The sequence below is a fragment of the Peribacillus sp. P4_B1 genome, assembly GCF_056402395.1.
In genome coordinates this window covers 1-57,671 of record NZ_JBFUHM010000028.1, presented here as the reverse complement: position 1 = coordinate 57,671, position 57,671 = coordinate 1, and the positions used below count along the sequence as shown (strand labels likewise).

Annotated in this window: 49 protein-coding genes, 5 pseudogenes and 3 riboswitches (1 of these 57 running past the window's edge); of the genes and pseudogenes, 20 read left to right on the top strand and 34 right to left on the bottom strand. The window is 37.9% G+C overall.

Going from position 1 to position 57,671, the window contains the following annotated elements; translation table 11 throughout:
* From AC1DVK_RS16475 to AC1DVK_RS16420, 12 genes are all read left to right on the top strand, one after another.
* Nucleotides 1–86 carry the 3' end of a nucleotidyltransferase family protein gene (locus AC1DVK_RS16475; RefSeq protein ID WP_477626940.1) on the top strand. Its footprint begins 517 nt before the window's first position, so only the last 86 of its 603 coding nucleotides appear in the window; its start codon lies beyond the left edge, outside the window; its stop codon occupies nt 84–86.
* A 31-nt stretch (nt 87–117) separates the two neighbouring features.
* Nucleotides 118–2,439 carry a xanthine dehydrogenase family protein molybdopterin-binding subunit gene (locus tag AC1DVK_RS16470; RefSeq protein WP_477626939.1) on the top strand — a complete coding sequence of 774 codons (2,322 nt, stop codon included), beginning with the start codon at nt 118–120 and terminating at the stop codon, nt 2,437–2,439.
* Nucleotides 2,439–3,281, top strand: coding sequence for an FAD binding domain-containing protein (locus AC1DVK_RS16465; RefSeq protein WP_477626938.1), 843 nt, complete (start codon nt 2,439–2,441; stop codon nt 3,279–3,281). The genes AC1DVK_RS16470 and AC1DVK_RS16465 overlap by 1 nt, the downstream gene beginning before the upstream one ends.
* Nucleotides 3,274–3,771 (top strand): (2Fe-2S)-binding protein, encoded by a 498-nt coding sequence (locus AC1DVK_RS16460; RefSeq protein ID WP_289320390.1) that lies wholly within the window; start codon nt 3,274–3,276, stop codon nt 3,769–3,771. The genes AC1DVK_RS16465 and AC1DVK_RS16460 overlap by 8 nt, the downstream gene beginning before the upstream one ends.
* 15 nt (nt 3,772–3,786) lie before the next feature.
* Nucleotides 3,787–4,269: a hypothetical protein gene (locus tag AC1DVK_RS16455; RefSeq protein ID WP_477626937.1), complete on the top strand. Its 483-nt coding sequence runs from the start codon at nt 3,787–3,789 to the stop codon at nt 4,267–4,269.
* 505 nt (nt 4,270–4,774) lie between these two features.
* Nucleotides 4,775–5,596: an alpha/beta fold hydrolase gene (locus AC1DVK_RS16450; RefSeq protein WP_477626936.1), complete on the top strand. Its 822-nt coding sequence runs from the start codon at nt 4,775–4,777 to the stop codon at nt 5,594–5,596.
* A gap of 76 nt (nt 5,597–5,672) precedes the next feature.
* Complete coding sequence (locus AC1DVK_RS16445) at nt 5,673–5,870, top strand: VOC family protein (RefSeq protein WP_477626935.1); 198 nt, start codon at nt 5,673–5,675, stop codon at nt 5,868–5,870.
* Between the two features lie 283 nt (nt 5,871–6,153).
* Nucleotides 6,154–6,558 carry a GNAT family N-acetyltransferase gene (locus tag AC1DVK_RS16440; RefSeq protein ID WP_477626943.1) on the top strand — a complete coding sequence of 135 codons (405 nt, stop codon included), beginning with the start codon at nt 6,154–6,156 and terminating at the stop codon, nt 6,556–6,558.
* Nucleotides 6,559–6,908: 350 nt separating this feature from the next.
* A complete protein-coding gene (locus tag AC1DVK_RS16435) occupies nt 6,909–7,739 on the top strand; it encodes a methyltransferase domain-containing protein (RefSeq protein ID WP_477626934.1) in 831 nt (276 codons plus the stop codon).
* Nucleotides 7,740–8,495: 756 nt separating this feature from the next.
* A complete protein-coding gene (locus AC1DVK_RS16430) occupies nt 8,496–9,191 on the top strand; it encodes a GntR family transcriptional regulator (protein ID WP_477626933.1) in 696 nt (231 codons plus the stop codon).
* A complete protein-coding gene (locus AC1DVK_RS16425) occupies nt 9,184–10,101 on the top strand; it encodes a DMT family transporter (RefSeq protein WP_477626932.1) in 918 nt (305 codons plus the stop codon). Before AC1DVK_RS16430 ends, AC1DVK_RS16425 begins: the two co-directional genes overlap by 8 nt.
* Before the next feature lie 196 nt (nt 10,102–10,297).
* The gene (locus AC1DVK_RS16420; RefSeq protein WP_477626931.1) at nt 10,298–10,984 is read left to right on the top strand and encodes an MBL fold metallo-hydrolase; all 687 of its coding nucleotides are present in this window, start codon (nt 10,298–10,300) and stop codon (nt 10,982–10,984) included.
* Nucleotides 10,985–11,395: 411 nt separating this feature from the next.
* Here the strand turns inward: AC1DVK_RS16420 and AC1DVK_RS16415 are convergent.
* Nucleotides 11,396–11,555, bottom strand: a pseudogene (locus AC1DVK_RS16415) (helix-turn-helix domain-containing protein).
* Between the two features lie 189 nt (nt 11,556–11,744).
* Between AC1DVK_RS16415 and AC1DVK_RS16410 the strand changes: the two are divergent.
* The 7 genes and pseudogenes from AC1DVK_RS16410 to AC1DVK_RS16380 all read left to right on the top strand — a co-directional run bounded on the left by AC1DVK_RS16410 (nt 11,745) and on the right by AC1DVK_RS16380 (nt 18,067).
* Complete coding sequence (locus AC1DVK_RS16410) at nt 11,745–12,335, top strand: DedA family protein (protein ID WP_410861138.1); 591 nt, start codon at nt 11,745–11,747, stop codon at nt 12,333–12,335.
* Nucleotides 12,336–12,557: 222 nt separating this feature from the next.
* Nucleotides 12,558–13,049: a CDP-diacylglycerol--serine O-phosphatidyltransferase gene (pssA, locus tag AC1DVK_RS16405; RefSeq protein ID WP_410861103.1), complete on the top strand. Its 492-nt coding sequence runs from the start codon at nt 12,558–12,560 to the stop codon at nt 13,047–13,049.
* A 198-nt stretch (nt 13,050–13,247) separates the two neighbouring features.
* On the top strand, nt 13,248–14,525 hold the full coding sequence (locus AC1DVK_RS16400) for a VTT domain-containing protein (protein WP_410861102.1): 1,278 nt from the start codon (nt 13,248–13,250) through the stop codon (nt 14,523–14,525).
* A 988-nt stretch (nt 14,526–15,513) separates the two neighbouring features.
* Nucleotides 15,514–16,368, top strand: coding sequence for a hypothetical protein (locus AC1DVK_RS16395; protein WP_089362227.1), 855 nt, complete (start codon nt 15,514–15,516; stop codon nt 16,366–16,368).
* Nucleotides 16,369–16,412: 44 nt separating this feature from the next.
* A complete protein-coding gene (locus tag AC1DVK_RS16390) occupies nt 16,413–17,324 on the top strand; it encodes a VanW family protein (protein ID WP_286140773.1) in 912 nt (303 codons plus the stop codon).
* Between the two features lie 267 nt (nt 17,325–17,591).
* Nucleotides 17,592–17,778: pseudogene (locus AC1DVK_RS16385) on the top strand (AraC family transcriptional regulator); the annotation flags it as partial.
* Between the two features lie 118 nt (nt 17,779–17,896).
* Nucleotides 17,897–18,067, top strand: a complete 171-nt coding sequence (locus tag AC1DVK_RS16380) for a hypothetical protein (RefSeq protein WP_477626930.1) — start codon at nt 17,897–17,899, stop codon at nt 18,065–18,067.
* 229 nt (nt 18,068–18,296) lie between these two features.
* On the opposite strand, the gene AC1DVK_RS16375 is transcribed toward AC1DVK_RS16380, so the two are convergent.
* The 29 genes and pseudogenes from AC1DVK_RS16375 to AC1DVK_RS16235 form a co-directional block, all read right to left on the bottom strand.
* On the bottom strand, nt 18,297–18,581 hold the full coding sequence (locus AC1DVK_RS16375; protein ID WP_477626929.1) for a hypothetical protein: 285 nt from the start codon (nt 18,579–18,581) through the stop codon (nt 18,297–18,299).
* 852 nt (nt 18,582–19,433) lie between these two features.
* Entirely contained in the window at nt 19,434–19,586 is a 153-nt protein-coding gene (locus AC1DVK_RS16370; protein WP_477626928.1) for a hypothetical protein, read from the bottom strand.
* Nucleotides 19,587–20,773: 1,187 nt separating this feature from the next.
* The gene (locus AC1DVK_RS16365) at nt 20,774–20,926 is read right to left on the bottom strand and encodes a nitronate monooxygenase (RefSeq protein WP_176431863.1); all 153 of its coding nucleotides are present in this window, start codon (nt 20,924–20,926) and stop codon (nt 20,774–20,776) included.
* A gap of 257 nt (nt 20,927–21,183) precedes the next feature.
* Nucleotides 21,184–23,070 carry a sigma-54-dependent Fis family transcriptional regulator gene (locus tag AC1DVK_RS16360; protein ID WP_477626927.1) on the bottom strand — a complete coding sequence of 629 codons (1,887 nt, stop codon included), beginning with the start codon at nt 23,068–23,070 and terminating at the stop codon, nt 21,184–21,186.
* A 222-nt stretch (nt 23,071–23,292) separates the two neighbouring features.
* Nucleotides 23,293–24,069: an acetoin reductase gene (locus tag AC1DVK_RS16355; RefSeq protein ID WP_477626926.1), complete on the bottom strand. Its 777-nt coding sequence runs from the start codon at nt 24,067–24,069 to the stop codon at nt 23,293–23,295.
* Nucleotides 24,070–24,100: 31 nt separating this feature from the next.
* The gene (gene lpdA, locus AC1DVK_RS16350; RefSeq protein ID WP_477626925.1) at nt 24,101–25,483 is read right to left on the bottom strand and encodes a dihydrolipoyl dehydrogenase; all 1,383 of its coding nucleotides are present in this window, start codon (nt 25,481–25,483) and stop codon (nt 24,101–24,103) included.
* Nucleotides 25,484–25,500: 17 nt separating this feature from the next.
* A complete protein-coding gene (locus AC1DVK_RS16345) occupies nt 25,501–26,691 on the bottom strand; it encodes a dihydrolipoamide acetyltransferase family protein (RefSeq protein ID WP_477626924.1) in 1,191 nt (396 codons plus the stop codon).
* A 79-nt stretch (nt 26,692–26,770) separates the two neighbouring features.
* Nucleotides 26,771–27,805 (bottom strand): alpha-ketoacid dehydrogenase subunit beta, encoded by a 1,035-nt coding sequence (locus AC1DVK_RS16340; RefSeq protein ID WP_477626923.1) that lies wholly within the window; start codon nt 27,803–27,805, stop codon nt 26,771–26,773.
* Nucleotides 27,806–27,827: 22 nt separating this feature from the next.
* Nucleotides 27,828–28,820 carry a thiamine pyrophosphate-dependent dehydrogenase E1 component subunit alpha gene (locus AC1DVK_RS16335; protein WP_317777454.1) on the bottom strand — a complete coding sequence of 331 codons (993 nt, stop codon included), beginning with the start codon at nt 28,818–28,820 and terminating at the stop codon, nt 27,828–27,830.
* A gap of 686 nt (nt 28,821–29,506) precedes the next feature.
* Nucleotides 29,507–30,382: an L-serine ammonia-lyase, iron-sulfur-dependent, subunit alpha gene (gene sdaAA / locus AC1DVK_RS16330; RefSeq protein WP_125160827.1), complete on the bottom strand. Its 876-nt coding sequence runs from the start codon at nt 30,380–30,382 to the stop codon at nt 29,507–29,509.
* Nucleotides 30,383–30,416: 34 nt separating this feature from the next.
* Complete coding sequence (gene sdaAB / locus AC1DVK_RS16325; RefSeq protein WP_317777452.1) at nt 30,417–31,079, bottom strand: L-serine ammonia-lyase, iron-sulfur-dependent subunit beta; 663 nt, start codon at nt 31,077–31,079, stop codon at nt 30,417–30,419.
* Between the two features lie 724 nt (nt 31,080–31,803).
* Nucleotides 31,804–32,673, bottom strand: coding sequence for a formyltetrahydrofolate deformylase (gene purU, locus AC1DVK_RS16320; protein ID WP_377384357.1), 870 nt, complete (start codon nt 32,671–32,673; stop codon nt 31,804–31,806).
* A 321-nt stretch (nt 32,674–32,994) separates the two neighbouring features.
* On the bottom strand, nt 32,995–34,392 hold the full coding sequence (gene lpdA, locus AC1DVK_RS16315) for a dihydrolipoyl dehydrogenase (RefSeq protein WP_089362218.1): 1,398 nt from the start codon (nt 34,390–34,392) through the stop codon (nt 32,995–32,997).
* A gap of 108 nt (nt 34,393–34,500) precedes the next feature.
* The gene (locus AC1DVK_RS16310; protein ID WP_477626922.1) at nt 34,501–34,812 is read right to left on the bottom strand and encodes an iron-sulfur cluster biosynthesis family protein; all 312 of its coding nucleotides are present in this window, start codon (nt 34,810–34,812) and stop codon (nt 34,501–34,503) included.
* A 38-nt stretch (nt 34,813–34,850) separates the two neighbouring features.
* Nucleotides 34,851–35,729, bottom strand: a complete 879-nt coding sequence (gene lipA / locus AC1DVK_RS16305; RefSeq protein WP_061463197.1) for a lipoyl synthase — start codon at nt 35,727–35,729, stop codon at nt 34,851–34,853.
* Nucleotides 35,730–35,939: 210 nt separating this feature from the next.
* A complete protein-coding gene (gcvPB, locus tag AC1DVK_RS16300) occupies nt 35,940–37,424 on the bottom strand; it encodes an aminomethyl-transferring glycine dehydrogenase subunit GcvPB (protein WP_477626921.1) in 1,485 nt (494 codons plus the stop codon).
* Nucleotides 37,417–38,769 carry an aminomethyl-transferring glycine dehydrogenase subunit GcvPA gene (gene gcvPA, locus AC1DVK_RS16295; RefSeq protein ID WP_477626920.1) on the bottom strand — a complete coding sequence of 451 codons (1,353 nt, stop codon included), beginning with the start codon at nt 38,767–38,769 and terminating at the stop codon, nt 37,417–37,419. The genes gcvPB and gcvPA overlap by 8 nt, the downstream gene beginning before the upstream one ends.
* Before the next feature lies 1 nt (nt 38,770).
* A complete protein-coding gene (gene gcvH, locus AC1DVK_RS16290) occupies nt 38,771–39,166 on the bottom strand; it encodes a glycine cleavage system protein GcvH (RefSeq protein WP_061463194.1) in 396 nt (131 codons plus the stop codon).
* A gap of 157 nt (nt 39,167–39,323) precedes the next feature.
* Entirely contained in the window at nt 39,324–40,433 is a 1,110-nt protein-coding gene (gene gcvT / locus AC1DVK_RS16285; protein WP_410861087.1) for a glycine cleavage system aminomethyltransferase GcvT, read from the bottom strand.
* Nucleotides 40,434–40,568: 135 nt separating this feature from the next.
* Nucleotides 40,569–41,819 (bottom strand): serine hydroxymethyltransferase, encoded by a 1,251-nt coding sequence (gene glyA / locus AC1DVK_RS16280; RefSeq protein WP_477626919.1) that lies wholly within the window; start codon nt 41,817–41,819, stop codon nt 40,569–40,571.
* A 186-nt stretch (nt 41,820–42,005) separates the two neighbouring features.
* A riboswitch (glycine riboswitch) is annotated at nt 42,006–42,109 on the bottom strand.
* A gap of 327 nt (nt 42,110–42,436) precedes the next feature.
* Entirely contained in the window at nt 42,437–43,816 is a 1,380-nt protein-coding gene (locus AC1DVK_RS16275) for an amino acid permease (RefSeq protein WP_289320404.1), read from the bottom strand.
* Between the two features lie 293 nt (nt 43,817–44,109).
* Nucleotides 44,110–44,166: riboswitch (glycine riboswitch) on the bottom strand.
* 3 nt (nt 44,167–44,169) lie between these two features.
* Nucleotides 44,170–44,269: riboswitch (glycine riboswitch) on the bottom strand.
* A 280-nt stretch (nt 44,270–44,549) separates the two neighbouring features.
* The gene (locus AC1DVK_RS16270) at nt 44,550–44,792 is read right to left on the bottom strand and encodes a hypothetical protein (RefSeq protein WP_410861086.1); all 243 of its coding nucleotides are present in this window, start codon (nt 44,790–44,792) and stop codon (nt 44,550–44,552) included.
* Between the two features lie 757 nt (nt 44,793–45,549).
* On the bottom strand, nt 45,550–46,737 hold the full coding sequence (locus AC1DVK_RS16265) for an amidohydrolase (protein ID WP_477626918.1): 1,188 nt from the start codon (nt 46,735–46,737) through the stop codon (nt 45,550–45,552).
* A gap of 1,232 nt (nt 46,738–47,969) precedes the next feature.
* The gene (locus AC1DVK_RS16260) at nt 47,970–49,958 is read right to left on the bottom strand and encodes an acetoacetate--CoA ligase (RefSeq protein ID WP_477626917.1); all 1,989 of its coding nucleotides are present in this window, start codon (nt 49,956–49,958) and stop codon (nt 47,970–47,972) included.
* A gap of 106 nt (nt 49,959–50,064) precedes the next feature.
* On the bottom strand, nt 50,065–51,267 hold the full coding sequence (locus tag AC1DVK_RS16255) for an ATP-binding protein (protein WP_477626916.1): 1,203 nt from the start codon (nt 51,265–51,267) through the stop codon (nt 50,065–50,067).
* A 298-nt stretch (nt 51,268–51,565) separates the two neighbouring features.
* Nucleotides 51,566–52,708: an acyl-CoA dehydrogenase family protein gene (locus AC1DVK_RS16250; RefSeq protein WP_410861081.1), complete on the bottom strand. Its 1,143-nt coding sequence runs from the start codon at nt 52,706–52,708 to the stop codon at nt 51,566–51,568.
* Between the two features lie 117 nt (nt 52,709–52,825).
* The gene (locus AC1DVK_RS16245; RefSeq protein ID WP_477626915.1) at nt 52,826–54,073 is read right to left on the bottom strand and encodes a GTPase; all 1,248 of its coding nucleotides are present in this window, start codon (nt 54,071–54,073) and stop codon (nt 52,826–52,828) included.
* Between the two features lie 116 nt (nt 54,074–54,189).
* Nucleotides 54,190–54,942: a PadR family transcriptional regulator gene (locus tag AC1DVK_RS16240; protein ID WP_061463184.1), complete on the bottom strand. Its 753-nt coding sequence runs from the start codon at nt 54,940–54,942 to the stop codon at nt 54,190–54,192.
* A gap of 251 nt (nt 54,943–55,193) precedes the next feature.
* A pseudogene (locus AC1DVK_RS16235) lies at nt 55,194–55,307 on the bottom strand (IS3 family transposase); the annotation flags it as partial.
* Nucleotides 55,308–55,626: 319 nt separating this feature from the next.
* On the opposite strand from AC1DVK_RS16235, the gene AC1DVK_RS16230 reads away from it, so the two are divergent.
* The gene (locus tag AC1DVK_RS16230) at nt 55,627–56,568 is read left to right on the top strand and encodes a hypothetical protein (protein WP_061463182.1); all 942 of its coding nucleotides are present in this window, start codon (nt 55,627–55,629) and stop codon (nt 56,566–56,568) included.
* Here the strand turns inward: AC1DVK_RS16230 and AC1DVK_RS16225 are convergent.
* The 4 genes and pseudogenes from AC1DVK_RS16225 to AC1DVK_RS16210 all read right to left on the bottom strand — a co-directional run.
* A pseudogene (locus tag AC1DVK_RS16225) lies at nt 56,565–56,802 on the bottom strand (IS3 family transposase); the annotation flags it as partial. The gene AC1DVK_RS16230 and the pseudogene AC1DVK_RS16225 overlap by 4 nt on opposite strands.
* Nucleotides 56,803–56,807: 5 nt before the next feature.
* Nucleotides 56,808–56,993: pseudogene (locus AC1DVK_RS16220) on the bottom strand (IS3 family transposase); the annotation flags it as partial.
* Between the two features lie 86 nt (nt 56,994–57,079).
* A complete protein-coding gene (locus AC1DVK_RS16215) occupies nt 57,080–57,394 on the bottom strand; it encodes a hypothetical protein (RefSeq protein WP_410861078.1) in 315 nt (104 codons plus the stop codon).
* Nucleotides 57,395–57,459: 65 nt separating this feature from the next.
* Nucleotides 57,460–57,671: IS3 family transposase (locus AC1DVK_RS16210; RefSeq protein ID WP_477626914.1), on the bottom strand; the 212-nt coding region annotated here is incomplete at its 5' end.

Below are 57,671 nucleotides of genomic sequence, written 5' to 3'. Positions count from 1 at the left end.
TTCCTTTTTATTTAAAAAAATGGTTTGTTGATATTGATAATATGGAAGAATATCTTTTTTGGAAAAACACAATAGATAACAATTAAATAAGAATAATAATGAAAATGAGGAGACTATATGGATATTATCGGAAAAGGGGTAATTAGAAAAGATGCTTGGGAAAAGGTGACAGGGCAAGCGATTTACACAGGAGACCGAGAAGAAGTAAGAACTCTCCATGTTAAAAAGGTAATTAGTCCTTATGCACATGCCCTTATTAAACATATTAATCTAACCCAAGCTGAAAAAGTTCCAGGCGTTCGTGCAATCATAACAGGTGGGGATTTACCACTAACGGGAGAAGAAATCAGGGATCGGTACCCCATAGCTCGAGATAAAGTTCGCTATCATGGAGAAGTAGTAGCACTTGTTGTTGCTGATACAATGAAACAAGCAGAGATTGCAGCTGACAATATTCAAGTTATCTATGAACCTTTAGCCGTTGTCAATTCGCCAACGGAAGCCTTAAATCCCAATTCCCCTCTACTCCACCCAGATTTAGATACTTATAAAAAAATATCCGAGGTATTTCCCGAGCCAGGCACAAATATAGCCAATCGAACCAAAATCAGAAAAGGTGACAGAAAAACAGGTTGGCAAGAGAGTGAAATCATTATTGAGGAAAAGTTTTCTTTTTCCCCCTCCGACCATGCAGCCATGGAAACAAGATGTTCTTTAGCGGAAATTCACTCAGATGATAAGATCATTATCACTTCTTCTTCTCAAGCTCCTTTCATGATCAAGCGTTTGATAAGTGATTACTTTGATGTGGAAATTGGAAATGTCATAGTAAACACTCCACTTGTTGGAGGGGCATTCGGTGGTAAAGCCTCGGTCCAACTTGAACTATTAGCTTATATCGCCTCAAAGGCCGTTAATGGCAGGCTAGTAAAAGTTGAAAATAGTCGTGAAGAGGATATTTTGACATCACCTTGTCATATTGGATTAGATGCTACCATTAAATTAGGTTGTACAAAATCTGGTTTGCTAAAGGTCGCAGAGCTGACGTATTTATGGGACGGGGGAGCATATGCCRACAAAGCTACAGATCTAAGCCGTGCTGGAGCTGTAGATTGCACCGGACCTTACAATATAGAAAATATTTGGTGCGACTCTCTCTGTATGTATACAAATCATCCATATGCCTCGCCTTATCGAGGTTTCGCCCATTCAGAAGTTCTATTCGCTTTTGAGCGGGCCATGGATTCCCTTTCAAAAAAACTTGGAATGGATCCACTTGAACTTCGTGAAATGAATGCGATACTCCCAGGGAACTCCACCCCAACACAAGTTAAATTGAATTCGAGCACGGTAGGTAACCTCCCTAAATGCATACAGGTGCTTAAGAAAAAAATGAATTGGGAAGAGGGCCAGTTAGTAAAAATAAACGACAAGATAATAAGGGCAAAAGGAATCGCTTGTATCTGGAAAACTTCAACGATCGATACCAACGCTGGATCTGGTGTCATATTAACCTTTAACCCTGATGGCAGTGTAAACCTTATTTCAGGAGTAGTAGAAATCGGTACAGGAACAAAAACGATATTAGCACAGATTGTATCAGATAAATTAAAGGTATCAATTGATCGTGTAAACGTTCAGATGAAGGTAAATACACAAAATACTCCAGAACATTGGAAAACGGTAGCAAGCCGCGGAACATTAATGGCAGGAAGGGCTGCGATTCAAGCTGCGGAAGATGCTCTTTCACAAATAAAGAAACTTGCTTCTTGTGTATTACGAGCTCCAATTGAAGACATCGTCCTTGGCAAGGAAAGGGTCTTTATGAGAGGGGAACCGAATATCGAAATTCCTTTCAAACGGCTAGTGTATGGGTATACATATCCTGACGGAAGCACGATTGGAGGACAAATCATCGGTAGAGGGCAATATACCATTCCACATATAACAAATTTAGATCCCGATACAGGTGCTGGCAGACCAGGTCCTGAATGGACTGTTGGCGCACAAGGGGTAGAAGTAGAGTATGACATAAATGAGTATACTTACAGGATAGTAAGGGCAATATCTGTCATTGATGCAGGAAAGGTTTTGAATCAAAAAACTGCCGAAGGACAAATAATGGGTGCAATGAGCATGGGCATAGCATTCGGCGGGCGTGAAACATTCTATTTCGATCACCTTGGCAGAGTATTGAACCCTCAACTCAGAACCTATAGACCGTTAAGATATGGAGAAAACCCTGAATATATTTGTGAATTTGTAGAAACACCACATTTAGAAGCCCCATATGGCGCAAGGGGCCTTGGAGAACATGGGCTCCTAGGTATGCCAGCTGCTTTAGGTAACAGTTTATCTTTGGCTGCGGGGATTCCTTTGAACCAGTTGCCATTACTTCCTGAACTCATTTGGAGGGGGAAGCGAGGGAGAAGAGATTAATGTTATCTTATAATTTTGATTATTATAAACCTCAATCGATAAAAGAAGCGATTGAACTTTATCAACTATTAAAATTACAAGAAAAAAAACCTATGTATTATGGTGGTGGGACTGAAATTTTAACATTAGGACGTTTAAATTTTATATACACCGATGCGATTATCGATTTAAAAGGGATTCCAGAATGCAGTGCATTCGGGTTTCAAGACCAAGAACTGATCATTGGCTCAACATTGAGTTTACGTGCAATCGAAGAAAATAAGCTATTTCCGCTATTATCGGATACTTCAAAAGAAGTTGCTGATTATACATCAAGAAATAAAATCACTATAGGTGGAAACATATGTGGTCAAATTTTTTATAGAGAGTCAGTTCTTCCATTTTTATTATCAGATAGTACTGTCATTATTGCAGGACCAAAAGGAACGAGGAAAGAATTTATTAATGAAGTTTTCCATAAAGAGCTACGACTTGACGAAGGGGAATTTCTCGTACAAATTGTAACAGAAAAAGAATATCTGAAAGCTAAACACATTAGTGTAAAGAAGAGGCAGCAATGGAAAACGGGATATCCGCTTTTAACAGTTGCCTCATTAAAAAAAGAAGGATTTATTCGATTTGCATTCAGCGGGGTTTGTCCATATCCTTTTCGGTCAATTCAAATGGAAAACAAACTAAATGATAAGAGTTTATCTTTTAAAGATCGAATTTTAAGCTCCTTAGAGTTTTTACCAACTCCAGTTTTAAACGATATAGAAGGATCCAATGAATATAGATTATTTGTTTTAGAAAATACCCTTTCATACATTTTGTCATATATAGGTGGTGAGGAACATGAATAGCCATTCGGCGGATCGTAAAGTTACCATTCAATTAGAAATAAATGAAGAACGGTATGAGAGGGATATATTGGCATCGGATATATTGCTAGATGTTCTCCGAGATAAAATTGGACTTACGGGGGCTAAACCTGGATGTTTAAATGGAGATTGCGGCGCTTGTACGGTGATAATGAATAAACAGCCAATGAAATCCTGTTTAATGTTAGCCATTGAAGCAATTGATTCAGAAATCCTTACAATAGAGGGACTCAAGAATACCCCGATTCAGAGAGCATTTGTGGAACATTTTGCTTTTCAATGTGGGTATTGTACATCAGGATTTATAATGATTTGCCAGGCTTTACTCCTTAATGACAGGAACCCAAGTCCTGAAAAGATTGAAACATGGCTTTCTTCGAATATTTGCCGGTGTACCGGATATAAAGAAATTGAAAAAGCAATATATTCAGTAATAGAAAATGTAAATATAAAAAATCAAACAAATCAGTGACGTTTGCCCGTTTATATGAATAAAATGCCTACATGGGGAGTGGTGATATTGATTGAAACCTGTGTAGCTAATTCAGAAAAAAAAGTACTTCACTCCTTTCAGCGTAATCTCGAAATTACAACAGCCATCCTATTATTAACTGGACAAATTACAATCATTGGCGTTTTTGTAAGGTCAGGAAGGTTTGGTCTCTCTTTAGGTGGGCCTCTTTTTGGGGGCCATCGTATCGAAGGGAGGGACCACTCGCAAGTGGGAAATCTTTTTATCGATATATTGGACATCATTATAGCTATATTATTAATCAATGATGCCATACATGTGACAGGAATATTTATTTCGTCTGGTGATTTTTCAATTAATGTTTCCGGTCCTATTTTTGGTTACCCTGAAGTTGTTCCGGCATTGCCAATTGAAGATTATAATTTTTTTAATACGATTGTAAAGAAGCATTATAATGTTCCATCAGAGTTATTAACTACATTAAAAGGGAATGAGTAAAAATGTCACTAACAGATATTCCTACAATTAAAAGTTCGAGAAACAATGCTTTTCTAATAGCCATTCCCATTATCATCTTCATATTTTTCTTCACTCAGCAAAAGTCCACAGATGTCTAAAAACTTTGATACTTTTAGAGTAATAAAGGTTTTTATCATTTTAGAGGTGAGGCCTTTTTATAGCTTCACCTTTTTTTGTTGTGCTTTTTGATGTTATATAGGGTAGAGATGGAAGCAAATAAATTTCGGACAAAGAATTGAAGGAGTCCATATCCACGATAAATCCATTTTGAATAAACTTTGGATAAAAACCTAAAAACACAAGCATTAAATAGCAAACTAACATAGAAATGAGAGAGGGAATTTGATAGTAATTCCATATAAACTCTCTATTAGTTTTATTTATAAATCGTCTATTCCCGAAGAAATCCCCTTTCTAGCCAGGAACTATGACCTGGCTGAATGCAAAAAGGTTCCAAAATACTTTATTCAGGAGGTAGATAAAAGTGGAAAAGAAAAAAATGATATTAAATGGAAAGATCGTATCTTATATCGAGAAAGGCAATGTTAATGATCCCCCAGTTCTTTTATTGCATGGGGTACCTGAGTCCAGCCTTTTGTGGAAGGAAATGATTCCATGCATTGTGTCTTGTGGATTTAGAACCATTGCACCTGATCTCCCAGGATTCGGCCAAAGTGAACAGTTTGATGAATCCTCAACATGGGAAAGATATGAACAGTTTGTATCGGATTTTACAAGGGAACTAAAACTAGATAAATTCCACCTTATTGTACATGACTGGGGCGGACTTATTGGACTGAAATGGGCATGTGATCATCCAGAGAGAATACTAAGTCTCTTTGTTTCAAATACAACCATATCAGTAGATTATAAGTGGCACTCACTTGCTCAGATTTGGAGAACACCAAATGTCGGAGAGAAAATAATGAAACGCATGTCAGATGATCCCCAAGCTCAAACTGAATTGAAGAAAACGATTCCGAACATAGTTGACGAAATTCTGGAAGATTTCTTTCATGTCTTTAGAACACCCGAATCTTGTAAAGTCATCTTAGATCTATACCGTTCAGGAAATATAGAAAAGGTAAAATCGTACAATCAAAAACTAAATCAGATCAAAATACCTGTCACAATAATTTGGGGAGAGATGGATCCTTATATACCGTTTGAATTCGCCTACAAGCTCCAGAAAGAAGGTTTCCCACATGCACAGGTTCACATCATTCAAAATGCCGGGCATTTTATCCAAATCGAAGTGCCTGATAAAGTGAATTCTTATATAAAACAGCATTTTAAAAACGTGTAAACCTTTTATATAATATAGAGAGGGGGAGAAGCGGATGAAACGTCAGCATTCCCCTTTTCGAACGTAACAATACTTTATGGATAATCTTATTGTATTATTTGCATTTATATCACTAAATGGAGCACAGATGATGATTGAACAATATAATGGCTTTTGGCAAACTGGTAAACTTAATTATCCATATGGAAGGGGAATTAAGTTCCAAATTGAAGTAGAAAATATAGAGGGGCTTGTACATAGAATAAAGAAACATAATATTATACTGTTTAAATAAGTTATGATAAACACCTATAGTGAATTTACACAAAAAGAATTTTTAGTTCAAGACCCAGATGGTTATTTGTTGAGATTTTCACAAAAATATTAGGGTATAATTGTTATTTTTTATTCTTATCCAAAGCAGTAAACCGGAACAAAAGATGGAACTTTTACAAATGTATACTAACTGACGATGGGTAGCTTTTTTATGCAACAATAGTGGCAGTTTAGTGTGAAAATAAGTAGCGAGTTTAGTAATCTAAAAAGTTAAGGAGGCGAACATTTTGACATCCATAGAAATGGCACAATTAATTGATTTGGATGATATAGTGAAGATTGATGAAGAAGTAATCGGTAACAAAAGCAGATGTAAATACATTAGGAAAGCCATTGAGGAAGAGAGATGTATAGTTTCCATTAATAAGAATCTTATGGTTGGTTTTTTAATATTTGATACTCATTTCTTTGATTGTAGCTTCATTTCACTAATAATTGTTAAACCAACTGAAAGACGAAAAGGACACGCTACATCGCTTATTGAGTATTTTATAAATAATTCTCCAACAAAGAAAATTTTCTCTTCAACCAATAAATCAAATGAAAGAATGCAAGAAGTTTTTATAGCAAATGGATTCATACAAAGTGGATTTATTGAAAATTTAGATGAAGGAGACCCTGAGATAATTTACTTTATAGCTAAGTAAGTTCTTGCTAACGTGGGACCAGATTGTAAAGAAATGTACCTTAATAAACGGGGGCGTTTGTTAAAGGGCTCATACATATTATATATGCCTAATATGTATGAGCCCTTATTTTATCTATAATATTTAAATTTTAGTCTTGATAACTTCAAATCCCTAAAGTAGTGAGTCTTTCACATTAACGCTGCGAGAAGTTAAGTATGACCAATGCTAATATGTTGAGAGATAATAATAGAAAAAGGCTTTTTGCATTATCAGGAGCTGATTTGCAGCTCTTTTTCTATTGCAACTATGGGGTAGAATGGTTTAAGAAAATTATTATACATAAATTATATAATTTGAGGAGAGAACAGATGAAGACTAATAATCTTGATTATATTGAATTTTGGAGACAATCCATGGTAGATCATTATGGTAAAGTCCCGAATCGACTTAAAGATGATGCAGCAGAAGAAGCTTTTTGGTCATCCATGGTTGAAAGGAAAAAACAACATAAAGCGGACCCTTATACTAAACAAGTGAACCAAGAGTTACTGCCATTATTAAATCGGGAAGACCATGTATTGGAAATCGGGCCTGGCTGGGGCAATTACACCTTTGATATTGCAAAAGAGGTCAGGAAGCTAACTTGTATTGATAGTTCTAAAAGCATTATCAGTTTTTTGGCATCTCAGGCGAATGAAAAAGGTACCGAGAACATGGATTTGATTCATGATAAGTGGGAAAGTGGGACGAAAAGGGATAAATATGATGTAGTATTTGGTTTTAATTGTTATTACCGTATGATCGATATCGGTCACACCTTATTAAAAATGAATGAGTCAGCAACCCGTTTAGTGATAGTCGGTATGACGACAGGACCAGAAAAACCTCATTATATGGAATTGGAGAAACGAGGATATACAATCAATTTAAGAAAACGGGATTACATACACATTTTGAATGTATTGTATCAACTAGGAATACTGGCGGACTGTAAGATCGTGAAATTGAAAAGTAAAAAAATCTATTCCACATATGAAGAAATGATTCGTGATAATACGACAAAAATTCTCGATGAACAATTTTCCTATGATGAAGTAAAAACAATCCTTAATAAATATGTTGTGGAAAAAGAAGGCGTTTTTGAATACGAATATCCGTTTCATGCAGCTTTGATGTATTGGAATCCTAAGGAAATTTGAGTAATCCAGTATCATTGTTTTTTTCTCTTTTTGGGGACCTTCAGGAAAAAAGGTATTTTTTTGTTAATATGCGCAAAATATACTGAACATGCCCCAAAAAAAACCAAAGAAATTCGGAGAGTGATTGATAAATGAAAGAAATATCCGAAAAGAGATTTTGTGAAACATGTAAAAAGGAGACAGTGCACACAGTAAGGGAAGATGCATTAGAAATAGAATATTCATGTAATGAATGCAATCGGCACCAGGAGATTTACAAAACATTTTTTTAATAATATTCAATTAATTTGAAGGGAGTTTGAATCATTCTGATCCAATTGGTGAAAGTTTTAAAATTATGAAGGACCCAGGAAAACAATTCCAGCCACGTTTTGGCTTTTGAAAAAAGATGGTATCACAAATGGCGCAGGACTTATTCCAGATAGGTTCTAAGACTTTGGAAACAAATTAAGAGGCATTCATTCCATACTACCGATATAAACGAAAAGTTTAGTTTATACAGGGAATCGTTGTAGAGCACAAGGTTTCAGCGATTGATGGGAAAAGCGGGATAACATCCAAAGAAAAGGAATGGCGTTTCTTTGGATGGGATCACTTTATCATGCGAATTAAGCTTTGTGTATGTTTTATCTAAGGACCCATTTAGACAATCATTTAAAAGCTGAACATAGGTAAATTTCTAAAATTCATTCCAACGGCATGCAATGTGTGATATATTGCATACTACATATTGGTATTTTGAGGAGGAAATAGCCGTTGGTACATTCAGATTCAACTCAAAAAATTAAACGTACTTCTGTACGTGAAGAGGCATACATAATCTTGCGGGATTGGATTGTCCAGGGAACACTTACGCCAGGTCAACAATTACGTGACAAAGAATTAGCCGAACAATTAGGAGTAAGCCGTACTCCTATAAGAGAAGCACTATTAAGGCTCGAGGATGAGGGGTTTGTGGAGACCAAGCCGAGCCGTTCAACTATTGTTTCCCCTATTCGGTTCGATGGAGTATTAAATATATATTCTATTGTTTGGACACTGGAAAAGTTAGCTATGGAACAGGCTTTTGATATCTTAGAAGAAAAACACTTAAATGAGATGGAAGTCATCAATCAGGAAGTGAAAAAAGCAATTGTCGAAGGAAATCAATTAGCTGCCGTCCAGAAGGATAATGACTTTCACTCCATTTACATCAATCTTCCAGTAAATGATGAATTGAAGCGGATTTTATCTGGACTAAAACAAAAACTTATACGAATAGAACTGTATTATTTCAATCAGGTAATTGGTGTACATCTTTCCGGTAATGAGCATGATCGGATCATACAGGCATTAAGACAAAGAAATCTCACGATGGCCCTTGAAATGATAGAAAAGAATTGGAAAGAAAGTTATTTTAGGATTCAAGCCCATATGGATCGTGTAAAAGGTGGGGAAGAAAAAAATGAGTAATGATACTTTAGTCGATGTATCACCTTCAAGAAATAAAGGGATCGCTCTAGTACTTACCGGCGCTGCATTTTGGGGAGTATCAGGAACGGCAGCCCAATATCTATTTCAACGGCAAGGTTTCAGTCCTGAGTGGCTCACGGTGGTACGCTTATTGCTTTCAGGCGTAATCTTATTGGGGATTGCTTTTAAAAATGAAAGAAAACAGGTTTTTGGCATTTGGAAAACTAAAAAAGATGCGCTTCAAATTATCCTTTTTGCCATTCTGGGAATGCTCGCCGTTCAATACACATATTTTGCAGCAATTGAACATGGCAACGCAGCCACTGCCACTGTCCTTCAATACTTAGCGCCGGCCCTGATCACTTGTTATTTAGCCATTCGTTCCAAACGTTTTCCGACCATTACTGTGAGTGTAGCTGTGATCATAGCGATTTTAGGCACTTTTTTGCTTGTAACGGGGGGAAGCATACGTACACTTTCCATATCCGGGTGGGCAGTATTTTGGGGAGTAACATCAGCCTTTGCATTGGCTTTTTATACTTTGCAGCCTTATGAACTCCTTTCAAGATGGGGTTCAATGATTGTTGTGGGATGGGGCATGTTGATTGGAGGCATTTGTTTTAGTATGGTCCATCCGCCTTGGGCATTTGAAGGCAATTGGACTTTACCTTCTTTTTCAGCGGTTTTGTTCATCATCATTTTCGGTACGATCATTGCCTTTTATTTTTATTTGGAAAGTACGAAATACATCACAGCTTCGGAGGTAAGTTTATTTGCTTCGGTTGAGCCATTATCCGCAACCTTTATATCCGTTATCTGGCTGAATGTAACATTCGGTTTTGCCGAGTGGCTTGGCACACTTTGCATTATAAGCACCATTACGATTTTATCGATGGCAAAAAGCAAGTAGTTCCAATTATCAACAACTGGAGTATAAATAAAATTAAACAATAAAACTAATAAACTACCATGTAAATAATAAAGTCGTTAAAAAAACATAATGCTTGTTTAAAAATCGGGGCTTTTTGGTTTTATGCCTTCTTTTCCATATCATGTATAATAAACCATGGAATATTTTTATACACATGCAGTATGGAGGAAGAAAAATGAAGATAATAGAGCTACCTATCGAATTTGAATTTAATAAACAACAAAATCACATTTATCCTAACTTAATTATATTGAATAATGAACTGACTTTGGTCGATACAGGGTATTCAAATTCCTTACCTTTAATTGAAAATGAAATTTTAAAAAATGGATATGAAGTGAAGAATTTAAAGAATATAATCATTACTCACTATGATGGTGATCATATAGGCTCCCTATATGATTTCAAAGAAAAGTATCCTTGGATTAACATTATAGCTAGTGAAAGTGAATCAAAATACATTAGTGGTGAAATGAAGTCAGAGAGATTGGTTCAAGCCGAAGAAATGCTAGAAAACATGCCAAATAAAGAAAGCGAATTTGGTAAATGGTTTATACAGCAATTAAAGAATTTGAAGCATGTTTCGATTGATGAAAAGGTAAATGATGGTGATATGATTTTAGATAATAAATGTAGAGTAGTAGCAACACCAGGGCATACATCAGGGCATATTTCATTGTATTTTCCAAGTTTAAAAAGTGTAATTACAGGTGATGCAGCTGTTAATGAAGGTCAAGAATTGATCATTGCTAATCAAAACTTTTGTTTAAATGTCGAGAAAGCCCAACAATCTTTGAGAAAGGTTATAAATCTTAAAGCTGAAACTTACTATTGTTATCATGGAGGGAAATTTACTTTATAAATTTGGGAGTTAATGTCGATTTGAAGCAAAGTTTAACCGTTTATTAAAAGATGGACCAGTATTATTTGCACTCCAATTTTTCATTATTAACAATCAGGAAAGTTGAAGTAGGGGCCAAAAAAAAGCGATATTTATCTAACATAAAAAGCGGGCGACAAAATAATATTAACAGTTCATTTAAAGGGTGCGATTCTTGAATAAAGTTATTTTCTCAATGAACGGGTGCAATAGTTGCCATGGTTTTTGATGATTACCAAAACAGAAGACCAGTCTGATGAACCGGACTGGTTTTTTTATATCAATACTTTATTTATATGGAGTATCTTTTGAATAGGCTTTGTTAAACATTATTGTAGATTTTTAAATAGAATATACCACTAATTGTGGTCTTCATTGGGACTTAGGATTTACTCATACTTGACTACTGTATTTTAGGATATCTTCCAGATTGACAGTCCAACCCCTTACATATTGCCTCTAAAGTCGAACATCTAATAGCTTTTGCCTTTCCATATTTCAATATAGAAAGATTAGCCATTGTTATTCCAACCCTCTTCAAAACTTCTGTCACTTTTTTGTACTTCTAAACCAAACCCTTTATTTGATTAGCAGCTTCTTTATTTTTGTTAAAAACTTTATGAAAACTAAAAATGAATTTTTTCGTTCATTTAACCAAAACATAAAATATTATTTAAATACTGCTGATTATAAATGATCAGAAATGATTGTTTGAAATCACCTAAAAGGTGGAGTGAAAAAAGTGGAAAATCATATTACTTACCTTCTAGAACATTATGGGTACTTCGGAATAATATTTGCTTTAATCGGAGGTATTGTAGGACTTCCTATACCCGACGAGGTGCTTCTTACATATATTGGTTACACTGTGTATCAGGGTAAATTATCTTACTTAATTTCGATAGTAAGTGCCTTTGTAGGAGCAACAGGGGGGATTTCGCTTAGCTACTTCATTGGTAATAAATTTGGGTTGCCTTTGTTAGAAAAGTTTGGACCAAAAATTCACATTACCGAACAAAAAATTAATGCAACCAAGAAATTATTCAAGAAATTCGGACCCTATTTTTTATTTTTTGGTTATTTTATTCCTGGGGTACGGCACCTTACAGCGTATATAGCGGCTGTCAATCGCTTCCCATTTAGAAAATTTGTTATTTACGCCTATACTGGTGCATTAATTTGGTGTTTTACTTTTATCACTCTAGGAAGAATATTAGGGGAAAATTGGACCAATGTTGAAAAATATTTGTCAACATACAGGATTTATTTAATTACAAGTTTATTGGTCCTTTCAATATTAAGTTATTTTTTATGGAAGAGAAGAAATCGATAATGAAGGGGTATTTCATAAAAGTCGCTTCTTTAAAAGAATAAAATTCCAGAAACCGTTAAAAAATTCAACTTGTTTTTTATTACGAATCTTAAGGCAAGTGTGTTACTTGCTGGCTTCTGTATTTACCAGGATAGTTTTTCCTCTAATATTTATGAATAGCGGAAGAATATATAGAAAATGCTACATAAATGCGGAGATTGTTCGACGTCAGGGGGGACTTCCTTGTTCAATCAGATAGTTAAAGCTGTACCCAATTTATTTACGATTGGAAATTTATTGTGCGGTGTACTCTCAATTACTTATATGATGAGTGGCTTTTTGCAAATAGCCGCCGTTTTGATTTTCTTTTCGGCTTTTTTAGATCTTCTTGATGGAAGGATTGCAAGAAAATTAAAAGTGAACAGTGAATTTGGCGTGGAATTGGATTCCTTGGCTGATATTATTAGTTTCGGAGTTGCTCCCGCACTTCTATTTCATTCGATAGCAGCACCATCAATTTTAACGTCTTTGGCATTTATCCTTTTCCCAACTATGGGAGCATTAAGATTAGCTAAGTTTAGTGTTAATCCAACCATTGGGTATTTTAAAGGATTGCCTATTCCAGCAGCTGGATTACCATTGGCTGGCATGGGATTCTTTTTATATAGCAATGCGTGGATTACCTTAATACTCGCGTTCTTAATGGTAAGTCCAATTAGGGTAAAAAAACTATAATTTCGTTATCCTTTGTAAAAAAGCTAGTAACCTTTTTAGAAAAGGGTACAGCTTTTTTATTTTATCCATAACCTTTTTGATCCCCTAAAACAAGATTAGGATTTCATTGACATAGAAAATGATTTCATTATTTGTAATCTAAAGTTGAAGAAGAAATTCACACTAAAGTTTCTTTTAATAAAAGATGGAGGCATTTATATGTCATACTTAATAACTGTATATGAACAGCACAGTTATCTGATATTATTCATTGGGATTTTTCTAGAACTCATGGCTCTACCAATTTCAGGTGAATTTTTAATGAGCTACGCTGGGTATTTTGTTTTTCAGGGAACAATGAATTACCCTTTGGCACTCCTGACTGTCTTTGTTGCAGGAGGTGGGGGAATAACTGCAACCTATTGGATTGGTAGGGCAGGTGGGTATAAACTAATCGAGAAATATGGAAGGTATATCCATATGGGACCGGAAAGATATAAAAAAACCTCCGCTTGGTTTGAGCGTTCAGGCAGAAAATTATTGGTCTTTGCTTATTTCATTCCAGGAATTAGACATTTCAGTGGTTACATTTCAGGGATTTCTAGGATGCCGTTTCGAAAATTTATTATTCCAGCTTATATAGGTTCATTTTTATGGGGATTTTGTTTTATAACTCTAGGAAAAGTATTGGGACCTCGCTGGGAGGCCTTCCATCATTCAGCAAGTAAATATTTCATTATTTTTATTATTATTTTCGGGGTATTGTTAGTTGGGTATTTCACTTATCGGTTTTATAAAGTTCAAATTAAAAACTTATTTATTCATGTAATTAAATGGTTAACAAATCGACTAAAAACCATAAGAAAAACAGAGATCTTTCTTATTTTTCTCACTTTAGTTTTAATCGGTATGGTGACCTTGATGCTTGGGATGGCTCAAGACTATTTATATAATGAGTTTACTCAGTTTAATGAAATTGCTGTATATATAGTGGATTCTTCAATATATATGAGTTGGATGAAAGGGTTGTTAGTATTTCAATCCCCTTATGTTCTTGGAGTAATTATTGGTGTAACGGTCATCCGCATTTGGAGGAAGAGAAGGAATAGGCTGCTTGAGTATCTTTTACTTATCGTTTCGATTTTAGGAGCTAGGCTGTTTCATGAATCAATTATGCAGATTTTTTCCTATCTCCAATCAATACGGTTCGTGGGGAAGTATCATTCCTCAAATTTTCCTGATTTAAATGCCACTATTACAATAATCATTTATGGAACATGCTTATTTTTACTTATTCGTCATTCGAAAAAAAAATATGCTTCCATATTCGTTCCATTAATTGGGTTATTATTATTAGTGTGGTTAACAATTGCAAATATTGCATCGACCGAATTACTTCCAAGTGATATTTTGGGTGGATATGTATATGGCGGTGTCTGGATATCATTTATCTTCTTGTTGTTTGAAATGTTAAGACTTGTAATAGAAAAGTATTGAATTGAAAATACATATTCCTGTATTCGAGGCTGAAATTCAGTTTGAGGGTAATAAAGTCATAGTAGAACATAACGTTAAATCAGGAATAGAAACCTCATTGTAATCTGGAATCGACTTGATTTTATTGGGTGTTATGTTGCCTGGATTAAATGGAATGTAGGTACTAATGAAAGCGGGTAGACCAGCCCCTTTCTAAATTCTCTTTAAATATTTTGTGCAATCCACGATGATTTAAAGGCTTAGTTTTTTGATATAAAAGTTCGGTTTACTATTATGTTTGTTACTCAATAAGAATTTCTTAATAGTCTTGAAATACCGTTAAGGAATTGGGATTAAGGGAGAGGGGTGTTTTTTTCCCTTTTCCTCGAACTAAATGTATTTCCCCCATGTTAAATCCACTAATTCATTGGGATCACGGATCATGTCTAATGGGTAAATAATTTATGCTTCTGTAAGGGCTATATTAAGATGAATTTTATCTGCTTTAAGTGCTTGAATACCTGCTGCGAAGTCAGACTTCATCATGTAATATATAGGCCTTTTAAGCCCTCTGTGACTGGATATGGTTTTGGGAGTTTAATCTATACAGTTCTTCTTCATTCCAGTTTCTATTCACTGACTATCCCTCTTAGTTGTTAATAGTATAATTTCCTACATAGAGATTTTAGAGATACAGCAAGATATCAAAAAAATCGGCGTGAAACCATTTTAGCTTTTAATTTGCTCAATGCTATTCTGCAAAGATTGAATCATGGCATCTTGTGTAGTTTCTAAGTTGTTATTCAGATTAGGGATATCAAAAAGTACTTATTCGACCATCAACATTAATATGATTGAGCCTTTTTAAGCCTTTATAGCTGATTCCACCAAACCCAGTGTTTAGAACATAAATTAACAGGGAGGAGTTAATTTGAAGAATTTCCAAATATTCAAAGGTATTCAAATGATTATGTCCTGAAATAATAAGAAAAATTGCAGGAGAAACCAAATGAAAAACAATAAATTGTATCAAGTAATTATCGCTATTTTTATAATTGTCTTAATGGTCGATCACTCGGTCTATGCAATCGAATGGGAAGATGAAGAAGTACCAATAAGCTTTAAAATTGAGATGTTACCTTGGGAAATTGTAAACAACATTATTCCTAATAAAACAAATTTTACCATTATTGATATTGAAACTGGTTTATCATTTAAGGTACAACGAAGAGCAGGTAGCCATCATGCCGATGTACAGCCACTAACCAAAGAAGATACTCAAATCATGAAGAAAATTTATAATAATAAATGGAGTTGGAATAGAAGAGCCATTATTGTATTAATCAATAATCAAATGATTGCTGCATCTATGCACGGAATGCCACATGGTGCTGGTGCTCTACAAAATGGTTTTTCAGGTCATTTCTGTGTTCATTTCTCTGGAAGCATTACGCATCGTTTGAAAAACGAAGATCTTTCTCATAAATTAATGGTATTGAAAGCGGCTGGTAAGCTTGATGATTATCTACAAACGGTAAGTCCCTATGAACTTATACGTATTTTTACCATTGCCATTAATCAAGAAAATCAGAAATTATTAGCAATGACCTTATCAAATCCGAGTCATCCTAATCGTGTCAATAAACTTGTTAAAGATATTACATATTTTGGAGTAGTTGACCCTTTAAGACAACCGCCTGAACAACTAAATGGGCTTTTTCTCGTGGATGTACCCGTTCAAGCAGCTATTTATAAGAAGAGAGAAGGCAAAGAAATAAAGGTTATGCATTTTATGATCAGAAGGGAAAGTTTGACTGATCGTTGGTATATTGATCAAGATTTGCTCTATGAAGACTTAAAATAGGATTTGTGAAGTAAGGTGCAGTAATATAATGGGGGTGCATTCAATTGAGATTAACATGGATTGCCGGAATTTTACTATTCGTTCAACAAGTGAATATTTCTGAAAGCTTATCGGTAACCCATGAAGGACGAACGATTGCCAGTGTCAACCATTCTGATATTACTATGCCCTTACTAGATGTTCCTATAATGGACGTGGATAAATACAATCAATTTGTCAAAAAAATAGACCAACAAGTGTACCAAAAACCTGTAAATGCCACAATAGACAAACAAGGTAATATTCTTCCTGGGCGGGTAGGTTATAAGCTATACCATCAAGCATTTAATGAGCAATTTTATTCCTTTTTGTACAGAAGTAGAGCATATAAACTAGAAGTACCTTTGCTTGCTATTCATCCAAAAGTTGACAGCGAATTACTTGCGGAGATTCGTGAAAAAAAGATAGGTGAATATAGAACCTATTTTAATGTGAACAACAAAAATCGTTCAAATAATATCTCACTTGCTACAGAAGCCATTAATAATTATGTCGTGTTTCCAGGAGAGGTGTTTTCTTTTAACCAAGCCGTTGGCAAGAGATCAGAAGATAAAGGATATTTGCTCGCTCGAGTTATCGTTAAAGGAGAGTTTTCTGAAGGGATTGGTGGAGGGATCTGTCAGGTGTCATCCACCCTATTTAATGCTATCGACAATGCAGGGTTGCAAACAACTCAACGCTATTCCCATACTAGGAGCGTTCCGTATGTTCCATCTGGCCGCGATGCTACAGTAAGCTGGTATGGTCCTGATTTTAGTTTTAAAAACAAGTACAATCAACCTATTCTAATCCAAGCTACAACGCAAGGAGGAATGGTAAGTATCATGATTTACTCTTCAGAAATGATTAATTATAAGACACGAAAAGTTCCCGCAGCTTCAAATCAACTATCAAAAGAACAAATTTACCGTTCGTAAAAATACACTTTTACGAACGGGTTACTTTTTTATAAAATTCCCTATATTTAAAGTCCTTATTATGTAAACAATTTTCACGAATTTGTTTACATAATAGTGAGTAGCATAGAAGAAACTCGTAAAAAAACAGCCTTTGCTTATGGAATCAAGGGCTTTTTAAGGGATAAGGGGGAAACAGCTTTTTCTTAATGCAACGCAACTATCGTGGCAGTGTAGTGTATGTTTAATTTTATATATCACAAGAAATATCAAAAGAAAGAAATTGATACCTCTATAAGTATTAGGCGCTATATTCTTCTTAGAAGATTGTATCCACGGAAGATTAGCAAATAACAGGAAGATAATTGACGTTGCCTTTGATAACGATTATTCTTCGCAAGAAGCAGATATCAGAGCCTTTAACAAGACCGGGGAATGGTTTAGAATGAATGTTTCTAGAAAAGTACGCCTTAATGATGAAGAGAAAACCGGTAAGCGGGTAAGCCAGCACGTTCTAGAATCTCCTTAAATAATTTGCAATCCACGAAGATTTAAAGGCTTATTTTTTTGAAAGGTTCTTTTCGTAAACATTGTTGTTTTTAAAACGAAACTATTTAAGGCTGATTGGAGCGGAAGTGCGAGACTCCTGCGGGTGCAGCGGGACAGGTGAGACCCCACAGGCGTTTACGCCGAGGAGGCTCACCGCCCGCCCCGCGGAAAGCGAGCATCTGGAGGGGAAATCACCACAACTCACTACCTGGTAAATAGAACTAAGTATGTGAAAACAGCCTTTTGAAAAGATCGGTTCACTGTAATGTTTTTGCTGCTCCAAAAGGGTTTCTTGATAATCTTGAAATAACGGTAAGACAATAGGATGAAGGGGGAGGAGGCTCCCTTTGATTTTCTAAATTAACTTGCTCCCATATTAAATATTAAATATTAAATCCACTAATTCCTGACGTCTCATTCCTGTTGTTGCGTGTAGTTTAAACATTAATTCCTTCCTAATTCTTGCGGTCGCGAATCATGTTCTAGATAGGTAAATAATTTGTGAAGCTCCTGTAAGGTCATATATTTAGGTAATTTCTTATCTGCTTTAGGTACTTGAATACCTGCTGTGAAGTCAGACTTCATGTAATTTTCTTTTAAACAATATTCACTAAATGATTTTAAGCACGAAATGCGGCGTTGTAGCGTTCTTGGCTTAATACCATGATTAATGACCTGATCTTGCACAAAACGCCGCACACTGGACGATGTGAGATCATCTAAGTCCAATGATCGGTTGTTAGCAGTTAAAAACTCACCTTAGAGCTTCAAATCGAATGCGCAACTAGTTAATGTGTTCAAGGAGTAATTTTTCTCAACTTCTAAGTACATGAGATAATCATCCGAAGCTTGAACGTAATTCAAAATTATCAGACCTACTGGGAATTATTCAGTCCAACCCAAGGAAGTATGTTCGAAACCATTAATTATGAGACCTAGCCGACTTATAGAAAGATCCCCGAGTGTTATTAGAAGTAGCATTGAATATTATAGTCAACTTGAACCAAGTTAGGGGACAGGAATGAATCTTATGGGAACTTGAAGCTGTGACCACTTGGTACTTTTATGTTTGTTTCTAGTTTACATAATATATATTATAGGAAGTTGTATTTTAATTATTATTTGTATCTCATATCTTAAGAATACTTAACTTAGTGAGACGAAACAAATTTCATCTTATTCTAATTACGAATTAAATTTAGCAAAAAAATTTAAATGACTGTCGTTATCTTATCTAATTTAAAAAGATTTTTAATCTTTATTAAAAATTGACGGTTTATAATGAATTAAATTAATTATATTCAATGTCTTTTAATTGGCTATTTTTTAGTTGTTCCTTATAATTTTCTGTTAATTGATATATTATAATGTAATTTTTTCGCGAAGAATTATTTAATACATACAAGTCAATTCACTCTCTGGATATCTAAATGCTTCGTTATAGAAATTACATCTATTTTATGCTGTCCCTTTGTGTAGAAAACGGAAACGCCTTCTCTTTCTCCCTTTTTCAATCCATTCGCTTTAAGGACTTATTCATAACCATATGGTATGCCGTTTTTTTCCGACGACCTTGACCACTCATAAATTTTTCCCGTGTTCATTTTCCAGTACAGGGAACTCATATAAACCTTCTGTAGTTTCGTATAGTGATAAATTAATGAAATTATAAATTATTCCCCCACCTATCAAAAGCGCAGCTATAGCTAGTGTCCAACCAATCTTTTCCTTCATTTTGCTTATCCTTTTCTTTCATAGACCCTTTTTTAAGCCGAGAAATACGATTCAATATCTACATATTCTATGCAAACGGTACATTTCCTATATAACCATCCTGCCGCTCCTCGTTTTATTATATTGATATATAAATATAATGGAGAAATGAGAAAAATCACGGGGTTACATTCTGATTAAATTATACAAATATAATTTAATTTTACGACAAATCTCTCCAATGTACCGCTTTCCTACCAAAAATAATCATAAGGTCGTCTATAGCCACATGATTCCCTCCAGTCGTTAAAATATAAGAATTAGCCATTAAATATCGAATCCGTTCTGTTATTAATAAGATTACATACAGCTTTAATTCCATACTTACTCAAATGGAATTTATATCGTGTATTTCCGTTACGATTAATTTCATTTTTTTATTTAGGATAAAGTTCAGCAGCTTAAAGAGCATAGTAAGATTAATATGACAGTCTTGATCCATTAACTTAACAAGTTCTAGCACATTTATCTTGGCAAAATGATAATTGGCAGCTATTTTAAACTGTGCACCATTTATTTTTAAGTGAGTGATTATATATTACAATTGGTCTTTACTTGCCTAGATATTTGCTTGCATACATCGGATTAATACATAGCTAGCTCAGTTACATAACTAGGACCTCCTTATTTAAGTAAATAGCAAGGTTATTGGCATAATATATTCCCTTTTATTTATGGACCAGTAAAGTTACTGAGAAGCTTTTAAATTGAATTTGCACGACATTTAATGCTTTTTAGGAGTCTCCATATAAATGTTATGTTTTACATTAAGGTAGTGAAGATTGTTGGTAGATCCTTCACATTCATTACATCAATTACGTAGCTGTATGTCGTTAGAAGCCTAAGAACAATCTACATCAGAAAAAAATGGAACATGGAATCACTTGTCATCTCATGTTCCATTTTGAAATATGGGAAATTCATGTTCAAATGGATTTGATCCGGCTTTGGATGAATTCAAACGAGATTGTTGCTTCTTGGACGATTTGTTTTAAAAATTCTTTGACGGCCATTCCTTTTTTTATCAGTCCCACTTTCAAGTTTGTCCTCTACTTTACTGACGGTATTTAATGCTATACGCTAAGGACTGCCTATGTTCCGTTGAATGACAACCGTATCCATTTCATTGACTGGTACCATCCAGTTCTTCACGTTGCCATAAAGCGAGTTCCTCCCATGACAATACCTTCAGCCCCGAGTGATAAGGCACTAATAAGGCCTCTGCCATTCGAAAATCCCCCGCCTGCTATTACAGGTGTCAATGGCTCAAGGGAGCATGACAGGGTGTCCATCTGTTTCATTCCCGACAATAATACTGGAAACGACCCCCAACTTCTCTGCCGGCATTGCTTTTTTTGACACTCTTATGTATCAAGGTAAAGCCGTGCTCATTGAGTTTGGGCATTAAACTCTCTTGACTTCTTCAACCGTTTCGATAATTTTCAAATCTTCATCTATTAAAATATTAAAGAATAATTCAGTCATTCTCGTTTAATTGACCCCTTTCAATTTTCACGGATTTACTTAATCCTTTCTTACATAATGTACATTGCCCTGTCTATAAACCATACTTATGGAGCCGCTTGTAAAATGTACTTCTTGGTATATCCATAAACTTTGCTGCAGCGGTGACATTTCCTCTTGATCTTTGTAATGCCTCTAACATTAGATCCCGTTGGATTTTTTCACGGATCGTCAGTTCATTCCCCTTGATGCATTTTTTACCGCCTTCCTTCAATGAAGGGATATCATCATGCCGGGCAATGGGCAGTGAATGCATGGAATTCAACACTTGAATATAATCCAGAGGTCCTTCCGCGAGTAAGATGGTCAATCGCTGGAGTACATTTTGTAGCTCCCTTATATTGCCTGGCCAATTGTAATCCTTTAATCGCTTCAATAACTCTTCCGTTAATGGAATATGCCAATCATTCTTTAAACACAAGTAGTTGACTAGATAAGGAATGTCTTCGATTCTTTCCCTTAAGGAGGGGACATGAATGGGGTAAACGTTCAATCGATAATATAAATCTTGACGAAAGGACCCATCATTGACAAGCTCTTCAAGATTACGGTGTGTTGCAGTGATAATGCGAATATCCAATGGTATGCTTTTGGTACCACCGATCGGAACGATTTTTCTTTCCTGAAGTAAACGCAGTAAGGCAACTTGCATAGCTAGTGGGATTTCCCCAATTTCATCAAGAAAAATGGTCCCTCCGTTCGCCTGCTCGAACTTCCCTTTGTGCCCTTGCCGTTTAGCCCCTGTAAATGCACCATCAACATAACCGAATAGTTCACTCTCCATTAAATCTTTAGGGATGGCTCCGCAATTTATAGTGATGAACGGTCCATTTTTTCGAGAGCCATTTTCATGGATAGCCATGGCAATAAGCTCTTTTCCGACCCCAGTTTCACCAAATATGCACACATTAGCTTCTGTCGGTGCAACAAGCTTCATTTTCTGCAATGTGTTTTGAAAGGATTCGCTAATCCCGCTTTCTCCCTTGAAGTCAAACACTTCAGATGGCATTGAAGCAGGAAAAAGCCTATTGGTTTTATGACCATGATTTTCAGATAAGAATAAACACTTACCGGAAATCCTATTATCTTCTTTAGATAGAAGCAGGTTTTCCTTAACGATTCGATAGCCATGATTTAATAGATCGGCCAATGCCATGCCGATGGATTGAGGGATTTTTTTGCGAACCAGTTTGCTGGCGGATACGATCATTTCTTTATGATTACAAACGATAAAGAAACGATCTGGATAGGTTTCTGCAAGTTCTATCGAGTGCTTGATCAGTTCCAGCTCCTTTTTATAGGAACGCACTCCCATTTCCTGTTCGATCGTATACGCTAAATTGGCTACCATCCCCAGCATGGAAGGATGGGAATATTCTACTGGACACGATATATCCAAAACGCCTAATATCTTCCCGTCTTCATTTAAAATGGGCATAGCAGAGCAACTCCATTTATGCGAAGCAATGGAATAGTGTTCAGTACCTTGGATCATGACGGCTTCACCCGTTTTCAAAGCTGTTCCAATTGCGTTCGTTCCGACCTCACCCTCCGTCCAGCGTACACCCTCCACAAAATTTATTTTACCTGCCTCATTGAGGATTTTCTCGTTTCCGGAAAGTGATAGGACATATCCATCGGGATCGACTAATAAAGCCATCATTCCCGATTCTTTTATAGATTGATTCATCCTTGATAATTGGGGTGATGCCAATTCTAATAGGAATGAGTTTTTTTCCTTTTGAATGTCCAATAATTCACTTGTCAATATGTGCTTGCCTTTATTAAGGTACGGGTTGACTTGATCTTTTTTGCAACGATGCCAAGATTCCATTATTCGCTTGTTCAGACGATTTGAATCTAGAACACCTTCACTGATAAAGCGTTCCCATGTACGTAGATAACAACTAGTGGACAGCATATAATCCTCCTCTAATCATTTGGTTTGAACCTTCAAAAATGAAAATACACTTAGTAAATCTAGCGGAAAAATACCATGGAGTTATAAATAAGGATGTTAATCGAGGTCCATTTAATTATAGTAGATTATGTATCCGCTTACAATATATTGATTGAGTTTACTAAAAAAGCTTCATGTGATTATTCACATGAAGCTTCTCTATCGATCCTTATATTTGCTAGCTTATGAAAAAAGGACACCCCCATCAATCATGATGGATTGACCTGTCATATAATCAGAATCAGGTGAAGCAAGATATGATACGAACTTGGCAACATCTTCTGGGGTTTCGGAGCGTCCTAAGGTTATGGAATCAGTAAACTTTTTGAATGTTTCCCCTTTTTCAAGATTCATATAATGCCCCATTTTTTCATCGATTAAATCCCACATTTGCGTCCCGACAATTCCTGGACAGTATGCATTCACCGTGATGCCAAACTGGGCCAATTCCTGTGCTGCCGCTTGTGTAAGGCCTCTCACGGCAAATTTTGTGGCTGAGTATGTACCAAGCAAGCTAAAGCCTTTAAAACTGGCAATGCTGGCAGCACTAATAATTTTCCCGCCTTCTTGCTTTTTCATTTGTTCAGCAGCGGCTTGCAGGCAATAAAGGACACCATTGACATTTATCTTGAAAATCTGTTCAAGGTCTTCTTGAGTTACTTCCAATAACGGCTTTATTTGAGCAATTCCTGCATTTGAAACCATTACATCCAGTTGTCCAAAACGTTCCACCACTTGATCAACCATTTCGAATACTTCCCGTCTATTGCTTACATCTGCTTTAATGGCAAGGCTTTCACGTCCAAGTTCCCTAATCTCATTTACGACCGATTTTGCCGTTTCCAGATTGACGTCGTTAATCACCACATTCAATCCATCTTGAGCTAATCTTAAAGCAATTGCACGTCCGATACCACGTCCTGCACCAGTGACTACCGCCGTCCGATGACTGCTAGCCATACAAAATCCCCCTTATGTTACATGAATAGTTTTAAGAATGTACTGCTTGACCTACAACATTTAAAAGAGCTTCATGGATGGATTCCGACAAGGTTGGATGCGCCGCCACTAAATCTTCCATCATTTCTGCCGTTATTTCCGCATGCAGCATGATTGTTCCTTGACCGATCAATTCCGTTGCATGTTGACCAACGATGGTAAAGCCTAAAATCTCATTATATTGCGGGTTTACAAGGACTTTGACCTTTCCTGCCGGTTTATTGGAAATGGCGGCTTTCCCATTTGCTGAAAAAGCAAACTCCCCAACATTAATCCCTCCATATTTTTTACGCGCTTCTCTTTCCGTCAAGCCTACACTGGCAATCTCCGGGGAGGTGTAAATGCAGCGAGGGATTGCCCGGTAATTAACTTGTGTAAATTGACCACAGGCGTTCAGAGCCGCCACCCGCCCTTCATGAAAAGCAACATGGGCAAGTTGTATGCCCCCGATCACATCACCACAGGCATAAATTGATGGATTGCTTGTTTGCATTCGATCATTCACCGAGATGCCAATTCGGGAAAAATCAATACCGTTTCCCTCTAGGTTCATCCCGTGCACTCTTGGTTTTCTCCCTATTGATACGAGTACGTAATCAGCATGAAAATCTTCCAATTCCCCATTGCTTTTCTCCAAAAACACCGTCTTACTAGTTGAATTGATATTTTTTACAGATGTGGAGGTATGGACTGTCACGCCTTGGCTTTTCAATTCTTTATGCAAGATGCTCGAGATATCATCATCTTCCTCTGGAAGCAGCTTTTCCCCCATCTCGATAACGGTTACCTTGGTGCCCATCCTACTATAAATACTGGCAAATTCACATCCGATGACTCCGCCTCCGATAATTAGTAACGAAGCGGGAATAGCAGGAAGTGACATGGCTTGACCACTGTGGATGATCCATTCTCCATCAAACGGCGCAAAAGGTAATGGAATCGGTTCAGACCCAGTTGAAATGATGACCTTACTAGCTTCAATCTCTTCATTCTTATTTCCGTTCTCGATCCTCAGTCGATGGCTCGAAAGGATTGACGCTCTTCCCTGAATGACTTTTATTTTATTCTTTTTCATTAAATATTGAATGCCATTCACCAGTTTAGATACGACATCTTTTTTACGTTTCTGAACGGTTTCCCAATCGACTTCAATCGAATTGGGGGAGAGCCGAATTCCCATTTGGCCAGCATTTTTCACCAATTCATACGTATCGGCACTTTCCAATAGTGACTTCGTTGGCATGCACCCTTCGTTTAAACAGGTTCCACCTAATGGCCCGTCGACTACCAATATGACCTCCTTATCCTGCTGGGCAGCAGTGATTGCCGCTACATACCCAGCCGGACCTCCGCCTATAATGGCTATACGATTCAAGCGCTTTCCCTCCATTTCTATAAAATCACGGTGATCGGCTCTTCTAAATACCTTTTTAGTGTTTGTAAAAAGGCAGAAGCAGGTGCCCCGTCGAGTACACCGTGATCAAAAGTTAAACTGAGTGGCAAGATTGTTCTTCTTTCCAATTCATCGCCAATATAAAGCGGGGTATCGTAAGCAGATCCAATCCCAAGTATCCCTGTTTCCGGTGTATTCAGAATCGGTGTAAAGTGCTCAACTCCGTATGCCCCCAGGTTACTGATGGTAAAAGTTGACCCTTGCATGTCTTCACTAGGCAATTGACCGTCACGTGCACGCCTAGCCAGTTCCTTACCCTTTTTCGATAAATGTCTTATGGTACAACTTTCGGCGTTTCTTATGACCGGAACAACAAGCCCCTTCTCCAAGGCCACTGCTAATCCAAGATGTATATGCTCATACAAATGGATATTATCTTCAATATAAGCACTATTCATTTTAGGATGCTCTTTTAGTGCAAGTACGACAGTTTTGGCAACAAAGTCCGTTATCGTCAGTTTAGTTGATTCATGTCTTTGTAGGATTTCATTGGCTTGTTTTTGCAGTATGACTAAATCGGTGACATCAACCTTCATCGTGAGAGTTAATTGGGCACTGTTTTGCAAGCTCTCCTTCATACGCTTGGCAATGATTTTCCTCATTCCTGACACTGGAATTTGCTGTGGACTTTCTAAAGAATTTACTGACTTGGAATCACTTTTCTCCATTTCTTTCTGTACATCATCTTTAGTGATTCTTCCGCCTGGTCCTGTACCTTGTATCTTCTCAATATCAAGATTGGCTGCCTGTGCCATTTTTCGTGCAATTGGGGTGATCAATAATCGGTCCCCCTGTGGCAAAATGGGTGACTCTTTGGTTTTCGGCTTTTCTTGTTCATCAATTTCCAAATCGATTTTTTCAGCAACAGGTTCTTTGATCATAATTTTTTCGTTCGGATTTCCAATGTGACAGATAACGGTTCCTGGGGGTACACCTTGTCCTTCTTGAACAGCTATGTTCAGAATGRTACCTTCCGTTGGAGATTCGATATCCATTTCTATTTTCTCCGAATTGATGCTGGCTATTGCTTCACCTTTTTCGACCGAATCCCCAACCTCCTTACTCCATAACGAAACAGTGCCTTCTTTCATTGCCATGCCCAATTTTGGCATTACCACTTCGACCGCCATATCTTTTTTCTCCCTTCAGATTGGTTTCTGTATCCATTATTGGTTTGCTTGCTCCGGCTTAAAAAGCTGGAGCATCATACTACACCCCAAGAATGGATGGCTCCCCCAATAACTCCGAAACGACCTGTATCACTTTTTCCGATGTTGGAAGGTAAATATCTTCTAGCGGAGGAGAAAAAGGTACAGGTGTATGTGGAGCTGTAATCTTTTTTATTGGCGCATCGAGCGTGTCAAATCCCTTATCCGCAACCAATGCGGCAATATCCGTTGCCATGCTGCATCTAGGATTCGCTTCATCCATCACGATCAAACGATTTGTTTTTGCCACAGAGGAGAGGATCGATTCTTCATCCAGCGGTGACAAGCTCCTTGGATCTACAATCTCAATTTCAATTCCTTTCGCTGCAAGTTTTTCAGCAGCCTCCATTGCCGTGTGAACTTGTTTACCGATGGCAACGACCGTCAAATCCGAGCCATTCCTTTTAATTTCGGCTTTGCCGATCGGGATTGTATAATAGCCTTCTGGGACCTCTCCTACCATGTTATATAGCGTTTTATCTTCAAAAAAGATGACTGGATCATTATCTTCAATGGCTGATAGCAAGAGCCCTTTTGCATCATATGGGGAAGATGGAACGACCACCTTTAATCCAGGAATGCTTGTAAACAATGCATAAAGGCTTTGTGAATGCTGAGCTGCAGCCCTGAATCCTGCACCATGCATCGTACGGATCGTCACAGGAACTTGTGCTTTCCCCCCAAACATATAACGGAACTTAGCACCTTGATTCAATACTTCATCTAAACAGCTGCCAATGAAATCGTTGAACATTAACTCGGCAATCGGTCGTAAACCTGTTGAAGCGGCTGCCATTGCCGCTCCCATATAACCTGCTTCTGCAATGGGTGTATCGAGGATCCTGTCCCGGCCAAACTCTTGAACCAATCCCTTTGTGACACCTAAAACGCCACCCCATGCTTCGTCATCCTGCAGATGATCAACTTCAGCACCGCCCGCTACATCCTCTCCCATAAGGATGACATTTTCATCTTTTCTCATTGCAATGGCCATTGCTTCATTTATCGCTTGTGACATATTGATTTTTCTACTCATCTAAAATTCCTCCTTTGTTTGTTTAATAGGATACATACACATCTTTTAATAAATCGGATTCCTCTGGATACGGGCTTTCTTCACTGAACTTTACTGCCTCTTTAATAGATTCCTCAACGGCACTCTCAAGAGAAACCAATTCTTTTTCCCCCAGCAAATTCTGATTCAGTAAGTAATTCCGAAACAGGGCAATCGCATCTTTCTCTTGTTTATGCTCCTTTTTGTCTAGTTCATTTTTATATTTCTGTGCATCTCCCTCGAAGTGTCCATAATTACGATAAGTAACGCATTCGATTAATGAGGGTCCTTCTCCCCTGCGAGCTCTCTGAACGGCTTCTTCAGCAGCCTTATACACAGCCATTACATCTTTCCCATCCACCCGGGCACCTGGAATATTGTAGCTAATCGCACGATCGGCTATCGTTTTACAGCTGGAAGCATAGTTGAAAGGCGTTGCTTCCCCATACCCATTATTTTCAGCGATGAATATAACGGGTAACTTCCAGATTGCCGCCAGATTTATGCCTTCATGGAATGTCCCATGATTATTGGCACCATCACCAAAAAAACAAACACTAACATGATCAGTCTTTTTATATTTGGCCGTCAATGCTGCACCGCATGCGAGCGGAAAGCCTCCACCGACTATCCCGTTCGCGCCTAACATCCCCTTATCGAGATCGGCAATATGCATGGAACCGCCTTTTCCTTTACATAGCCCTGTCACTTTCCCATAGATTTCAGCCATCATCCCGTTTAGGTCGCATTCTTTTGCAATACAGTGGCCATGCCCCCTATGAGTGCTTGTAATGCTGTCTTTATCGGATAGGTGTGCACATACTCCTACAGCTACCGCTTCTTCCCCGGCATACAAATGGACAAACCCTGGTAAAATCCCCTTTGCAAATGATTCATGAACCTGGTCTTCAAATTTTCTTATTTCCAGCATTTTTTTGTACATCCAATAAGCTTTGTCTTGTGATAACTTCATTTCATTCTTTTGAACCGTTTCCATATTTCAGCCCCCAATCATTAATAATGAGTCAATGATCTATATTGCAAATAGTGTGCCAAAATGGAAGTTCGGTAAATTAGGACTTTTTCTATTTTCAGTCGAAACAAAACGAGACAAAATGAGATTGTTGTCTCGTTTTGTCTCGTTTTTTAAAAATATATTATCCCGATTCACTTACCACTGAAGTGAAAAGATGGTTTGAATGTGGAAGCAGTCTGTTTAAGGAACAAGCTCTTTATGCACCATTTACTTAGATGCTCGTACTTACTTATGGGGCAAGTTAGTTAAAGTGGAACAAAATCTTCGTTTTATTAAGAAGCGCGTGAGTTCTATGTTGGGGTTCAAACAGTAACCTCTATATTGAGTAGTCTGAGGCCATGCATATGATAAAAAAGGGACAAATTTAATCAGTGTCCAAAACCAGAAAAAGTTCATCCACCAAGTAATACGATTTTGATCGGATTCCGTCATCAAGGTTTGAAAATCAAAGGGTTTCAGTCCTACAATGCGAGTCCTCTGAAACCTGAAGGCTCCGTAACTGAAGCTAGGGTTCACCTTATATCCCTGGTTAGTCATGAACAGGGTTCAATTTTGTACCTAGAGGTGACTTTGTTATTTCTCCAATGTATTGCAATACAGAGAACTTTTGAGGACAAGGATTTCATAACTGAGCTTAAGGTGTAGGTTTATTTATATGAACCGAAAATTTCCTTTGCCAATCTACGCCCAGTCGGAGTCGCAGCTAGGCCGCCCTCTGCCGTTTCACGAAGTGCAACTGGCATGGTCAATCCTATTTTATACATGGCGTCGATCACTTCGTCACATGGAATGCGGCTCGTAATGCCTGCAAGTGCCATATCAGCTGCCGTTATCGCGTTGGAAGCACCCATTGCGTTTCGTTTCACGCAAGGAACTTCGACCAATCCAGCAACTGGATCACAAACCAGTCCAAGCATATTTTTCAATGTGATCGCCATCGCTTCCGCGGCTTGGCTCGGTGTACCGCCGGCAAGTTCAACTATCGCAGCTGCCGCCATTCCACTTGCCGAGCCCACTTCTGCTTGGCAGCCACCAGCCGCTCCAGAAATGGAAGCGTTGTTTGCAACCACGAATCCAAAGGCAGCGGAAGTGAAAAGAAAATCAATCATCTCAGCTCGGGTTGGGTGTAATTTTTCTTTCACGGCAAATAACGTACCGGGAACCACTCCAGCAGAACCGGCAGTTGGAGTTGCACATATCACTCCCATTGCTGCATTGACTTCGTTCGTCGCAACCGCTTTACTGACGGCATCCAGTAGCAAGTTGCCCCCGAGTGCCTTGCCTGTTTTGATATAATTTTGCAAAAGAACGGCGTCCCCGCCGGTTAGACCTGTAACGGATTGCACCCCTTTAAGACCTCTCTCAACCGCTTGCTCCATCACTGTCAAATTCCTGTCCATCTTTTCAATGACCTGTTCTCTCGACAGGCTTGAGAACTCCATTTCTTGTAAAATCATGATTTCCGCGATTTTTACATTTTTACTTTCAGCAAGTTCAACCAACTCTGCTACATTTCGGAACATGTTTTTACCTCCATATCTGTGCCCACACTTTTAATCATTCAACCATCCTTATGACTTGCGACACGTTTTCCAAACTTTCAATTTCCTTCATGACATCGCTCTTGATTTTCTGATCGACTTCAATCACCATGAGAGCCATTTGACCTTTTTCTTTTCGTGAAACTTCCATATGCCCAATATTAATTTCATGATTGGCTAAAACCGTTGAAACGGAAGATATAATTCCATAAACATCGTTATGTACCACTAAAATAGCTGGGTTTTCACCTGACAATTTTAGCTTGAACGTATTCAACTCTGTTATTTCTATCGTTCCGCCGCCTATCGAGATCCCAACAAGTTCTAATTCTTTACTTTCGTCGAACAGTCTGATTTTGACTGTATTAGGATGATCCATCACCGTATCCTCGATTATAAAGGTAACTTCCATACCCGCTTCTTCCGCTATCGTCAATGAAGTGGGAATTCGTTCATCATCCGTATCGAAATCCAAAATTCCGCCTACGACAGCAACATCCGTACCATGTCCCCTGTATGTTTTTGCAAAAGAACCATATAAAGAAATGATGGCTTTCTTCGGTTGCTTTTCGAATAATGTCCGTGCTACTCTGCCGATTCTGGCAGCTCCTGCTGTATGTGAGCTCGAAGGTCCAATCATGACGGGACCGATTATATCGAATGCAGATCTATATTTCATCGTGTAATGCCCCTTTTCTGGGAAAGATTTGTTTAACCGCCTTCATTATGCCGCTTTTTGTTCTAATTCGCCGTTATTTGTGAAACGGTCCTAATTTTAATTCTGAACACGATTAGCAAAGGAAACCTACCGCAGCTCCCACAACTGCACATAGCCCAGATGTGATCGTTGCCTTTACAGGAAAATGGAAGCCACACATAACTTCCAACCCTGCGATTGGTGTGGCCCGTCCCGGTTACATGTTCAAAAAGTATGGAAAAAGCTCTACAAGACGAGAACTTCCCTTGAGCAAGTCAATGCTTAAAAAGAGTTCTTTTAACTATAATAATTTCAGTTATCGAACAGGCGAAAAAGGTAAAATACATGTCGATTTTACTATGCTTATTTATATTTATAATGCTTAGAAATTAGCAGTGAATCGCCTCAATCAGCAAATGCACAAAATGAATCAAGCTGTTTTTCGTTTAAGTAAACGTGGCAAAACTTTTATGGAATTGATTTTAATTATAATAGAGATTGAGATGTGGGCATTAATATAGGAATAGGTAAAAATAGTAATGATGTCCCGTTGAGATATGACAAAATACTACCAAGGACGAGTATTTTGTCTGCTCTAATAGATTAGTAGAGAAAAATCTTTAAAGATATTGGAAAAATAATAAATTCCTCAATTATCTTTAAAAATTAAAGTTATCTCCTATCATTGAACATCATAATATTGTATTTAATCAAACACGATTGTTTTATTACCATGAATAATAACTCTATCTTCAATATGCCAAGAAACAGCTTGGGCAAGAACCTGTCTTTCCACATGACTTCCGGTAACCTTTAATTCTTCGATTGTATGTCTATGATTAACCCGCTTTACATCTTGCTGAATAATGGGTCCTTCATCAAGATCATTCGTAACATAATGAGCAGTTGCTCCAATTAACTTAACACCACGGTTATAGGCCCTCGCATAAGGATTTGCACCGACAAACGCCGGTAAGAAAGAATGATGGATGTTAATAATTTGATTTGGGAACTCCGATACAAATGTAGGGGAAAGAATTTGCATATATCTAGCCAAGGCAATAAAGTCTGCTTTCCCTTTCAATAGATCCAGTGCTTTCTGTTCTGCTTGTTGCTTCGTTTCATTAGCTAAAGGAATATGATAATAAGGGATGCCATAACTTTCTACTATTTTTTTAAAATCTGGATGATTACTGATCACCATCGGAATTTCCACTGGAAGTTCATTCGATTTCCAACGCCATATAAGCTCCATAAGACAGTGATCCATTTTGGATACAAAGATAGCCATTCGTTTTCTTTTATTATTACCGCTTAAGTTCCATTCCATCGCATAGGCCTGGGCCAGCACATGTAAGTCCTCTTCAAGTTTTGCATAGGAAGCATCAAAGTCGTTTAAATCAAATTCGATCCTCATAAAAAACATACCTGCTTGTGGATCCGTCGTATGTTGGTCAAAATGAACAACATTTGCTCTGCTTTCTAATAAAAGGTTAGATACAGCTGAGATAATACCTGGTTTCTCTGGACAAGATATTAATAATTTAGCACGGTTAACATTCACTTCTTTATACAATGGTCTCTCACCATCCTTTAGATTTGTAATTAAAATATGTAAAAACTTTCGAATTCAGAAAGGGTGGCTAAACTCTACCGCTATAGGTGTCCGAACAAAACCGTTACTACACTTTCATTTCTAGCAATCTTGAACTACGGTGAGAGGGACGATAGACCTTAAAATTTTTTTACTGACAGACGCTTCCGCTTCCGTAATTTAACATCTCCGGTTTTCATAGTGAAACTACTTGATACTTAATATCGAACTTCTCCCACCTATCATATGGCTCGCCTCCCCTTAAGGAAGAAGTATTCAACTCTTCTTTTAATATTTTTATATCTATGAGTGTATTTCTTTACCATATACAGCTAGGGCAGCTTCCCCAATTGCTTCCGCTAATGTAGGGTGAGGGTGTATCGTATGCGCAATATCCATAGCTGTTGCATTTAATACTCGTGCAAGACCAACTTCTGAAATCATATCTGTTACATGTGGCCCAACCATATGCGCTCCTAACAACTTACTAGACTCTTCTTCAACAACGAGTTTGACAAAACCATCTGATTCACCAAAAACAAGAGCCTTTCCAATCGCACGGAAGGAGAACTTTCCTGTTTTTACTTGATATCCTTTCTCCTTCGCATCCTCTTCTGTTAAGCCTACACTAGCTACTTCTGGGTTACTATATATGCATTTTGAAACAAGAGTTTGATCAAGTGGCACAGGGTTTTCTCCTGCCATATGTTCAATTGCGATGATCCCTTCATGTGAAGCAACATGGGCAAGCTGTAATCCTCCGATCACATCTCCAATTGCATAAATGTTTGGCTCATTCGTTTGATAATACTCATTTGTTTGAATAACACTCTCGACTTCAACTTTGGTATTTTCAAGGTGAATGCCTTCTATGTTTGCTAATCTTCCGACAGATACTAATAATTTTTCTGCTGAAAATGTCGTGTCTTTCCCTTTATATACCGCCTTTATAGAGACACCGTCACCTTTTTCTAACGATTCTGGAAGTACCTTTGCCCCTGTTACGATTTTCACACCTTTTTTCTTCATTAGTCGCTGTACTTCCTTTGAAATATCTTTATCTTCTGTCGGTAAAATGCGCTCGGCATACTCAATCACAGTCACTTCTAATCCAAAGTCAATAAGCATCGAAGCCCATTCTATTCCAATAACACCGCCGCCGACAATAATGATGGAATTTGGGAGCTCTTTCATTTGTAGCGCTTCATCCGATGTCATTACATATTCGCTATCTGCTTCTAGGCCGGGTAATGTCCTTGGACGAGATCCTGTAGCTATTAAAATATGTCGAGGGTTTAATATTGTTTCCCGTTCATCATTAATCAGTCTCACTAAAACATCTTTTGACTGTAAAATACTTCCTTTTCCTTCAAACACATCTATTTTCCCTTTTTTCATTAAATGTTGAACACCTTTAAATAAGCGTTCTGTTATTTCTTCTTTTCTGGCCTGTACTTTTGAGAAGTCCAGTCCAACTTCCGGTGCAATAACACCAAATTTATCTGCATTTTTTGCATTTGAATATACCTCTGCACTTCTTAATAATGCTTTACTTGGAATACAACCTGCATGAAGGCATGTTCCACCAAGTTTTCCTTGTTCAACTACCGCCGTTTTTAATCCTAATTGAGACGCACGAATGGCCGCAACATATCCACCGGTGCCGCCACCGATGATAACAACGTCATATTTTTGATTCACCTAATACATCCCCCTTTTGTTTTCATAACCATGAATATATGGATAGAGTAAGAAAAACAACATATTAAACACGATCTATTCTATTAATAGATAAGCCGTGACGATTCTTTAATTTATTTCAATGGCACATGCACTGGATGCAAAGCTTTCTCCAACAATAAAGCCACTATCTTCTATATAATCAATTTGTGTTTCTTCATTTAAATAGCGTTTTGTAAAATGATCTAATCTAAGCTGAAGTCCCTCATATTCAATAATTGCATCATTTCGGCGGGGTTCATCCAATAAGAGGGAGAACTTCACCGACAGCCCGCAGCCACCGGCAATATCAGCGTCAATGCGAGGAATTTGCGCACCCTTACATGTCATTTCCTTCAGTTTATTCATGGCTGCCTCTGTTATTTTTATTTTGACTATCATCTGATTCTCCCCTTTCTTAATGGTTTATTGAAAAATGATTACGCATTAACCTTAGTTGCACGGACTTGTTCATCTGCATGATAGGAGGAGCGAACAAGCGGACCGGCTTCGCAATGACTAAACCCTTTTGACATGGCAATGTTTTTCAGTTCTTCAAACTCTTCTGGACTCCAATATTTTTCGACCTTTAAATGTCGTTTAGTAGGCTGCAAATATTGACCAATAGTCATGATGTCTACATCGTTAGCTCGAAGATCATCCATTGTTTCCATAATTTCTTCTTTTGTTTCTCCTAGACCAATCATGATGCTTGATTTCGTCGGGATAGTGGAATTCATTTGCTTTGCCCGCCTTAAAAACTCTAATGAACGTTCGTATGTTGCACGTGCACGAACTTTTTGGGATAAGCGTTTTACTGTTTCAATGTTGTGATTCAAAATGTCTGGTCTTGCATCCATTAATGTTTTTAAGTTGTCATATTCCCCATTCAGATCGGAGGGGAGAACTTCAATGCTGCAAAATGGATTTTGCCGCCTCACTGCCTTTACAGTTTCTGCAAATACTTCTGCTCCGCCGTCTTTTAAATCATCACGAGCAACGGCGGTAATCACCACATGCTTTAAGTTCATTTGCTTTACTGATTCTGCGACACGTTCGGGCTCTTCCCAATCAAGCTCTGATGGTAGCCCTGTTTGAACTGCACAGAATCTGCAAGCCCGCGTACATACACTTCCTAAGATCATGAAAGTTGCCGTTTTTCGTACCGCCCAGCATTCATGAATATTAGGACATCTTGCTTCTTCACAAACAGTATGAAGTTTTTTTTCACGCATCATTTTCTTTAAGCCTGTATATTGTTCATTCGTATTTAATTTAATTTTAAGCCATTCTGGTTTACGAAGATCAGTGATGGACATTTTAGTTCTCACTCCTATGAGCAGATGTAATTTTAGCTTTAAATAGGTTGGTCAATAGGGCTAAAAAAAAGACCGATTGAGTTTCTCCATTGCTCTGTCTTTTTAGTTCTCAATATCCTTTTTAAACACGCTTATGAAACCACCTAGAATGAAATATTGAGATTCTTTTCTTTATAATCCATCCTTGGTGGTCCATGTTCAATTATTAATTTATGACGTTACCGATGCTTCCTCCACTACTTCCTCTTTGGAATAACGCAAGATTGGTTGTCTAGCTGCTTGGACCTCATCCAATCGCCCAATCACCGTAGTATGTGGTGCGTCTAAAACAACCCCAGGGTTTTCCTCTACTTCTTTGGCAATTTGAATCAATACATCCGCAAATGCATCGAGTGTTTCTTTCGACTCTGTTTCTGTCGGTTCAATCATCAGACATTCCTCTACATTTAACGGGAAATAGATGGTCGGCGGATGGTAGCCGAAATCCAGCAGACGTTTTGCCATATCAAGTGTTCTTACACCCAGCTTTTTCTGCCTGGATCCGGATAGGACAAATTCATGCTTGCAAATTTGTGAATATGGCGATTCAAAGTATGGCCCTAATCTTTTACGAAGGTAATTAGCATGAAGCACGGCACTTTCTGATACTTGGCGCAGCCCTTCTGGACCCATCGTGCGAATATACGTATACGCCCGCAAGAGAATTCCGAAGTTTCCATAATACCCTTTTACCCTTCCGATAGAGTGCGGATAATTAGCGTTCAGCACATATTTATCACATTCTTTTTCTATGCGCGGCACTGGCAAGTAAGGAATAAGTTTCTCTTTCACACCGACAGGACCTGCCCCTGGGCCGCCACCTCCATGAGGCGTAGTAAATGTTTTGTGCAGATTTAAGTGCACGATGTCAAAGCCCATTTGACCTGGTGTTGTTTTACCTAAAATGGCATTGGCATTCGCTCCGTCATAGTATAATAGGCCCCCTGCTTCATGAACAACCTGAGCAATTTCCACAATTTCTTTTTCAAAAAGTCCAAGGGTATTCGGATTCGTCAACATTAGCGCAGCTGTATCAGATCCCACATGTTTCTTTAATTCTTCTAGGTCAACTAATCCATTTTTATCGGATGGAATCGTGATCGTTTGAAAACCAGCAACACTTGCACTTGCAGGATTTGTACCGTGCGCTGAGTCTGGAACAAGTACTTTCGTTCTGGTTTCACCTTTTTGAGCATGATACGCCTTAACCATCATTAAACCTGTCCATTCCCCTTGAGCCCCTGCGGATGGCTGTAATGTTACAGCATCCATTCCTGTAATGACGGCTAGCTCTTCCTGTAATTCATATAAAACTTCTAATGCACCTTGTACTGTTTCAACGGGCTGATATGGATGAATGCGGCTAAAGCCTTCCAACCGTGCCACATCTTCATTTATTTTCGGATTGTACTTCATCGTACAAGAACCCAGTGGATAGAATCCATTATCGATTCCATGGTTTTTATTTGAGAGCGCTGTGTAGTGGCGGACAAGCTGCAACTCTGATACTTCTGGCAGTTCCGCCGGTTCGTCACGAATTAAATGCTTTGGAAATTTTTCATTTATATCAACATAGTCAACGTCACTATCCGGAATACTTGAACCTACCCGTCCTGGACGACTTATTTCAAAAATTAACTCATTATATTCAACCATTTACAATCGCCTCCAAAGCATCAACAAATTGGTCAATTTCTTCTTTTGTTCGCTGCTCAGTCACAGCTAGCAGCATTTTATTTTCAAAACCGTAATCACTTTCTAAATCAAATCCACCGATAATACCCGCCTTAAGAAGTTTTGCATTGACTTCCTTTACCGGACGAGGAAGCTCGACAACAAACTCATTGAAGAATGGAGCCTCATTGATTATGGTAAAGCCCTTCTGCTCTAGAGTTTTCGCCATGTAATCAGCTTTCTCAATGTTTAGCTGTGCCATTTGACGAATCCCTTGCTTACCAAGTGATGTCATACAAATAGAAGAGGCAAGAGCATTTAATGCCTGGTTGGAACAAATATTGGATAAGGATTTATCACGGCGAATATGCTGTTCACGTGCTTGAAGTGTTAACACAAATCCACGCTGTCCTTTTTCATCTGCTGTTTGGCCTACAATGCGTCCTGGGATTTTGCGCATGAGTTTTTTATTTACCGCAAAATAGCCGCAGTGCGGACCGCCAAAGGACATTGGGATTCCTAATGGCTGCATATCACCGATTACAATATCTGCCCCAAGTTTCCCAGGAGTCTGCAGGAGTGCTAGTGCAAGAGGATTGGCGCTTACGATTAAAAGGGCACCATGTTCTTCCGCAATTTTCTTAATTGCTTTTATATCCTCAATAGAACCGAAGAAATTCGGATATTGAACAATTACGGCAGCAGTGTCCTTATCTATTTGTTCTTGCAGCTTCCCTAAATCTGTAACCTCATCAGCTAGGTTTACTTCCTCGGCTGTATATCCCGGGCCTCCTGCTACTGTATGTAAAATTGCCCTGGATTCAGGATGTACCGCTTTGGATACAAGAACTTTCGAACGTCTTGTAGATGCAACAGCAAGTGATGCAGCTTCTGCAAGCGATGTAAAACCATCGTACATGGAAGAATTAGCCACATCCATACCTGTCAACTCACAAACCATCGTTTGAAATTCAAAAATTGCTTGTAATTCACCTTGACTGATTTCCGGTTGGTAAGGTGTATAGGCTGTGTAAAATTCGGAGCGTGAAATCATATGGTTTACCACACTTGGAATGTAATGATCATATGTACCCGCACCTAGGAAAGTCGGGTAATGATTCGCATTTTTGTTTTTGATAGCAAGCTGGTTCATTCTTTTCACAAGCAGAGGTTCAGGAACCGCCTTTGGGATGTTTAGCTCACCCTGCAATCTGATTTCAGCTGGAATATCTTCAAATAACTCATCTATCGAAGAAATATTTAAAAATGTGAGCATCTCGTCTTGGTCTTGTTCAGTATCAGGAAGGTATCTATAAGTGGCTGCCATATTATTCCTCTCCTTCATTAGTAAATGCTTGATACTCATCTTCGTTTAGAAGCGAGTCTAACTCTTCTGGATTGGACATTTCTACTTCGACTAACCACCCTGCTTCAAATGGATGCTCGTTAATCGTCTCTGGAGCGCCTTCTAACTCTTCGTTTACAGTAACTACCGTACCTGAAACAGGTGAGTAAAGTTCGGAAACTGCTTTAACCGACTCGATCGTTCCCATCGATTCATTTACAGCTACTTCATCATCAATCGCTGGGTTTTCAACAAAGACGATATCACCTAACGCCTTTTGTGCATAATCAGTGATTCCAATACGTACACGATTTCCTTCTAATTGTTGTACCCACTCATGTTCTTTGCTATATCTAAAAATTGATATTACCTTCGTCATTGTATTTTCCCCTTTTCTTTTGGTTTTTTCACTATTGCCATAATTCAGAATATAGATTGGGTGATTTTACCCTTAGGAGCCGATTTCAAGGCTGCATGCAAGGTAACCGAAATCGACTCCTGAAAACTGCACGATAACTCTATTAAAATATTTCCGCTTACCTTTTATAGAATGGTGCATTAACAATAACGGCTTCAATCTGTTTATTTCGGATTTCCACTTGTATCGGCGTCCCTACTTCAGCTTGATCGGCTGATACCAAGGCAAGACCTAAGCTTTTCTTCAAAGATGGTGATTGTGTTCCTGATGTCACAATACCTATTTCCTCTCCATCTTTAGAAATTATCTTGTAACCATGACGCGGAATTCCCCGGCCTATTACTTCAATCCCTACTAATTTTCGTTTTAATCCAGTTTCTTTTTGTTGTGTAAGAGCAGATTTTCCAATAAAGTCACTTTCTTTGTTCGTCTTTACGACAAAGCCGATTCCTGCTTCCAGCGGGCTGATATCGTTACTTAGTTCCTGGCCATAGAGTGCAAGACGTGCTTCCAGCCGAAGCGTGTCCCGTGCACCAAGTCCGCATGGTTTTAATCCATTCGTGGCTCCTGCTTCTAAGATCTTTTCCCAAAGTACTTCCGCTTTGTCTGCAGATAAATAAAGTTCATATCCATTTTCTCCTGTGTAACCTGTACGGGATACAAGTACATCGGTAATCCCCGAGATGTTGACATGTTGGGCGAATTTAAAAGAACCAATTTCTGATAAATCTATTTCCGTTAACTTTTGCAAAATGGTTTCTGCCTTTGGTCCTTGGATGGCAAGCTGAGCGATGTCTTCCGAAATATTTTGGAGTGCCATCTCTCCTTTTACATGCTGCTTCATCCATTCGTAATCTTTCTCAATATTTGCGGCATTAATGACGAGTAAATATTTTTCATTCCCTAATTTATAAACTAATAAATCATCGACGGTTCCACCGTCTGGATAACACATTGCGGTATACTGTGCTTGATTGATGCTAAGCTTTGTTACATCGTTTGTAACAAGGTAGTTAATATAACTCTCGGCATCTTTCCCTTCCACAAGTACTTCTCCCATATGAGAAACATCAAAAAGTCCTGCTTCAGTTCGAACAGCTTCATGCTCTTCTAAAATGCTAGTAAATTGAACCGGCAGAGCCCAGCCACCAAAATTTATAACTTTTGCTCCGTATTTTTTATATACTTCAAAAAGCGGTGTTTGCTTTAATGCTGTTTCAATACCCATGATCTACCCCCAATTATGATTTTTTGTAAAATAGATGTTCTTTCACCTGTTACCGGTTTCTTTCATTGCCATGATTCCAAAAGACATATCTCGCTGCCATGGCTGTTGCTCAGGTTTCAGTAAAGGCATAATTGCTCACACAGTCGTTGGCTCTTGAAATAACGGATAAACACCGCAAATCTCTTTAGTTGTTACTCTTGCTTTCTCAATAACGGCTTTATTCCTTTTACTTTTTAGAACCGTTGCAATCACTTCGCCAATTTTCACCATCTCTTCCTTCTTCATGCCTCGAGTTGTTAAAGCTGCTGTCCCCATTCGGATACCGCTAGTAACAAATGGCTTTTCTGGGTCATAGGGAATCGTATTTTTATTAACGGTAATGCCCGCGTCTTCCAATAACTTCTCTGCTTCTTTTCCTGTTAAATTCCACGGACGTAAATCCAAAAGGACAATATGATTATCTGTTCCGCCAGAAACAAGGGCTGCACCTTCATTTTTTAATGTTTCGCCAAGTGTTGTAGCATTTTCAATGACTTGTTTCGCATAATCCTTAAAGCTTGGTTGTAAAGCCTCGTTGAAAGCAACTGCTTTTGCTGCAATGATATGCATTAGTGGACCGCCTTGAATTCCCGGGAATACGGATTTATTAATCGCTTTGATTATTACTTCATCGTTCGTTAAAATGATCCCCCCGCGTGGTCCTCTTAATGTTTTATGAGTTGTACTTGTAACAACATCTGCATATGGGATTGGGGATGGATGAAGACCAGTAGCTACCAGCCCGGCTATATGAGCCATATCCACCATAAGTTTTGCACCAACTTGATCGGCAATTTCTCTAAATCGTGCAAAATTAATCGTTCTTGGATAAGCGCTTGTCCCAGCAATAATCAATTTAGGTTTTTCTTTCTTTGCAATAGCTTCCAACTCATCATAATCAATTAGCTGTGTATCTTCTCTAACTCCATAAGACACAACTTCAAACCATTTTCCTGAAACGCTGACTGGACTTCCATGAGTTAAGTGGCCACCATGTGAAAGGTTCATTCCCATCACCTTATCACCAGGCTGAAGCAGTGCGAAAAAAACTGCGAAATTGGCTTGTGCACCTGAGTGAGGCTGAACATTTGCATATTTGGCACCGAAAAGCTTTGTTAAGCGCTCAATAGCTGCTTGTTCTGCCACATCGACAAATTCACATCCGCCATAATAGCGCTTTCCTGGATAACCTTCTGCATATTTATTTGTCATCACGCTTCCCATGGCCTCTAATACATCAGGGCTAACGAAGTTTTCTGATGCAATCAATTCCAGTGTTTCATGTTGACGTTGTCCTTCCTTCTCAATCGCATCAAAAATGGTAAAATCATTTTGTTGTAAACTCATTTTATTTTCCTCCTAATGTTTTCGGGTAATTCTGAATTTTTACTTAATTCTGAATTTCAATATGGTACTAGACAATTAAGTTTCTTTCCCGCTACAGGCCTACTTTTCTATGAAAACTGTTAATAACAGTATGCTTTACACCCTTTTTTGCACGCAAAAAAGGACAGAAAAGGGTCGTAGCGTTCTCTACCCTTCTCTGTCCTTTTACCTGAGAGTTTAGCTCCATTTTTAATAGAGCCTTTCCCCTTTGGTGGCGTAAATGTTTATACGCGCTCTCCAGAGGTGCGTCCATTTGTGGTTCCATCTACCTGAGAGATTTGTTCCAAGGGTCTTTTTGGAACTTGCTCCTTCGGTGGCTTGTCGCTTTGCACTCTCCCACAACTGTCATCCGCTTATTCAATTTGATACATTTAGAATAGTTGTTGATAATAATTATGTCAAGTATTTTTGAAAGCGCTAACAATGATATTCTGAGATATTTTTTTGAATTTTAATATGATCATCCAGATATCTTAAGCTTTTTATAACGGGCAGATTTTTTACTCACCGAGTTGGAAAATATGGAGCGGCAGCTATCTGGACAAACACCGTTAATGGAATCAAAGGGTTTCTTGCCACTAATTCCCCGCTGCCTCTCTCTGATTCGCCTGATCTACCTGCGTTTTGCGCATCTTATAAATCGCAACCAGCATAATAAACCAAACAGGAGTTACGATTAAGGCAACACGAGTATCGTTCGCAAGTGCAAGAACAACAAGGACGAACGCTAGGAAAGCAAGGATCAAGTAATTGGAAAATGGATAAAGTGGTAATTTAAATTTGTTCATTTTCACTAGATCTGGTCTTGTTTTACGATATTTCAAATGGCTGATGACGGTAATTCCCCAAATAAAAATGAAACATACTGTAGAAATACTTGTAATCAAGGTAAATACTCCTTCAGGCATTAAATAATTCAAAACAACGGAAATTAAAATGACAACCGTTGAAAAGACCAATGCATTGGAAGGTACTTTACGGTCATTAAGTTTTGCAAACGGTACAGGTGCATTTTTATCTTTGGCAAGTGAGTATACCATCCGGCTTGTACTGAAGATTGCACTGTTACATGCCGAAGCCGCCGATGTTAAGACGACAAAATTGATGATACCAGCAGCTCCAGCGATACCTACAGCCACAAATACTTGGACGAATGGGCTTTCCGTTGGGATGATTGCGTTCCACGGATAAACACTCATAATGACAATAAGTGCGCCAATGTAGAAAATTATAATCCGAATAGGAATATTATTGATCGCTTTGGGGATAACTTTTTCTGGATCCTCTGTTTCACCTGCTGTTAGTCCTACAAGTTCAATGCCAACAAACGCAAACACTACCATCTGGAATGAGAGGATAAAACCATTTATTCCATTTGGGAAGATACCTTCGTGACTCCATAGATTCGTGAAACTTGCTGCGCCTGAATCAGTGGAAAAGCCTTTAATAATCATGAAAATACCGATAACAATTAGTGCTAGAATAGCTATGACTTTAATTAATGCGAACCAGAACTCCATTTCGCCAAAAAGTTTTACCGTTGCAAGATTCATAAATAGCAGAATGACAAGTGCAATTAATCCTGGCATCCACTGTGGTACAGAGGGAAACCAGTATTGAGTATAAAGACCAACTGCTGTTAAGTCGGCCATTGCGATTGAAATCCAGCAAAACCAGTAGGTCCAGCCGGTTACAAATGCAGCCATATTACCTAAATAGTCTCTTACAAAGTCGACAAAGGAATGATAGTGCAAATTAGATAAGAGTAGTTCTCCAAGTGCGCGCATGATTAAAAAGCAAATGACGCCTGTAATCATGTAAGCAATTAAAATGGATGGCCCGGCTAAATGAATAGACTTTCCTGCTCCAAGAAATAATCCCGTTCCGATTGCCCCACCAATAGCGATGAGTTGTACGTGCCTGTTTTTTAGCCCTCTATCTAACTTTTGTTCCTGCATACGAATTCCCACTTTCTACTTTTATAGGATACTTGGATTTTTTCCCAATAAAGAGTCTGTCTTTCAATGAGTGTGAATTATTAGCGTACTGGGAAACTGTCCACCACTGTAAGCGCTTTCTTGGATAGGTACTAGATATAGTGAAATAGATCTACCAACCTTTTTGAAAATATAGCGTTAATTGTACAAATCAAAAGATAGACTCATTTATCACAGACCTTAATGCACCTCCTTTCTTTTTATCTTTCCTAATAAAAAAAGGACAGAGGAAAGATAGGGATTTTCCTACCTTCCTCTGTCCTTTTACCTGAGAGTTTAACTCCTTCGGTGGCCTATGGCTCTCTTCAGAGACGCGTCCTATTGTAGTCCTTTTACCTGAGAGATTAGTCCCCTGCTTTTTAGGGTTTGCTCCTTCGGTGCTAAACAATGTTTAGTCTCTCCCACAATCATCATCCGCTGATATAAAGTTGTTTTAATAGTTGTATACTATCGGTTTTTAATGGACATTTCAACGCTTATCTGAAAAAACTTTATTTTCTGAAATTTCACCACAGACAATTTTCAACTTTATGAACAGTATATATTTTAGAAGTTATTAGCTACGAAAAATCAAACTTATTAGCTGCTTTTCCATTTGCAAGGAATCCAAACAAGCTTATGTATAAGCGAAACATTTTTACATTTTTCCGATTGACTATAAGGCTAAATTTTCAAGATAGGAAATTACATAAGTCTATAGTTTTAACATAATTGATGTATGGAAAAAGAGAAAATTCGCGACACGCGAGAATGCTTGCAGCAGTAAAGATTGGTTAGAAGCTTCCTCCCTAAGTTCAGCAGTAGTTGCAGAAGCTTTCTCTTTTGCAACTTCCTCTTTGCCCCCACCACCTGCTATATTAGCAATGATGATAATTGCTAGAACCCATACCCACGACTTCTTTGGTTTCTTTAGTTTGATTTCCTTTTCCTTATCCATTTACCTCTTACCCCCATTTCAGTTTTGCAGACGGACTGTTGTAAACAGAAATAGAATAACATAATTTAGATCAATAAGGTTTATATTTATCATCACGTATTTATTTTCACTTTCTTTGTTAAATCATTATGTATTCGAACCAAATACAAAAAAGGAGGATTTAAGAATCCTTTATTTGGAATTTCGCATGAAAGGGAGTTAATGAATACTCCTAAGTAGTATAGTTTACAGTTTTGTCCAGATTAAAAAGAAAAGACCAAGTATTTAGGAGCTGAAACTATAACTTTTGGTATTGAACCACATCTATCTTTTCGGCCAAAAAACCCAAAGGTAAATAATTATTCTACAATACTTGACGTGTTCACAAAACGATTTTCCATTACTGTTTACCAGCGTCAAACTGGGACTTTAATTTGGTTAGCAGGCACCTTTTAAAACATGTCTATAAAGTATGATCAAATCTATACCTTACCCTTATAAAAATTCAATTGAAGCATTCTTTTATAAAAGGGGATGATTTATTTGTATTCCCATTCATAAAAATAGGTGAAAATTCGAAGTTATCATTGCCTTTTCCCGTTAGCCACTCCATCCACCATGCATGAAAGTTTCCCTTCACACGGAGAGATCCGACTATCAGCTACAACCCATTCTTTAGCCTTTCTCGGTATCAGTTGCTTATTATCAATAGAATTATCTAATACAGCAAAGCATGTCATCATCTGTACCACGTCTTACAAATATTCTATTCTTTTTCCTAATCTAACTCATAATAACCACAAACAACATATCCTACTGCTTTTGCTGCCACGAGAAGGGCATCTTCATCGATATCAAATTTAGGATTATGATTAAAATAAGGTTTTTCTACTCCTTTAGGTGTACAAGCAATGTAAAAGAAGCAGGAAGGAATTTTTTCAGCATAGTAAGCAAAGTCTTCAGATGGCGGCATTGCTGGAAATTCCTTTACTTCTTTAATATCTTTATCATTTGCATTCTTAAGTGACTCGGCAACCTTTCCTGTTAATTCAGGATCATTATATAAAGGTGGATAGTCATTCGTATAAGTTAGATCACATGTTACACCAAATTCTTCTTCAAGTCCTTTTACAAGACGTTTAACTTCTTTTTCAATTTTATCTCTTGTTTCAACAGTCATATAACGAATATCGCCTTCAAGCTCTACGCTGTCTTTAATTATATTAAATGTTCCTTTTCCATCAAAAGATCCAATCGTAATCACACCAATATCAAAAGGACTTAATCGACGGCTAATAATCGTTTGAGCAGCGGTAACAAAATGAGCACCAGCGACAATGGCATCATTCGCTAAATGTGGTGAGGAACCATGTCCACCTCTACCTTGAACTTTTAATTTCAAATAAGCCCTGCCGGTAAAAGAATATCCAGCATGATAACCAACAACTCCTGCTTCGTCCATTGGCAGCAGATGGATGCCAAATATATTATCTAAATCGTCAAGCACCCCGGATTCTACAATACTCTTTGCCCCGCCTGGCGGAACTTCCTCCGCATGCTGATGAATAATTTTGATTGTACCTGGAATTTCATCTTTTAATTGAATGAGGCAATCGGCTAAGACTAATAAGTAGGCAGTATGTCCATCATGACCACACGCATGCATAACGCCTTCATTTTTTGATTTAAAGGCTATATTCGTTTCTTCAACGATTGGAAGTGCATCAAAATCAGCTCGAAGACCGATGTTTTTTCCAGGCTTTCCACCTTTAATGGTCACGATAACTCCGTATCCATTACCTACATTAGATTGAACTTCTACGTCCTTTTCTTTATAAAAATCAATAATATATTGAGCTGTCTTTTCTACTTTAAAAGAAAGCTCAGGATTTTCGTGTAGGTGCCTACGAATTTTAATCATTTCCTCTTTACGGGATTCTAGAATTTCCATTAATTCACTTCTCATAATCTCTTCATTCCTTCATTATTTTTTGAAAACGCCACTATATGTAGCGTTTTACATTTCCAACTGCTAATTATTCTGCAATAGGGTTCCGGTTACTACCAGCGGTGATTTTTTAGAAGCATTAGATGTTTTACCGGCATCTTTTGGCACCAAAAAGATAATAGATAATAGATAATATTAAATTCCAAGTCCAAATTTTGTAATTTTTACTCTTCAACACGAATCATCGCAAGCACGGCTACTAATAACCAAGTGATAACATACCTGATTGGAATGAATAAAATCCACGACCAACTTGTCTTTTTTTCAGGATAAGATCATATGTCAAGAATGAATGTTTTAGATAATTTAACCTTTAATTGATAATAGTTTTTTTAAAAGCATCTGAATATCTCTAAGGTAAATTTGATTATTCCAGTGTTCTTCTTCCAAATAAATAAAAGTGAAGATGATCTATCCCTGCTCTCCATAATGAGTAAACTTTAGTTCAAATGTGTTTTAAGTTTATCAATTACTCAGGGAAGTTTCACTAACCTGCCTTTTTATAAGCTTTCCCCTTATAAAGAAAAGCTACCGCTAGTTTAGTACATTTGTCCAAAATACCTTATAAGTCAAATTTCTCACCTGATACCAATCTTACTTCTAATGTCTTTTAAGAATGGTACACTAATTTCTATTGCTTTATCTGTTCATTCTTTTAAATTTTTATCCAGAGTTTTTGGAGAAGACATTAATTCATTATATTTCTCGCGCGATACTTCATTAAATCTATTCATTACATTAAACAATTCCTTTTTGGCTTCACCTCAGCCAATTCCTTGTAAATTTTGCTCTTTTATCTTTTCAGTTTCAGTATAAGATGTGAATATAATAGATGTATCGGGATCTTTTGGTGTTTCTGGTGGTAATGAATCAGTTTTGATTTTATATATGAGTTTTTGTAACTTTTTGGCTCTTCAATGGATGGAATTATATTATAATAACTTTTACTCATTTTCCGACCATCTAATCCTAGCAGTCTCTTCTTGTATTTTGTACTCTAGTAATAGGAATGTTCCCCCATAGTTATGATGGAAACTTTCAGCAATATCTCTAGCAATTTCTATATTCTGAACTTGGTCTTTCCCTTTATATTTAGAAATTTTTCACCTCCAGAAACAAAAAAAGACCTTATGAGAATAAACTCATAAAGTCTTATAAAAAAGACGGAGCTTTTTGCTCCGCCTGGGATGTCAGAATATTTTTTTCTCATTCAACTCGAGAGCTAATTCTTTGAAAAACTGAAGCGATTCTGGATTTCCCATGGAGTCTGCATTCACCACTTTATCAAACTCGAAACCTAGCAACACTTTGCGTATCGGTACTTCCATTTTCTTTCCGTTCAAGGTTTTAGGTATTTGTTCAACGACATGGATCTGGTCTGGGATAAAACGAGGGGACACATGTCCTCGGATTTGTTCATTGATTTTCGATGTCAATGCTGCATCCAGGATTTTACCAGGCTTAAGGACGACGAACAGCAGCAAGGAAGAACCGCGGCCAAGCACTTCTCTATCAATGGCAAGGCTTTCCATAACTTCATCGATCGCTTCGACGACGCGGTAGATATCGCTAGTCCCCATCCGTACACCAGAACGGTTAATGGTCGAGTCGGAACGTCCATAAATGACGCAGCTGCCCTTGTCGTCGATCTTTATCCAATCTCCATGTTTCCATATTCCAGGATACGTATCGAAATAACTCTCGTAATATCTTGACCCGTCTTGATCATTCCAGAAGTAAAGCGGCATGGACGGCATCGGTTTAGTAATGACCAATTCACCGACTTCATTAATCAATGATTGACCTTGTTCATCAAAGGCTTCTGCACGAACACCTAATGCCCTTCCTTGTATCTCCCCGATTCTTACAGGTAATGTTGGAACACCACCTACAAATCCGGCACAAACATCGGTTCCGCCACTAGATGAACTGAGCCATATATCTTTCTTGACATTCTCATACACCCATTTGTATCCGTCACCTGACAATGGAGCCCCAGTTGAAAAAAGAGCCTTCAATTTTGTTAAATCATATCTTCCCATTGGCTTGATTCCTAACTTCATGGAATTCGTAAGGAAAGGTGCACTTGTTCCAAAGAAAGTCATGCCTGTGTCTTCAGCCAATTCCCAAAGGGCATCCATATTCGGAAAGGCAGGGCTGCCGTCATAAAGAACAATCGTCCCTTCATTAAGCAAACCTCCCATTAGTAGATTCCACATCATCCAGCCTGTCGTCGTAAACCAGAATACCGTATCCTCGGAAGTCATGCCTTGATGCAATCTTGTTGATTTAAAATGCTCCAATAATATACCGCCATGCCCTTGTACAATTGGTTTTGGCATTCCGGTTGTACCTGATGAATAGAGAATCCAAAGCGGATGATCGAACGGAACACTTTCAAAAGATAATTCCGCCGTTTCTTTTAATAGGTCATCCCAAGGGATTGTATTTGCCAGATTCACTTCCACAACCTTTTTTTCTATGTAAGGAACCAACACGGTATGCTTAACAGTGCCCAATTCCTGTTTAAGCTGTGAAACAACGGATGTTTTATCATATACTTTTCCGTTGTACTGATACCCATCAACCGCCAGTAATAAAACCGGTTCAATCTGTTTAAAACGATCAATGACGCTTCTTGCACCAAAGTCAGGAGAACAACTGGACCAAATGCCACCTATACTTACTGTTGCCAAGAAAGCTATGACCGCTTCAGGTATATTTGGCATATAGGCAACAACACGGTCACCCGGTTTCACACCAAGTTCCCTTAATGAATGGGCGACAGAAGCCACTTTTTCTTTCAGCTCTTTCCAGCTAATCTCTTGCTGCCTGATATGTTCGGAACGAAAAAAAATCGCCGTTTTTTCTTCTTGAGCATTCAATAATGCATTTTCAGCATAATTAAGCCTTGCCCCTTCGAACCATTTCGCACCTGGCATGGCTTGCTCCGCTAAAACCCTGTCATATTTCCTGGCGGCTTTTACATCACAATAATCCCAAATTGAAGCCCAAAATTCCTCCAGTTCATCAACCGACCATTTCCATAATTCATGATAATCATGAAATGATAAACCTTTCTTTTCTTTTAACCATTTCACATATTGAGTCAATACCGTGTGCTCGATTTGTTCTTTTGTCGGTTCCCAAATGATTTGTCCGTCTGTAAGCGATTTCATTCAATCATCTCCCTTAGGTATCAAATGCATCATTGAATATTTCATAATAATTGGCAATTAAATAAATTGTAATGTATGAGAATAAAACCGTCAATTTACACTATACTCAAATAGGCTCAAATCTATGAATGGGCAGATTAATGGAGAAACATGTGCCTTTCCCTTGAACACTTGACACATGTATCGTTCCATCCATGCTTTTGATGACGCTATATGAAACCATTAGGCCTAATCCCGTTCCTTTATTTTTTGTCGTAAAGTAAGGCTCACCTAGACGGTATATTTGTTCCTGTGTCATTCCAATTCCTTGATCTTGAATCATAATTTGGATGTTGGTTGCGTCGGGAATTAAATGTATGTATATTTCGCCATCATCTTGCATCGATTCTAAGCCATTCTTTAATATATTGAACAGGCACTGTTGAAATTTCTTCTTTTCCCCCATTATATAATATGCTTCTTCTTCAAATAAGGACAACTTCAATCCAGTTCCATTATCGTTAGCCAAGGGTTTTATGCGGTTGACGACATGCTGAATTTCCTCGGATACCCTTAATCGTTCCTTGTTTTCAGGGCTTACGGCAGCAAATGTCAAATAATCATTAATGACATCCGTGGCCCGATCTAATTCATTCAGCGCAATATTTGCATACTGGACCTTTGTATGTGAAGAAACGTCTTCGCTTAACATTTGTATATATCCCCTAGTAACTGTAAGGGGGTTTCTGACTTCATGAGATATGCTTGCAGCCAGATGACTAACGATTTGCAATTTTTCCGCTTTCACTAATTTCTCGAGAACCTGAAAATTAGTCAGGATGACTTCCCATAATAAAATTACAACAACGATTCCTATGACTTGGATGGTGAAATATTGTTTCCAAAGACTAATGCCAATAGTAAGTTCAAATATTTGTGTTGAAATAAACTGTGTGAGAGTGTGAACAATAAAGATTAAGGATATGCCGATGAGGATTTTTTTACTGACAGACATTTTTAAATAGTATTTAGATATAAAAAACAGGGAAACTSCCATTAGCGGAAAAGAGATGCATGATACATAAAATCCATTTTCCCCCCCTGTTATATAACGGATAAAAAGAGTGATGACTATTAATATGATACCTAACCTATAGCCTCCATATAAACCGCCTAAAAGAAAAGGGATCCATCGAAGATCCCAAACAAAATCCTCTTCTATGACCACTGGGAATAGCATGCATAGAACAAGTGAAAGAATAGGAAAAATGGTTAAGAACGATCCTTTTAATGCATCTAAACGGTACACGTACTTTACTAGATAGCTCATTTGCAATAAAAAGAGCGGAAAAAGGATAATTAAAAAGTTAATCAGTAAATCTTTTGTTAACAGATTCATTTTCACACCGAACTTTCGATATTTTCCGAAGATTTAAAAAGGTATATAAATCATAACAAGATAGAGAATGATAAGCTAGTAAAAATTTCAGGTTGGAATTAAAAAGAGATAGCTAAAGCATGGAGGTACCAGAACAAATAAACGGTTGATTAAGAGTTAGTAAATAAACAGGAAAAAACTGAAACGACGAAGTCATTTCAGTGCAAATAAGGAATATCCGAATACTCACTTAATAAAGAGCGGATTTTGCGAGCATCGTAATTGTCGCATCATCCATCGGAGGATTATGAAGGCCTGCACGTACATCCCTATAGTAGCGTTGCAAGGGATTTTTCCGTTGTAAACTTTTGGCTCCGACTACTCGCATCGCCTTATCGACAATCGAAATCGATTTGTTGACTACCGATAGCTTGACAGCACCCAATTGTTTCGATAATTCATCACGATCTTCAGGGTGCTGCTCCCATTTCTCTGCGACAGAGTAAAGGAAATGGTGTGCTTCGCTCAATTCCAGTTCCATCTCTCCAATTATCCGTTGAACATTCGGAAGGTCCCTGATTGGTCCTGGTAAGCTATTGGGAGAATAGGTTTTAGCAAATTCAACTGCATAATTTCTGGCTGCCACTGCAATTCCCAAGTAGCAAGCCGGTATATGTAAAAGCCACGCTTCAGGTTTCCTTTTTTCACCAGGATTACTTTTCATGACATAATACTTTTCAGGAAGGCTGACATCATTTAACACCAAATCATGGCTACCTGTCCCCTGCATTGACATCATATCCCAAGTTTCTTCTATACTTACACCCATTAAATCACGATGAACTAAAAATGTGCCTAACCGCTCATCCTCGGGTACCCATGCCGTTACAAGAAAAATATTAAGGACGGGAGAGAGTGTAGTAAAAGTCTTTCTGCCATTCAAATTCCATTGTTCACCCTTTTTGATAGCGAGCGTTTCCGGACGGCCTCCGCGCGTCGGGCTTCCTGTTCCAACCTCCGATGCTGCCGTGTTGATGAGAGCGCCTTTCGCCACCTCATCAAACAATTCATTCATGACGCCTTTTTCCCATGGTCTTTTCTCAGTTAAGGATAGGACCGTTCCGACATGCCAGCCTATTCCTAAGGCTGTTGGGCCACAATACTGAGCTATTTTTTCTTGGCATAGGAGAAAATCATATAATGAACCGCCATTTCCCCCATCCGCTTTTGCTAACGTTAATTTAGGATATCCGAATTCCTTTAACTCCTGGATGTTTTCAAATGGAAAACCCTTTGAATCATCCAGTGCTTCAGATCGGCTGGAAAAGGGCTGAATCGCTTCCTCTAATTTTTGAATATATTCTTTTTGCTTTTGTGATTGAAAAAACGACATGAAGACCATCCCTCCTGTAGTAAAGAAATCCTGAACCATTCAGCCACAGAAACAGTAACCGCCAAAACACCACTTTATCATATCACCTTAGTGTAGTTAATGGTTTGAATCTGCCCGTTAAGAGTCAATGTCTTCATTTTTATATTCTTTGTTAGCATTCTTATAAGCTTTCTTCGCCTGGTCAATATCTTTGTTTTCGATAAAGTAAGCTATCGCAGCTTGCCCGATTCCATACGTGACTGCGCCGGCTACCGCACCAGAAACTGCTAGACCGGCCCCTGGTATGAAACGTACTGCAGCCCTGACGCCTTCCCTGACAAGAAGACCGATTCCAACATTGATCCCTAATGCTGTAATGAATTCACTTGCCGTTTTGGTATTGATGTCTTTATCCGCGATAAAACCAATTACCACAATCATCAACCCTTGAATGCCGGTCAATATGGGAAAGTCGGCAAAAGGTATTGGCTCTGCACCTATTAATCCGGTGATTGCCGTAAACGTTCCCACAATCGTCCGCGCGAATTTCTTCTTAACGAATTGGCTCTGAATCGCTTTGGCCGTCTTTAGCTTCGCTTCGCTGGGTAAGGCCTCGATCAAGTAATCTGAAAGCAAATCGATGTTCCAACGCATATCATAATCAATATTTCCACCTTCATCAAAGTCAATATATGAGCAAATCGGGATGATGTTCAATAGTGGGATTTCACTTTCGTTAAATCGCTTGGACATCAAAGCAATGGCTTCATCAATATTCTTTTTTTTCTTAGGGTTGGYATCAAAAGGTGCTTGTTTATAATGTGGTGGATCTAGTTCATCCACTTGGGTGACCACACAGATGACGGGTACATCATAATGGTGGATCTCTTTTACGACCTTGCGCAGCTTGTTCAACTCTTGTAGATCTTCTTCAATCCGTGAATCCGTTTCTTTTGCTTTAATCAAGAAAAGAAAAACATCGGGCTGTTCTTCGGTTACCGCTTTTATCAATTCGTCCATTGGTGTTTCTTCTTCAAATTCTTCCGTAGGAGCTTCACTCTCACCCAACCCACGGGAATCCAGCAAACGAATTTTGGGCTCAGCATCACTCGGGTACCAAAGCCATTTTCCCTTACCCGTTCCTGATTTAACAGAACTGACATATTGCCTTTCCTGACCAAACATCGCATTGATCAGTGATGATTTTCCAGATCCGCGCCTTCCTACAAGGGCAATTCGCGGTTCCCTTGCATCAACTGTCATTGTTTTAAGCTTTAAGAGCTGGTCGAGCATTTTGTTCTTTTTCGATTGTGAAATGGGAAGCTTATCTACTTGGCCTTTAATGAAACTGAATATGCTTCCTATTTCATCGTGTTTTTCTCCCATTACGCATTCCCCCTTGTTAAGAAGTGTTTTTAAGTAACATTTACCCTTGATCGAGTCAATTTAAGCATGTAACTTGAATCTCCTTACAAACTTAAGGGCCCATTTCTAATAATCCTTTAAGACTTTTCTTTTAAGAACATAACGACACTAGCCATGTATTTTTGGATTTCCTGGACTTGAAAAGCGGCCGAATCCGCAATCTGTTTGTAATGATGCTGCCCTTCATCGGTGATTCGTAAATATCGTTTTGTTCGTTTTTCACTTTCCCACCTGCCGACAAGAAGGCCGTTCTCTTCCATTTCATGAGATAAATCATATAAATAGCCGTTTGATGCTATCCAACCGAACTGATTTTTAAGCAGATCGCCAATTTCCCCCATGTAAATAGGCTTCTTAGTGAAAGCGGCTTTTAAAGTAACATAGCGTACAAGATCCTTTACCGATATTATTTTCGAGAAATATGACCTGTATTCTTCAGGAAGTTCATTGAGAACCGAGGGATTTTCACCAGATCCCCTTAAATCGTACATGAACCGGTCAATGACCTTTTTCACCTCGGAAAACCGTTCCAGGAAATTCTCTTGGTACCATATGTAAAGTTCTTTTCCTTTTTCAGTTATCTGATAATAATTCCTTCCCTTATTCGTATATAGTGATAAATGGTTGGATTCGACAAGCGTATTGGATATTTTACATAAATAGTCATAGCTATGCACTTTTCCAGTAAACGTATTTTTTAGGTCCTGATGAATCGCCCTTGGATAATTCGCCTTAATTCTCAAAGAATGAAGTAAAAAAATCGTTAAAAATTCCCGCTGGCTCAACCCGACCGATTCAGCCGTTGTAGACAGTTTTTCCCCTTTCTTCACTGTCAAAACCCCCTTTATATCCAGTTTTTGATGAACTCATATATTTCTTCCTTCTCCCTTATTATCCTGTGCTGCCACATAATAGTAAAGTTTTTAATGCCAAACTGCCTAGTACTAATTTTACGTATTTGATCTATTGTACGGTGAGGTTATTCAGAATATTCTGTCGAGGTTCATTATGAAATTGTTAAAACAAACAGAAACGGCCCACGATTATGAAGTGCACCCAAAAAGTTAGACACTTTATTTAATTAAGCAGCCTTGAGGGCATGAACCCGGTAATCTACCGGGCTCATGCCTTTTAATTTTACCTTGATTCGTTGAGAATTGTAGTAATGGATATATTCTTCTAGTTCTTGTTTGAAAAATTGCGATATTCCGGAAATAAATAGCCCATTCCCTGCTTGCGTTGGCCAGGCGTTCAATTGGTACGAAACAAGCCCTTGATACGTATAAACTTCTCTTGGCACAGTTATTAAAGGAATATGATCTCGCTTCATCCCAACTCGAAAATTAAAGAATTGCACCCGATTGTAAAAGATTAAAAGCTGTTTTAGGGTTGCCCACTTATTGAAACATTAACACTTCATATGTGGCTAATGGAGAAGCTTAATAAGAACATTAAAAACTATGTTATAATTAACAATGTTGGGTAAAAATGCTAATATTTTAGGGGATGATTTTTTGAAAAAAGTATCCATGTTATTCATTTTATTCGGTATGTTATTTTTTGTAGTAGCATGTACATCAAATAAAACCAATAAGGAAATGGAAAGCTCTGATAATAATGTCACATCTAAAGATAGTCCAAATAATTTAATTTCCTACTATGAAACAATCAAATTAGAAAATGCCATTGAATCTTCTTTTAACAAAAATGTATTTAAGAAAAAAGGGCATCCAGATGGCTATGATTTAACCCTTTCTCGGGCAAAAAAAGAAGTCGTTCTTGTGATTAGGCCTTATTCCAAGAAAAATTTTAATTATTTAAAAGACGATCTTCAAAGTAATATTGAAGAAGTATTGCAATCAAAAAAGCATAGGGATTATAAAGTAAAAGTTCTTGCTTATTGGAATGATACCAATCAGACAGAAAGACAAAAACGAGAGGAAAAAATTATTCAGGAAGTAGCAAATGAAATGAAGAAGATTGATAAAATTGATGTTTTGACAGGAACTTCATATTCAGCCACTGACGGACGCATTGTACAATTGGACTTAATGTTCTATAGAAACGATAAAGAAGTGATTGAGCCAAATGAGGTTAACAATTTTCATAAAGAATTTCTTAAGTTAGCTCAAGAAAAAGGATTCAATGTTAAGGATATTCCAATACGTTTTAAATCAAATTTAAAACGAGATTGGGAAATGAAAGTTATGCCATCAATAGATCAAGGGTTGAAAGAAATAAAGGATCTCAAAGTTACATCTACAACTATAATAGATGGTCAGAATCCCATTATTATTAATACTTCCATAGACAGTACAGATAAAAAAGCTAAAGAAATAGGAAAACGTATTGACGAACTCACAAATGAATTTTTTCAATATAAACAAATAAAAAAATCATTTCCTGGCCCTTATGAAATTCATGTTCTAAGTAAAGACGATAAGAAAATAAATTAAGCAATAAAAAAAGGATCTTCCAATTGAAGTGCACCCAAATTTTTAATTAAGCAACCTTGAGGGCATGAACCCGGTAATACCGGGCTCATGCCTTTTAATTTTACCTTGATTCGTTGAGGATTGTAGAAATGGATATATTCTTCTAGTTCTTGTTTGAAATGTTCCATGTTTTCAAATTCTTGAAGAAAAGTAACCGAATTTTAATTGCCCAAAGAAGTTTCCAATGACCGCATTACCGAGATTTTCCCTTTGTACGAACGGTATTTCTTCATGCGAACCAATGACTTCACTCCTAGTTCATTCATCAATCGGAGAACTGTTTTATGATTGATGTGAGTACCTCGGTTACGTAACTCTAGGGTGATGCGTCCATACCCATAAAGTCCTTTATGCGTATGGAAATCCTCTTCGATAAGGGATTTAATTTGTGTATTTTTCCTCACGTGCGAAAGCGTTTACCCCATAATAGTACGTACTCCGTGCCCTGGCGATGTTTTCTTGGTTTCTTTTTTCATGGATAGACACCCTTTTTCTTTGGTTTAAGAGCGTCTATACCTCCTTCCTTTAACTGATTTGCCCCATTCAAAAGTGTAAAATCGGTAGGAAGGTTATAGTGTACAGCCGTCGCGCTGATTGATGCCCCATTTTCGTTCATATAATAAGGGCAAGTGTAATTTGTATAGGATGAAGCAAGTTCTTCCATCCCATGTTCAAGATAGCAATCGGCCCATCTTTTCAGAGGGGATAAACCTACATTTCTTTCTTCTGCAATGGATTTATAGGATTTTTCCCTTCCAAGTACTCTGTCCATCGTATATTTAGTCAAAAAAACTGCACCACCAATTATGAAGTGCTCCCTGTCAAGTAGACAGTGGAAATAATAAAAATGCTTTACGCGGCTTGATTCCTAAATTCCAAGGGGCTCAAGCCGTCTAATTTTTCTTGATAGCGCTCTGAATTATAAAACGAAATGTATCCTACAATTGCTATTTTTAGCGCTTCATATGTATCATATTTATTTAAATAGTATTTTTCGCATTTGAGCGTACCCCAAAAAGCCTCGATTGGTCCGTTATCAATACAACGTCCCACTCTAGACATAC

What these genes read in the sequence shown, in the direction of transcription:
- AC1DVK_RS16275 (WP_289320404.1), bottom strand. Translation starts at nt 43,816, where the DNA reads ATGCAGGAACAAAAGTTAGATAGAGGGCTAAAAAACAGGCACGTACAA.
- AC1DVK_RS16455 (WP_477626937.1), top strand. Translation starts at nt 3,787, where the DNA reads ATGAATAAAATGCCTACATGGGGAGTGGTGATATTGATTGAAACCTGT.
- AC1DVK_RS16360 (WP_477626927.1), bottom strand. Translation starts at nt 23,070, where the DNA reads ATGCTGTCCACTAGTTGTTATCTACGTACATGGGAACGCTTTATCAGT.
- AC1DVK_RS16250 (WP_410861081.1), bottom strand. Translation starts at nt 52,708, where the DNA reads ATGTCGTTTTTTCAATCACAAAAGCAAAAAGAATATATTCAAAAATTA.
- AC1DVK_RS16270 (WP_410861086.1), bottom strand. Translation starts at nt 44,792, where the DNA reads ATGGATAAGGAAAAGGAAATCAAACTAAAGAAACCAAAGAAGTCGTGG.
- gcvT (WP_410861087.1), bottom strand. Translation starts at nt 40,433, where the DNA reads ATGGGTATTGAAACAGCATTAAAGCAAACACCGCTTTTTGAAGTATAT.
- AC1DVK_RS16365 (WP_176431863.1), bottom strand. Translation starts at nt 20,926, where the DNA reads ATGAAACAGATGGACACCCTGTCATGCTCCCTTGAGCCATTGACACCT.
- AC1DVK_RS16265 (WP_477626918.1), bottom strand. Translation starts at nt 46,737, where the DNA reads ATGAGAAGTGAATTAATGGAAATTCTAGAATCCCGTAAAGAGGAAATG.
- AC1DVK_RS16435 (WP_477626934.1), top strand. Translation starts at nt 6,909, where the DNA reads ATGAAGACTAATAATCTTGATTATATTGAATTTTGGAGACAATCCATG.
- AC1DVK_RS16340 (WP_477626923.1), bottom strand. Translation starts at nt 27,805, where the DNA reads ATGAGTAGAAAAATCAATATGTCACAAGCGATAAATGAAGCAATGGCC.
- gcvPB (WP_477626921.1), bottom strand. Translation starts at nt 37,424, where the DNA reads ATGGTTGAATATAATGAGTTAATTTTTGAAATAAGTCGTCCAGGACGG.
- AC1DVK_RS16400 (WP_410861102.1), top strand. Translation starts at nt 13,248, where the DNA reads ATGTCATACTTAATAACTGTATATGAACAGCACAGTTATCTGATATTA.
- AC1DVK_RS16445 (WP_477626935.1), top strand. Translation starts at nt 5,673, where the DNA reads ATGGATAATCTTATTGTATTATTTGCATTTATATCACTAAATGGAGCA.
- AC1DVK_RS16310 (WP_477626922.1), bottom strand. Translation starts at nt 34,812, where the DNA reads ATGATAGTCAAAATAAAAATAACAGAGGCAGCCATGAATAAACTGAAG.
- AC1DVK_RS16460 (WP_289320390.1), top strand. Translation starts at nt 3,274, where the DNA reads ATGAATAGCCATTCGGCGGATCGTAAAGTTACCATTCAATTAGAAATA.
- gcvPA (WP_477626920.1), bottom strand. Translation starts at nt 38,769, where the DNA reads ATGGCAGCCACTTATAGATACCTTCCTGATACTGAACAAGACCAAGAC.
- sdaAA (WP_125160827.1), bottom strand. Translation starts at nt 30,382, where the DNA reads ATGTTCCGAAATGTAGCAGAGTTGGTTGAACTTGCTGAAAGTAAAAAT.
- AC1DVK_RS16395 (WP_089362227.1), top strand. Translation starts at nt 15,514, where the DNA reads ATGAAAAACAATAAATTGTATCAAGTAATTATCGCTATTTTTATAATT.
- AC1DVK_RS16370 (WP_477626928.1), bottom strand. Translation starts at nt 19,586, where the DNA reads ATGAAGGAAAAGATTGGTTGGACACTAGCTATAGCTGCGCTTTTGATA.
- AC1DVK_RS16355 (WP_477626926.1), bottom strand. Translation starts at nt 24,069, where the DNA reads ATGGCTAGCAGTCATCGGACGGCGGTAGTCACTGGTGCAGGACGTGGT.
- glyA (WP_477626919.1), bottom strand. Translation starts at nt 41,819, where the DNA reads ATGAGTTTACAACAAAATGATTTTACCATTTTTGATGCGATTGAGAAG.
- lipA (WP_061463197.1), bottom strand. Translation starts at nt 35,729, where the DNA reads ATGTCCATCACTGATCTTCGTAAACCAGAATGGCTTAAAATTAAATTA.
- gcvH (WP_061463194.1), bottom strand. Translation starts at nt 39,166, where the DNA reads ATGACGAAGGTAATATCAATTTTTAGATATAGCAAAGAACATGAGTGG.
- AC1DVK_RS16335 (WP_317777454.1), bottom strand. Translation starts at nt 28,820, where the DNA reads ATGGAAACGGTTCAAAAGAATGAAATGAAGTTATCACAAGACAAAGCT.
- AC1DVK_RS16465 (WP_477626938.1), top strand. Translation starts at nt 2,439, where the DNA reads ATGTTATCTTATAATTTTGATTATTATAAACCTCAATCGATAAAAGAA.
- sdaAB (WP_317777452.1), bottom strand. Translation starts at nt 31,079, where the DNA reads ATGAAATATAGATCTGCATTCGATATAATCGGTCCCGTCATGATTGGA.
- AC1DVK_RS16440 (WP_477626943.1), top strand. Translation starts at nt 6,154, where the DNA reads ATGGCACAATTAATTGATTTGGATGATATAGTGAAGATTGATGAAGAA.
- AC1DVK_RS16425 (WP_477626932.1), top strand. Translation starts at nt 9,184, where the DNA reads ATGAGTAATGATACTTTAGTCGATGTATCACCTTCAAGAAATAAAGGG.
- AC1DVK_RS16260 (WP_477626917.1), bottom strand. Translation starts at nt 49,958, where the DNA reads ATGAAATCGCTTACAGACGGACAAATCATTTGGGAACCGACAAAAGAA.
- AC1DVK_RS16420 (WP_477626931.1), top strand. Translation starts at nt 10,298, where the DNA reads ATGAAGATAATAGAGCTACCTATCGAATTTGAATTTAATAAACAACAA.